This is a genomic window from Microcoleus sp. C2D2 (assembly GCF_036702495.1).
Classification (GTDB): domain Bacteria; phylum Cyanobacteriota; class Cyanobacteriia; order Cyanobacteriales; family Microcoleaceae; genus Microcoleus.
In genome coordinates, this window is the sequence record NZ_JAUBTO010000011.1 from 1 (window position 1) to 57,671 (window position 57,671).

Annotated in this window: 51 protein-coding genes and 1 pseudogene (1 of these 52 running past the window's edge); 22 read left to right on the forward strand and 30 right to left on the reverse strand. The window is 45.5% G+C overall.

Annotated features, from left to right (window positions below):
* Together QUB61_RS06055 and QUB61_RS06060 are read left to right on the forward strand one after the other, a co-directional pair.
* The coding region (locus tag QUB61_RS06055) for a HAMP domain-containing sensor histidine kinase (protein ID WP_333189872.1) at nucleotides 1-219 on the forward strand (219 nt) is incomplete at its 5' end.
* Between the two features lie 43 nt (nucleotides 220-262).
* Nucleotides 263-1,792 carry an ATP-binding protein gene (locus QUB61_RS06060; RefSeq protein ID WP_333136281.1) on the forward strand — a complete coding sequence of 510 codons (1,530 nt, stop codon included), beginning with the start codon at nucleotides 263-265 and terminating at the stop codon, nucleotides 1,790-1,792.
* Nucleotides 1,793-1,941: 149 nt separating this feature from the next.
* Here the strand turns inward: QUB61_RS06060 and QUB61_RS06065 are convergent, their stop codons facing one another.
* From QUB61_RS06065 to QUB61_RS06075, 3 genes are all read right to left on the reverse strand, one after another.
* Nucleotides 1,942-2,355 carry a nuclear transport factor 2 family protein gene (locus QUB61_RS06065; protein ID WP_333136283.1) on the reverse strand — a complete coding sequence of 138 codons (414 nt, stop codon included), beginning with the start codon at nucleotides 2,353-2,355 and terminating at the stop codon, nucleotides 1,942-1,944.
* 76 nt (nucleotides 2,356-2,431) lie between these two features.
* Nucleotides 2,432-3,292, reverse strand: coding sequence for a Uma2 family endonuclease (locus QUB61_RS06070; protein ID WP_333136286.1), 861 nt, complete (start codon nucleotides 3,290-3,292; stop codon nucleotides 2,432-2,434).
* A gap of 173 nt (nucleotides 3,293-3,465) precedes the next feature.
* A complete protein-coding gene (locus QUB61_RS06075) occupies nucleotides 3,466-3,708 on the reverse strand; it encodes a hypothetical protein (protein WP_333136285.1) in 243 nt (80 codons plus the stop codon).
* A 1,166-nt stretch (nucleotides 3,709-4,874) separates the two neighbouring features.
* Here QUB61_RS06075 and QUB61_RS06080 point away from each other — a divergent pair.
* A complete protein-coding gene (locus tag QUB61_RS06080) occupies nucleotides 4,875-5,711 on the forward strand; it encodes a metallophosphoesterase (protein WP_333125378.1) in 837 nt (278 codons plus the stop codon).
* Nucleotides 5,712-5,860: 149 nt separating this feature from the next.
* Here the strand turns inward: QUB61_RS06080 and rppA are convergent, their stop codons facing one another.
* On the reverse strand, nucleotides 5,861-6,547 hold the full coding sequence (gene rppA, locus QUB61_RS06085; RefSeq protein ID WP_333125376.1) for a two-component system response regulator RppA: 687 nt from the start codon (nucleotides 6,545-6,547) through the stop codon (nucleotides 5,861-5,863).
* A gap of 52 nt (nucleotides 6,548-6,599) precedes the next feature.
* Nucleotides 6,600-7,250, reverse strand: a complete 651-nt coding sequence (locus tag QUB61_RS06090; RefSeq protein ID WP_333125373.1) for a glutathione S-transferase family protein — start codon at nucleotides 7,248-7,250, stop codon at nucleotides 6,600-6,602.
* Nucleotides 7,251-7,729: 479 nt separating this feature from the next.
* Here QUB61_RS06090 and hisG point away from each other — a divergent pair, with 479 nt between their 5' ends.
* Nucleotides 7,730-8,374 (forward strand): ATP phosphoribosyltransferase, encoded by a 645-nt coding sequence (gene hisG, locus QUB61_RS06095; RefSeq protein ID WP_332956167.1) that lies wholly within the window; start codon nucleotides 7,730-7,732, stop codon nucleotides 8,372-8,374.
* Between the two features lie 298 nt (nucleotides 8,375-8,672).
* Here the strand turns inward: hisG and QUB61_RS06100 are convergent, their stop codons facing one another.
* The 3 genes from QUB61_RS06100 to QUB61_RS06110 form a co-directional block, all read right to left on the reverse strand.
* Nucleotides 8,673-10,139 (reverse strand): response regulator, encoded by a 1,467-nt coding sequence (locus tag QUB61_RS06100; RefSeq protein WP_333125370.1) that lies wholly within the window; start codon nucleotides 10,137-10,139, stop codon nucleotides 8,673-8,675.
* 220 nt (nucleotides 10,140-10,359) lie between these two features.
* Entirely contained in the window at nucleotides 10,360-12,570 is a 2,211-nt protein-coding gene (locus QUB61_RS06105) for an ATP-binding protein (protein ID WP_333125368.1), read from the reverse strand.
* Between the two features lie 383 nt (nucleotides 12,571-12,953).
* Nucleotides 12,954-13,292: a hypothetical protein gene (locus tag QUB61_RS06110; protein ID WP_333125364.1), complete on the reverse strand. Its 339-nt coding sequence runs from the start codon at nucleotides 13,290-13,292 to the stop codon at nucleotides 12,954-12,956.
* A gap of 603 nt (nucleotides 13,293-13,895) precedes the next feature.
* Here QUB61_RS06110 and QUB61_RS06115 point away from each other — a divergent pair.
* From QUB61_RS06115 to QUB61_RS06130, 4 genes are all read left to right on the forward strand, one after another.
* Nucleotides 13,896-14,189, forward strand: coding sequence for a hypothetical protein (locus tag QUB61_RS06115; RefSeq protein ID WP_333125362.1), 294 nt, complete (start codon nucleotides 13,896-13,898; stop codon nucleotides 14,187-14,189).
* Nucleotides 14,190-14,229: 40 nt separating this feature from the next.
* A complete protein-coding gene (locus QUB61_RS06120) occupies nucleotides 14,230-15,537 on the forward strand; it encodes a hypothetical protein (RefSeq protein WP_333125359.1) in 1,308 nt (435 codons plus the stop codon).
* Nucleotides 15,538-15,587: 50 nt separating this feature from the next.
* Entirely contained in the window at nucleotides 15,588-16,073 is a 486-nt protein-coding gene (locus tag QUB61_RS06125; protein ID WP_333125356.1) for a hypothetical protein, read from the forward strand.
* Nucleotides 16,074-16,245: 172 nt separating this feature from the next.
* Nucleotides 16,246-17,547 carry an O-antigen ligase family protein gene (locus tag QUB61_RS06130; RefSeq protein ID WP_333125354.1) on the forward strand — a complete coding sequence of 434 codons (1,302 nt, stop codon included), beginning with the start codon at nucleotides 16,246-16,248 and terminating at the stop codon, nucleotides 17,545-17,547.
* Between the two features lie 413 nt (nucleotides 17,548-17,960).
* Here QUB61_RS06130 and QUB61_RS06135 read toward each other — a convergent pair whose 3' ends face one another.
* Nucleotides 17,961-18,674 carry a DUF1997 domain-containing protein gene (locus QUB61_RS06135; protein ID WP_333125352.1) on the reverse strand — a complete coding sequence of 238 codons (714 nt, stop codon included), beginning with the start codon at nucleotides 18,672-18,674 and terminating at the stop codon, nucleotides 17,961-17,963.
* Nucleotides 18,675-18,713: 39 nt separating this feature from the next.
* Nucleotides 18,714-19,989, reverse strand: a pseudogene (locus QUB61_RS06140) (RNA-guided endonuclease InsQ/TnpB family protein).
* Between the two features lie 256 nt (nucleotides 19,990-20,245).
* Here QUB61_RS06140 and QUB61_RS06145 point away from each other — a divergent pair.
* Nucleotides 20,246-20,905: an NAD(P)H-binding protein gene (locus QUB61_RS06145; protein WP_333125349.1), complete on the forward strand. Its 660-nt coding sequence runs from the start codon at nucleotides 20,246-20,248 to the stop codon at nucleotides 20,903-20,905.
* 158 nt (nucleotides 20,906-21,063) lie between these two features.
* Nucleotides 21,064-22,350: a glycoside hydrolase family protein gene (locus tag QUB61_RS06150; protein WP_333125346.1), complete on the forward strand. Its 1,287-nt coding sequence runs from the start codon at nucleotides 21,064-21,066 to the stop codon at nucleotides 22,348-22,350.
* On the opposite strand, the gene QUB61_RS06155 is transcribed toward QUB61_RS06150, so the two are convergent.
* Nucleotides 22,347-22,469, reverse strand: coding sequence for a hypothetical protein (locus QUB61_RS06155; RefSeq protein WP_333125344.1), 123 nt, complete (start codon nucleotides 22,467-22,469; stop codon nucleotides 22,347-22,349). The genes QUB61_RS06150 and QUB61_RS06155 overlap by 4 nt on opposite strands.
* Nucleotides 22,436-22,858, reverse strand: a complete 423-nt coding sequence (locus tag QUB61_RS06160; protein ID WP_333125342.1) for a hypothetical protein — start codon at nucleotides 22,856-22,858, stop codon at nucleotides 22,436-22,438. The genes QUB61_RS06155 and QUB61_RS06160 overlap by 34 nt, the downstream gene beginning before the upstream one ends.
* A gap of 476 nt (nucleotides 22,859-23,334) precedes the next feature.
* On the opposite strand from QUB61_RS06160, the gene QUB61_RS06165 reads away from it, so the two are divergent.
* From QUB61_RS06165 to QUB61_RS06175, 3 genes are all read left to right on the forward strand, one after another.
* Nucleotides 23,335-24,549 carry an MFS transporter gene (locus QUB61_RS06165; protein WP_333125339.1) on the forward strand — a complete coding sequence of 405 codons (1,215 nt, stop codon included), beginning with the start codon at nucleotides 23,335-23,337 and terminating at the stop codon, nucleotides 24,547-24,549.
* A 156-nt stretch (nucleotides 24,550-24,705) separates the two neighbouring features.
* Nucleotides 24,706-24,906, forward strand: a complete 201-nt coding sequence (locus tag QUB61_RS06170; protein WP_333125336.1) for a hypothetical protein — start codon at nucleotides 24,706-24,708, stop codon at nucleotides 24,904-24,906.
* A 47-nt stretch (nucleotides 24,907-24,953) separates the two neighbouring features.
* Nucleotides 24,954-25,100, forward strand: coding sequence for a hypothetical protein (locus QUB61_RS06175; protein ID WP_333189875.1), 147 nt, complete (start codon nucleotides 24,954-24,956; stop codon nucleotides 25,098-25,100).
* Between the two features lie 48 nt (nucleotides 25,101-25,148).
* On the opposite strand, the gene QUB61_RS06180 is transcribed toward QUB61_RS06175, so the two are convergent.
* Nucleotides 25,149-25,397: a hypothetical protein gene (locus QUB61_RS06180; RefSeq protein WP_333125333.1), complete on the reverse strand. Its 249-nt coding sequence runs from the start codon at nucleotides 25,395-25,397 to the stop codon at nucleotides 25,149-25,151.
* A gap of 161 nt (nucleotides 25,398-25,558) precedes the next feature.
* Nucleotides 25,559-25,903: a Dethiobiotin synthetase gene (locus QUB61_RS06185; RefSeq protein ID WP_172184826.1), complete on the reverse strand. Its 345-nt coding sequence runs from the start codon at nucleotides 25,901-25,903 to the stop codon at nucleotides 25,559-25,561.
* Nucleotides 25,904-26,155: 252 nt separating this feature from the next.
* Here QUB61_RS06185 and QUB61_RS06190 point away from each other — a divergent pair, with 252 nt between their 5' ends.
* Nucleotides 26,156-27,664 carry an SGNH/GDSL hydrolase family protein gene (locus QUB61_RS06190; protein WP_333125331.1) on the forward strand — a complete coding sequence of 503 codons (1,509 nt, stop codon included), beginning with the start codon at nucleotides 26,156-26,158 and terminating at the stop codon, nucleotides 27,662-27,664.
* Nucleotides 27,665-27,845: 181 nt separating this feature from the next.
* Here the strand turns inward: QUB61_RS06190 and QUB61_RS06195 are convergent, their stop codons facing one another.
* The 6 genes from QUB61_RS06195 to QUB61_RS06220 all read right to left on the reverse strand — a co-directional run bounded on the left by QUB61_RS06195 (nucleotide 27,846) and on the right by QUB61_RS06220 (nucleotide 33,792).
* Entirely contained in the window at nucleotides 27,846-28,658 is an 813-nt protein-coding gene (locus QUB61_RS06195) for an MlaE family lipid ABC transporter permease subunit (RefSeq protein ID WP_333125328.1), read from the reverse strand.
* A 232-nt stretch (nucleotides 28,659-28,890) separates the two neighbouring features.
* Nucleotides 28,891-29,925 carry a patatin-like phospholipase family protein gene (locus QUB61_RS06200; RefSeq protein WP_333125325.1) on the reverse strand — a complete coding sequence of 345 codons (1,035 nt, stop codon included), beginning with the start codon at nucleotides 29,923-29,925 and terminating at the stop codon, nucleotides 28,891-28,893.
* Nucleotides 29,926-30,003: 78 nt separating this feature from the next.
* Nucleotides 30,004-30,639 (reverse strand): methylthioribulose 1-phosphate dehydratase, encoded by a 636-nt coding sequence (mtnB, locus tag QUB61_RS06205; protein WP_333125322.1) that lies wholly within the window; start codon nucleotides 30,637-30,639, stop codon nucleotides 30,004-30,006.
* A gap of 236 nt (nucleotides 30,640-30,875) precedes the next feature.
* Nucleotides 30,876-32,012: a transposase gene (locus QUB61_RS06210; RefSeq protein WP_333125319.1), complete on the reverse strand. Its 1,137-nt coding sequence runs from the start codon at nucleotides 32,010-32,012 to the stop codon at nucleotides 30,876-30,878.
* A gap of 141 nt (nucleotides 32,013-32,153) precedes the next feature.
* Complete coding sequence (locus QUB61_RS06215) at nucleotides 32,154-32,972, reverse strand: HAD-IB family phosphatase (RefSeq protein WP_333125316.1); 819 nt, start codon at nucleotides 32,970-32,972, stop codon at nucleotides 32,154-32,156.
* Complete coding sequence (locus QUB61_RS06220) at nucleotides 32,947-33,792, reverse strand: Crp/Fnr family transcriptional regulator (RefSeq protein ID WP_445300176.1); 846 nt, start codon at nucleotides 33,790-33,792, stop codon at nucleotides 32,947-32,949. Before QUB61_RS06220 ends, QUB61_RS06215 begins: the two co-directional genes overlap by 26 nt.
* 355 nt (nucleotides 33,793-34,147) lie before the next feature.
* Here QUB61_RS06220 and QUB61_RS06225 point away from each other — a divergent pair, with 355 nt between their 5' ends.
* On the forward strand, nucleotides 34,148-34,999 hold the full coding sequence (locus QUB61_RS06225) for a DALR anticodon-binding domain-containing protein (RefSeq protein ID WP_333125313.1): 852 nt from the start codon (nucleotides 34,148-34,150) through the stop codon (nucleotides 34,997-34,999).
* Between the two features lie 641 nt (nucleotides 35,000-35,640).
* A complete protein-coding gene (locus QUB61_RS06230) occupies nucleotides 35,641-36,879 on the forward strand; it encodes a clostripain-related cysteine peptidase (protein WP_333125310.1) in 1,239 nt (412 codons plus the stop codon).
* Nucleotides 36,880-37,609: 730 nt separating this feature from the next.
* Here QUB61_RS06230 and QUB61_RS06235 read toward each other — a convergent pair.
* The 3 genes from QUB61_RS06235 to QUB61_RS06245 all read right to left on the reverse strand — a co-directional run bounded on the left by QUB61_RS06235 (nucleotide 37,610) and on the right by QUB61_RS06245 (nucleotide 41,178).
* Complete coding sequence (locus QUB61_RS06235; protein ID WP_333125307.1) at nucleotides 37,610-38,770, reverse strand: ATP-binding protein; 1,161 nt, start codon at nucleotides 38,768-38,770, stop codon at nucleotides 37,610-37,612.
* The gene (locus tag QUB61_RS06240; protein WP_333125304.1) at nucleotides 38,767-39,138 is read right to left on the reverse strand and encodes a response regulator; all 372 of its coding nucleotides are present in this window, start codon (nucleotides 39,136-39,138) and stop codon (nucleotides 38,767-38,769) included. The genes QUB61_RS06235 and QUB61_RS06240 overlap by 4 nt, the downstream gene beginning before the upstream one ends.
* A 564-nt stretch (nucleotides 39,139-39,702) precedes the next feature.
* Nucleotides 39,703-41,178, reverse strand: a complete 1,476-nt coding sequence (locus tag QUB61_RS06245) for an ATPase domain-containing protein (RefSeq protein ID WP_333125301.1) — start codon at nucleotides 41,176-41,178, stop codon at nucleotides 39,703-39,705.
* Nucleotides 41,179-41,263: 85 nt separating this feature from the next.
* On the opposite strand from QUB61_RS06245, the gene QUB61_RS06250 reads away from it, so the two are divergent.
* Complete coding sequence (locus QUB61_RS06250; RefSeq protein ID WP_333125298.1) at nucleotides 41,264-42,607, forward strand: FAD-binding oxidoreductase; 1,344 nt, start codon at nucleotides 41,264-41,266, stop codon at nucleotides 42,605-42,607.
* Nucleotides 42,608-42,795: 188 nt separating this feature from the next.
* Here QUB61_RS06250 and QUB61_RS06255 read toward each other — a convergent pair whose 3' ends face one another.
* Nucleotides 42,796-42,933, reverse strand: a complete 138-nt coding sequence (locus tag QUB61_RS06255; protein WP_333125295.1) for a hypothetical protein — start codon at nucleotides 42,931-42,933, stop codon at nucleotides 42,796-42,798.
* A gap of 2 nt (nucleotides 42,934-42,935) precedes the next feature.
* Between QUB61_RS06255 and QUB61_RS06260 the strand changes: the two genes are divergently transcribed.
* The 3 genes from QUB61_RS06260 to QUB61_RS06270 all read left to right on the forward strand — a co-directional run bounded on the left by QUB61_RS06260 (nucleotide 42,936) and on the right by QUB61_RS06270 (nucleotide 46,209).
* Nucleotides 42,936-44,345: a heterodisulfide reductase-related iron-sulfur binding cluster gene (locus tag QUB61_RS06260; RefSeq protein WP_333125292.1), complete on the forward strand. Its 1,410-nt coding sequence runs from the start codon at nucleotides 42,936-42,938 to the stop codon at nucleotides 44,343-44,345.
* A 237-nt stretch (nucleotides 44,346-44,582) separates the two neighbouring features.
* Nucleotides 44,583-45,344 carry a Uma2 family endonuclease gene (locus QUB61_RS06265; RefSeq protein ID WP_333125289.1) on the forward strand — a complete coding sequence of 254 codons (762 nt, stop codon included), beginning with the start codon at nucleotides 44,583-44,585 and terminating at the stop codon, nucleotides 45,342-45,344.
* A 127-nt stretch (nucleotides 45,345-45,471) separates the two neighbouring features.
* Entirely contained in the window at nucleotides 45,472-46,209 is a 738-nt protein-coding gene (locus tag QUB61_RS06270) for a Uma2 family endonuclease (protein ID WP_333125385.1), read from the forward strand.
* Nucleotides 46,210-46,558: 349 nt separating this feature from the next.
* Here the strand turns inward: QUB61_RS06270 and QUB61_RS06275 are convergent, their stop codons facing one another.
* Together QUB61_RS06275 and QUB61_RS06280 are read right to left on the reverse strand one after the other, a co-directional pair.
* Nucleotides 46,559-48,802, reverse strand: coding sequence for a hypothetical protein (locus QUB61_RS06275; protein ID WP_333125383.1), 2,244 nt, complete (start codon nucleotides 48,800-48,802; stop codon nucleotides 46,559-46,561).
* A 357-nt stretch (nucleotides 48,803-49,159) separates the two neighbouring features.
* Nucleotides 49,160-49,297, reverse strand: coding sequence for a hypothetical protein (locus QUB61_RS06280; protein ID WP_333125286.1), 138 nt, complete (start codon nucleotides 49,295-49,297; stop codon nucleotides 49,160-49,162).
* Between the two features lie 196 nt (nucleotides 49,298-49,493).
* Between QUB61_RS06280 and QUB61_RS06285 the strand changes: the two genes are divergently transcribed.
* Nucleotides 49,494-50,009 (forward strand): phycobiliprotein lyase, encoded by a 516-nt coding sequence (locus tag QUB61_RS06285; RefSeq protein ID WP_333125283.1) that lies wholly within the window; start codon nucleotides 49,494-49,496, stop codon nucleotides 50,007-50,009.
* Nucleotides 50,010-50,034: 25 nt separating this feature from the next.
* On the opposite strand, the gene QUB61_RS06290 is transcribed toward QUB61_RS06285, so the two are convergent.
* The 4 genes from QUB61_RS06290 to QUB61_RS06305 all read right to left on the reverse strand — a co-directional run bounded on the left by QUB61_RS06290 (nucleotide 50,035) and on the right by QUB61_RS06305 (nucleotide 55,827).
* Entirely contained in the window at nucleotides 50,035-50,790 is a 756-nt protein-coding gene (locus tag QUB61_RS06290; protein ID WP_333125280.1) for a hypothetical protein, read from the reverse strand.
* 26 nt (nucleotides 50,791-50,816) lie between these two features.
* Entirely contained in the window at nucleotides 50,817-53,348 is a 2,532-nt protein-coding gene (locus QUB61_RS06295) for a DUF3769 domain-containing protein (RefSeq protein ID WP_333125278.1), read from the reverse strand.
* 301 nt (nucleotides 53,349-53,649) lie between these two features.
* Nucleotides 53,650-53,766, reverse strand: a complete 117-nt coding sequence (locus QUB61_RS06300; RefSeq protein ID WP_039887172.1) for a photosystem II reaction center protein I — start codon at nucleotides 53,764-53,766, stop codon at nucleotides 53,650-53,652.
* 78 nt (nucleotides 53,767-53,844) lie between these two features.
* Nucleotides 53,845-55,827 carry a hypothetical protein gene (locus tag QUB61_RS06305; RefSeq protein WP_333125275.1) on the reverse strand — a complete coding sequence of 661 codons (1,983 nt, stop codon included), beginning with the start codon at nucleotides 55,825-55,827 and terminating at the stop codon, nucleotides 53,845-53,847.
* 166 nt (nucleotides 55,828-55,993) lie between these two features.
* On the opposite strand from QUB61_RS06305, the gene QUB61_RS06310 reads away from it, so the two are divergent.
* On the forward strand, nucleotides 55,994-57,671 hold the beginning of the coding sequence (locus QUB61_RS06310; RefSeq protein WP_333125272.1) for an alpha-mannosidase. 1,877 nt of this gene lie beyond the right edge of the window; 1,678 of the gene's 3,555 nt are visible here — the first part of the coding sequence; it begins with the start codon at nucleotides 55,994-55,996; the stop codon falls past the right edge of the window.

Sequence of the window (57,671 nt, forward strand, 5' to 3'; positions counted from 1 at the left end):
TCCGATGATGGTAAAGGCATTCCTCCAGAAAATTTAAGTAAAATTTTTGAGCCATTCTTTACTACCAAACGCGGTCAGGGGGGTAGCGGGTTGGGATTGCATATTGTCTACAATTTAGTTAGTCAAAAACTTCTGGGTGAAGTAGAATGTAAAAGTAAGGTGGGAGTGGGAACCAAATTTATAATTAAGTTACCCCTACAAATCGATGCAAAACCGTAGTTTCCCAAATCAAAAGATCGCTAATAAACAGAGGTAAGCAGCAATGGACAATATTTACAGTTTTTCAACTCAAGAATCATCTCAAACAATGCTATTGGCTGAAGGATTTAACTCAGATGAGGAGTTATTTTTTGCTGATGAAGTATCTGAAGATACCCCGACTGAAAGCTGGAAAATTTTGATTGTAGATGATGAGGCTCAAGTTCACACAGCTACCGATATTGCCTTAAGAAAATTTGTTTTCCAAAACACATCTTTAAAGTTTATTAGTGCTTATTCTGCGAAGGAAGCCACACAGCTAATTCAAGAACATCCTGATGTTGCCATCATCTTGCTTGATGTGATTATGGAAACAGATGATGCTGGCTTAAAGTTTGTTAAATATGTCCGGGAAGTGCTAGGCAATCAGTTAGTGCGAATTATTTTACGCACGGGTCAACCCGGACAAGTGCCAGAAAAAAGCATTATTATGGATTACGATATTAATGACTATAAAACTAAAACTGAATTAACGACATCAAAGCTATACACTACAGTGCTAACAGCTTTGAGAAGTTTTTGTCTAGGTCAGAAACTGCAGTCTGAAATAGAGCGGCGCGAACAAGTAGAGAAAGCACTCCGTATCAGTGAAGAAAAAGAACGCCAAAAAGCTCTTGCCTTAGAGCATTTTGTCAAAGAACTGCAAGAAACACAACTCCAGCTAGTTCAAAGTGAAAAAATGTCTAGTCTCGGTCAATTAGTTGCAGGTGTCGCTCATGAAATTAACAATCCGGTTAACTTTATTTACGGTAACCTCTCGCACGCCCACGACTATATTAAAGAACTCATCTATGTGTTGAATCTTTACCAACGGTATTACCCGCAACCTGAAGCAGAAATTATTCATGCAATAGAAGATCGAGAGTTGCCATTTATCATAGATGATTTACCAAAATTGCTTGCTTCCATGCAGTTAGGCATCGAACGGATTCGCATTATTGTGGAGTCTCTGCGAAATTTTTCGCGCTTAGATGAAACTGAAATCAAATCAGTAAATATCCACGAAGGTATTAATAGCACCTTGATGATTTTACAGCATCGCCTCAAGGCTAAGTCAGATCGTCCTGCTATTAACGTGATTAAAGACTATGGCACCTTGCCACTTGTGACCTGTTATGCAGGTCAGCTTAATCAGGTGTTTATGAACCTTTTAGCGAATGCTATAGATGCTTTGGAAGAGCGGGGAAGTAGAGAAAATGGTACAGTTTTTCACCCCCAAATTTTGATTCGTACTGAATTCGTACCGGGCAATTCCTATGACAATATTAGCACTGATTCAGGCATTCGGGTCACAATTGCTGATAATGGTATTGGCATGACTGAGAATGTTCGTTCAAAACTTTTCACTCCCTTTTTTACTACTAAGCCAATCGGAAAAGGTACAGGCATGGGATTGTCAATCAGCAGAAAAATTCTGCTAGAAAAACACTGCGCTGAAATACAGTGTTTTTCAACGCCTGAGCAGGGAACGCAGTTTATTATTGAGATGCCGACTATCTGTACAGCAACCAATTTCGCGGTATCTATGGTCTAGGAAACTGATTGGGCCCAATTCATCATATAGCGGTTTTCAGTTGCAGGGGAGAAATCAGCAGTCATTAGTCATTAGTCATCAGTCATTAGTCATTAGTCATCAGTCAACAGTCAACAATGCGGACGGTGCAACCGGAATCGATATAACTCCTATCGAAACTTCCGTTCTGACTCTTGAATGGGAACATCATTAATGCTGGCTTCACGTCTTCGCATTAAGCCATTTTCTGCAAATTCCCACTGTTCATTACCATAGGAGCGATACCATTCGCCAGAATCATCGTGCCACTCATACTCGAAGCGAACAGAAATCCGATTCTCTGTAAAACTCCACAGTTCTTTCTGCAAACGGTAATCTAGTTCCTTTGCCCATTTTCGTCTTAAAAAAGCTTTGATTTGTTCCCGTCCGCTGAAGAATTCGGCACGGTTTCGCCACTGAGAATCTTCGGTATAAGCTAAGGCTACTCGTTCTGGATCGCGGGTATTCCAGGCATCTTCTGCTGCTTGGACTTTGGCTTTAGCTGTTTCCAACGTAAAGGGCGGTAGAGGTGGTTTAGTTTCCATCAGCTTTGTTTTTTGTGATTATAAAAGATCGGGTGCGGGATGCTCGCGCTACAGATAGAGTGTTGGGAATTTGATATCAATCCTCTGCATCGGGATCGATTCCCATTGCTCGCAGTCGCTCCGCTAACTGGGTGACTTTTCGCTCTGCTTGTTCGGCTCTTTCTCGTTCTTGTTCGGCTCTTTCTCGTTCTTGTTCGGCTCTTTCCCGTTCTTGTTCGGCTCTTTCCCGTTCTTGTTCGACCAGGGCCCGCTCAATTTCAACTTGTTCGGAGCCAGTTAACAGCAAATTCCCCTGCGAATCCCACCACCGCAGCCAAAGAAGTTCTTGATTTTGATAGCTTCCCTGCCACAGCCCCAATTCTACATCTAGTACAGGAATGGGATAGTGACCGCGTTCGTTTGGCTCCATCCTTCGATACACAAAATCTATTAGGTGATAGACCTCTAAATTGCCCGTTCTCATTTCATAAATGCCGTAGTAAGGAATGCGGATAATTCTCTCGTACACCCAAAACTTACCCGGTTTAGTGGTGGTACCGTCAGCGGCCACAGACAGCGGAGTACGATCGCGCTCTTCCTCTCCATTACCGCTAGCAAATTCTAAAGCAATGAACGGAGCCATGTGTTCCCGCCAAAGTACATAAGAACGGCGAAAACCGTCAAGTGTTGCCGGTACATTCGGCACGTAAAACCAATCCGGTGCTTCTGCACCTCGCTCTGGCGGGTCAGTTTCTCGCCAGTAAATGCCGCAATCTTGCCCGATCGCATATTGTCCATCTGGATGCAGCCGCTCTACAACTGGCCCGATCGAATCTGTCAGAATGATGCTCTGGGGATGCTCCTGAAAATTTTTCACAAATGTACCGTCTTCGTCTGGCAATTGGGTATGGTCGGGGAATGCAGGAGGCAGACCAGCAGCAGTTATTGTCTCGTCCATCGTCTTTTCCGTGCAGTTATTGTTCATTGTACTGCGAAATTTTAGAGCAATCTGATTTAAAACTTTAGCTAATTTTAACTAAACCCAGCTAACCACAAGGGAAGCATCAGCAGCAAACCGACGGAAGTGAGGGCGATGGTGCTAGCTAACAATTCGCGATCGAGCTCGTAGACTTATGCTAAAATCAGCACGGTAAGAGCTGTGGGCGTTCCCGACATCAACACCAACACCAACCTCGGATCGCCGCTCAGTCCGAAATAACTAGCACCCAATCCGATCGGCACCGGCACTATTACCACTTTTAACAGCGACGAGATTAAAGCGAGTTCAAAACTTTCCCATTTCTTAATAGACCTCAGCCGGATGCCAACCAGCAGCAAAGCACTGGCAATTACTACCCAAACTGCCGTCTGCAATCCCGATTCTACTGTCTCGGGCAGGGGAATGTTTCTCGTGAAAAAACCAATTTAAAAGGCCCACAGAGCGGGAGCTGTTAGCACGTCCCGCAGCGGAGTCCACCAGTGTTTTTTTTGCTCGGAATTCCCGAAATAGCTAGCAATAAATACACCGAAACAATAAGTTCCAATAACGTTGTTAGTAACGCTGTATAAGACTGCCCAGTTGTTGTTATGGCTGCTGATGATAGAGGGGGTGATTGCTAATCCGACAAAGCCTGTAAGCTGTGTTGCATCTAGATTGCCTATGGTATTAGAGAGGGAGAGGGGGTGAAGGGGAGAGGGGGAGAGGATTTGACGATTTTTGATCGGGACTCGAAATATACAATTTAAATGCACAACAGCTTAGCAGTTGGGCCCGTAAGGCCAGTTCAATAGGGGTAGCATTCGATCGACAATTTAGCTAGCTAGTGCGATCGCCACCAAGCGCGCACTGAGCGTTAGTTGGTAGTTATCAAACCATCGGAGCAAATCCTGTCGAAACTTTATTGAAGAGACGATAAAATCGAGTGGAGAACTCTAAAAATAAACAACTCTCAATACTTAATAAAGTAACCAAAAGAGACTTACAGCCATGTCACAGGCTTATTTAGCAAGCTAAGCAGCATTTAAATGACCTCTAAAGAAATAATCAAACCATGAGTGGGGTGGGCACGCTAACCCGCCCGAAATATGCAATTAAAATGCACAACAGCTTATTAGATAAGCTGTTTTTAAGCTGTCAGCCAAATATTAACCTTATTTTTAATTGTGTTGCCGCTTTAACAATCAACTATCCTTCATTTAAAAGCTGAGGTAATAAATACTCTAGCTCTTCAATTGATTTAAACAACATTGCATTAGCAATATATGTTTTTTATCGAAGGTCATACACATTCAATTAAGTTATAGTCAGAGACTCTATTCGGCAAGTAATTTTCCATAAAAATTGGGCATTTGGGTTTAATAATTTGAGGTAATCTTTTATTTTTTTTTGCTCCACGACTTTAGCCATTAGTCATTAGTCAGCAATTAGTAGTTATTAGTCAGATGACCGAAGAAAAAGGGAAGAATATCTAGTTTTGCAGTCTTGCCTGTTTATTTGCTAAGGTAGAGGTTGCGCTCTGTCATCAATAAACGTTAGATATATGCACAGGTTATTAACTGGAAAACTGAGAGTAGAGTATTTAACAATACCGATCGCCAATCTTCCAGCAAATCTATCCGCTACTAAAGTTGTACAACTTACTGACTTTCACTATGACGGGGTGCGGCTGTCGGAATGGTTGCTAGAAGAGGCGATTGCTGCAGCCAATGAAGCCCAACCAGACCTGATTTTTTTAACTGGCGACTTTATTACCTACGACCCGGCACCTATTTACGGCTTAGTGCAGCGATTGAAAAACTTACAAAGTCGGGCGGGAATTTACGCGGTTTTGGGCAATCACGACCACTATTTTCCTGGGGCAAAGAGAGAGGTTGCTAATGCTTTAAATAGCATCGGGATTAGGGTTTTGTACAACGAAGCAATTTATCCTTTGGGATCCCAATTGGCTTTAGTTGGGTTCGCAGATTTTTGGTCTGGCGATTTTGCGCCTAAACCTGTAATGGCATCAATAAATCCCGCGATTCCTCGGATTGTATTGTCTCACAATCCTGATACTGCTGAAAATCTGCAAAATTGGCGGATTGATTTGCAGTTGTCGGGGCACACTCACGGCGGTCAAATCGTTATTCCCGGTATCGGGCCTTTGTTCGCTTGGGTCAGAAAAATTGGCTATTTGATTCCTAAACCAATCCGAAAGTTCATTCCTTTTGTGTGGGCTGGCGATCGAGTAGTTGCTCACTGGGAATGGGCTAGCGGTTTGCATTCGGTTGGGAGTAATTTGCTGTACGTGAATCGCGGTTTGGGAACTTATGCGCCCGGGAGGCTATTTTGTCCGCCGGAGGTGACAGTAATTACTTTGGTTTGTCAACATCCCTAAGGGCTGGCTTAGGGGGTAAACTTTTCCGAGAACAGATAATATTTGTACAAAACTAGCCCGGGTTTTTCCGAAAGTAAATAAAGTTATATATGCGGAAGGTGAGGTCTGCATGGCTGCCTACAAGATTTTTTGGGCAATTCCTATTATTATTAGCTAGCTTCTCCAAAGCGATAGCCTCTGCCGTAGACAGTGTGAATTAGCACAGATTCGCCCGGGGCTTCTATTTTGCGCCGCAGCAGGCGAATTTGAGCTGCTAATACATTGCTGCTGGGTTTTTCTGCTTCACTCCACAAATATTGGTGGATTTGTTCGTGTGTTAGCAATTGACCGGGATGGCGCATTAAGTATTCTAATAACTGACATTCTTTTTCTGATAAATCAATTGTGCGATCGCTCCGATAAGCTAATTGATTGTCGTAGTCTAGCTGTAAATCTGCCACTTGTAGCCGCCCGACAGCAACCTCAGCATCAAAAGTAGGAGGCCGCCGCAGCAATGCGCGGACTCTGGCTAGCAGTTCTCGCAGTTCAAAAGGTTTGACTAAATAGTCGTCTGCACCGGCGTCGAGTCCTTGTACGCGATCGTCTAGGGTATCTTTGGCGGTGAGAAATAGCACTGGCGTACTCCGTCCTTGCGATCGCAACTTCTGGCAAATTGCCAGTCCGGTTTGTCTCGGCAGCATCCAATCCAAAATCAGCAAATCGTAATTGCCCTGCATTGCTAAATTAGTGCCACTTGCTCCGTCAAATGCCACATCAACTGTATAACCTTCGCGGGTTAAAACTCGACTCAAAGGGTCAGTCAACTCAACTTCATCATCAACTAAAAGAATCCGCATCCTGATTTCAAATTTGAGATTTGAGATTTTAACTAAAGTAAAGTGATTTTTACTACATTTTCAAATGTGCAATACTTTCCGGTTCGCTGCAAGCTGCTGCTACCCATTCCTGGATTGCAGGTAGTGCCAAAATTGCATCAGCATAAGCTTTTGCTTCTGAATCTAATTTGACTTCGTAGGTGACAAAACGCATGACAACAGGGGCAAACATAGCGTCAACAACTGTAAATTTTCCGAACAGCATATTGCCGCCTGTTCCGAATTTTTGGCGGCATTCGCGCCAAATGGCCAAGATGCGATCGATCTCTGCTTCTACACCGGGAGTTATCCCTTCTCCCGGATAGCGGTTGCGGCAGTCCATCGGCATATTTTCGCGCAAATTGTGGAACCCGGCGTGCATTTCGGCACAGATGGAACGAGCTATCGCCCGTTCCGCTACATCGGCCGGCCACAAATCATTAGCAAAGCGTTCTGCAACGTATTCGCAAATTGCTAAAGATTCCCACACTTTCAGGTCGCCGTCGATTAAAACTGGCACTTTTCCCGAGGGAGAATAGCGCCGAATTTCCTCATGGGTTGTCGGCCAGTCTAAGGGGATTCTCACCTCGGCAAATTCTAGTCCAGCTTGTTTCATCGCCAGCCAAGCACGCAGCGACCAAGAGGAATAATTTTTGTTGCCGATTACCAGAGTCAATTTGGTCATATTTTAGCTGTCAGCTATTGGCGATCGCCCGTTAAATTTTAAGTTTTAGAGTTGAATACACAAAGGCGTGACACACAATGGCGATCCTCTTCGAGGGCTTCGCTAACGCCTGAGCGCTCAGTTCTCTGCACCAGCCTCTGCAAGCATTTTACATTAACAGCCTCCGGGCCTTCCACGTTTTTCTGCAAACTTCGATCGGGGGGCTTCATTGAACACGCTTGATTTCACATGGGCGGATCAACACTGTGAAAATTTCCGTCAAATTCTTGAGTGTCAAACTCTTGATTGTTTTGCATACCGACCGCCCTTTAAAAAAGTGACTAAATATAATATATACCCAAACAAAGGATCGAGCAATACCAAAAATTTATTTCCCGCTATGAACTCTATGTGTTATTCTGAGTTGGGTAAAAGCTGTTTCTGCTTGTGCCGCGATCGGCCCCTTCCCAAACTGAGCAATTTACACTCTAAAACTTGACATGATTACTGTTGCACTTCCCAAAGGCGGACTGTTAGGAGATAGCATTCGGCTGTTTAAATCGGTTGGATTAGACTTCAGTGCTTTTCTCGATTCCTCTAACCGACAACTTCAAATTTATGACCCTACCGGAACTGCTAAAGCTTTGCTAGTAAGGACGCACGACGTGCCGGTTTATGTGGAATACGGTCAAGCTGATTTGGGGATTGCTGGTTATGATGTTTTGCGGGAAAAAACTCCGAAAGTTGCCAATTTAATTGATTTAAAATTTGGCAAGTGTCGGCTGTCTGTGGCCGTGAAGGAATCTAGTTCTTATCGACGAACGGTGGATTTGCCTCCTCACGGTAGAGTTGCTTCTAAGTTCGTACACTGTGCAAGGGAATATTTTCACAATTTGAATTTGCCGGTGGAAATTGTGCCGCTTTACGGTTCTGTGGAGTTGGGGCCGATTACGGGTATGTCGGAGGCAATTGTGGATTTGGTTTCGACTGGCAAAACTTTGCGGGAAAATGGTTTGGTGGAAATTGATGTTTTGTTTGAAAGTTCGGCTTATTTAATCGGTCATCCTTTGAGTTACCGTTTGAATGCGGGGGGGGTTAATGAGTTGATCGGGAAGTTGAGAGAGCAAGTTTTGACGACTGTTTGATGGTCTAACATTAGAGTTTTCTCATAATACCAATTTAAAAAAGTCTGGCTACAATCCTCAATTTTATACCAATTATTAAAAGTGTCCCTACAGATGCTCGCGTACTTTTCAGAATTGGTATAAGTTCGTAGCCAGGACTTTAGCCGTTATTTGCGCTCGTAAAGAGGGCTGAAGTGCTCGCTACGAATGGGATTACTTTAGCATAGCTTTTATTTGCGCTCTCTTGAGAAAACTGAATTCTTCACTACGAACCGATATGATGGATAAAACTGAATAACTCACTAGGAACTGGTTCTATTTAGCTCATTTCTGGGCGGCTACTTATAGGTATCAAACCTAGTTTTTCCTGGCAGCGATTTATATAAAAACTGACGACTGTATCAGCAGGGTTTTGTTCGATTAGTTGCTGAAAATATCCCAAGGCAGCGATATATCTTTCGGATTGCCATCCTTGAATTCCTTTGTCAAATAAAACCTGGGTAAGCAGCTTTACCTCGGAGTCGGGACTGAAGGCGCTCCAGATTTCGTAGATTTCAATAGCTTGCTGCTTGCCGCGCGGGGTTACTCGATCGATCCAGCGATAGTAATAATTGTTGCTTCGCAAATCGCTTTCTCCAGCAGTCGCCCGAGAAGTAGAAATAATAGTCTCCTGTGTTCCCACTTCCAAATCGCACTTTAATAATAGACTTTCTTTTGAGTTTGAGTTCGGACTTATGCCATTTAGAAATTCTCTCGCATGAACGAGCGCATTTTCGCTAACAATAATTTGGCAGCCGTATATTTTAGTTAAATTTTCTAACCTAGAAGCTGTATTGACTACATCGCCGATGACTGTAGAGTCCATGCGGCGATCGGAACCCAAAGTGCCGATCATGCCGATACCTGTGTTAATTCCCGTACCGATATTGAGCGGATTTTCTAAATTGTATTTTTGGCGGCTGGCATTAAATTTCTGCAAACTTTCTTGCATTGCTACTGCGGCTTCGATCGCATCCATAGCGTGAGATTTGGGCTTGTCAAATACTGACATGATTGCATCGCCTAGGTATTTGTCAATAAACCCGCCGTGGGACGTTATGCACTCGTTCATTTTAGTAAAAAAAGCGTTCAACCATTCAAAAGTCTCGCGAGCTTCTTGAGATTCTGCGATCGCAGTAAACCCGCGAATGTCGCAAAATAAAATAGTCAGCTCTTCTTCTGTGACATTGCCCAACTGAATAGATTCTATTCCTTGCGGGGCAATTCGTCCGAGAAGTTGCTCCGGCACAAATAGCTGAAATTTTTCGGAAAGATATTCGTTTGCCTCCCAAGCTGCGGCAATTTGGCGCTTGCTTTGCTCTTTTACTTGCTGATTGAATTGGGAAGATACAGCTTGCGCTCGCATTTTACTCAACTGCAAAATATTTTCAACTTTCGCCAGCAGCAAGCGACTGTTAAAAGGCTTTGTCAAATAATCATCTGCCATCATTTCTAACCCTCTGAGGCGAGAGGTATCGTCATCGAGGGCAGTCAAAAAAATCACGGGTACAGTTTGCAATGCCGTATCCTTCCGCAGGCGATCGCACACATCAAAACCGTTCATCTCCGGCATCATAATATCCAGTAAAATTAAATCTGGTCGAGATGCGCGGGCGAGGGAGAGCGCTTCCGCGCCAGATTCCGCCGATACTGTGGCGTATCCTTCCAGGCGCAATAACTCTTCCAGTAAAGTCAGATTAGCTGGCTCGTCATCAACCAACATGATGCAGGGCGACTTGTTTGACATGGAATATATATATTGAATTTAGCTCGGGACTTGCGCGTGCGGAACCTCGAAAACTGGTTAATTCGTATATTTCTCGTTACTAAACTCGATATTTTTCGTAGGAACCGGGTTTCTGAGGCAAGTGTGCGCAAGTCCTATAGATATTTATCTACTATTGAGTTTAACCTTTCTTGTTATCCATTCTCATAAATGGCTGTGCTGGAACTGCAAATAATTATTGTTAGGTGAGAAAAGAACGGACAGTAGCGATCGTCAAATTCAAATCCAGCGGCTTGCTCAAATAAGCAGAAGCGCCCGCTTCCAAACATCGATCGCAGTCACCGGGCATCGCCATCGCCGTCACCGCAATCATCGGTACCGAATCCCAGACAGGATCTGCTTTAATTCGGCGCATCAACTCAAAACCGTCAACATCCGGCAACTGAATGTCCATCAAAATCAAATCCGGCACCAACTCCGGGGCAGTAGAGGCGGCGAGAATACGATCGACCATAGCCGAACCATCCGCGATTATCTCTACCCCGTACCCCTCCAATTCCATCACCTCAGAAATTAACATTTGGTTAAAAGGCTGGTCTTCGACAACCAAAACCCGCTTGCTGCCAATTGGTAAAGCAATGGCACAAGCAGGGATTAACTTGGAATCCAAGGCACAAGAAGCAAAGTTTCCCAACTGTTGACGCATCTCCGTCAAAGGCAGCCAAACGCGGAAAAGACTTCCCCGATCGCAAACCGATTGAAAAGAAACAGTCCCCCCGTGCAATTCTGCCAGACGCTTAGTCAAAGCCAAACCCAAACCTGTACCTTCGTGTCGCTTAGTCAGGGAAGAATCCACCTGTTGAAAAGGTCGAAATAGCAAGTGCCAGCGGTCTTGAGGAATGCCGATGCCGGAGTCTTTCACCTCAAAACAAAAATAAGGAGTGTTGGGATTTACAGGAGAACAATCCGGCCGGTAGTCGCCCTTTATTTCACTGCCGTAGACGAGACGCCCGCTGAGTTTAACTTGTCCCTCTTCTGGGGTAAATTTGATGGCATTGGAAAGTAAATTAATCACAATTTGTCGCACTCGCCGTTCGTCGAGCAAAACTTTAGTAATGCGGTAGTCTAGTTCTAAAGACAAAGCGATCTGCTTTTTGTCTGCCCGCGGCTGCATCATTTTCAGACAGTCTGTCGCGAGTTCGTGAACGCGAACCGGCTGTAAATTGAGTTCTACTTTCCCCGCTTCAATTTTAGAAAGGTCGAGAATATCGTTGATTAGCTGCAACAAGTGCTGGCCGCTTTTTTCGATCAGTTCTACATAGTTGATTTGTCGATCGCTCAACTGTCCTGCCGTTTGCCGCAGCAGCAAGTCAGAAAAGCCGAGAATGCTGTTGAGAGGCGTCCGCAATTCGTGGGACATCGAGGCTAAAAACTCGGATTTCAACTGAGAAGAATACTCTAATTCTTCGTTAACTTGGCGCAGGTTCTCTTGTGTCTGAGCCCGCTCGATCGCCGCCCCCAGAGTCCGGCAAGCAGCCTCCAGCACTTCTTGGTGGAGGGGGGTTTGCAGTTTTTTGACGTTGCGGGACTCCAGCGTCAGCACTCCGATGATCGTGCCGTTGGTAGCTGCGATCGGAAAAATGCCGAGTTGTCCGATTCCCGGATGCCGAAATTCCGGGACTGCATTGGGCTGTTGGGCATAATCCTCGACAAACAAAGGTTTACCTGTTTTCACCACTTCCCACAGCAAACCCATGCCGTAGGGAATGCCTTTGTCGAGGAATTCTTGCATTCCTGCGACTACGGGTTCCCCGTAAGTAGCCAGAAATTGACTAGAAATTTGGTTGCAAATCGCCGTCGCTTGCCGGTCGTTTCCTTTGCCGCTAATCACCTTGACATCTCCGAAAGCTGCATTCATTGCCTCTACCAGATAGGTGAGGGCAAACTGACCTATTTCTTGCAAACTGTCAGAGTTTTGCAGGCGTTCGGTTAAACCTAAAAGAAATCTCAGCCGCCTGACTTCTGCGTTCAAGCTAGCTTGGGAGTTTTGGTATACCGTAACGTCTCGAAAGGTAAACAGCCGTCCGCCACTCTTGGTAATCGTGGCGCACACCTCCAAACAAACCGCATTGGATTGCTCGAAATAAAATGATAAACTTTCATCCTCAGATGTTTCCAGTGCTTGCTGAAACTCTTGCCACTGCTGAACAGACAAGTAACCCCGATCGACAATTTCCGCAAACACCAAGTGGCACTTCGGCTTTGTTGCCAGCCATTGTGGGGACAGTCCCCAGATTTGGGCCAATTTTTTGTTAAACAAAACTAAGCAGTCAGACGAGTCGAACAGAGCGATCGCATTGTCTACTTGATTGAGAATGAGTTTTTGGTCTGCGCTCAACTGCTGCCAGTCTATCTCCATTTTCTCTGCTGTAGCTCTTAGTATTGTTGTCATAACTTTCTAGGGATATGGCAAGAGTTATTTTATAACCCTTTACTTAAAGTGACATAACTTTACGTTTTTGGGCAGTGAGAGCGATCGAGCGGTTTTGTGATCTGAGACACTGGCTGGTTTTGGAGGGATCGGAACGGCTTTTCGACTGCATCGGCTACCCTGCTTGATTATAAGGTAATAAGGAGGAAAAGGATCGTGACAAAAGAATTTTTTAATAATAATTCTGTCTAAGTTGATGGCATCTGACTTGAAACAATTGTGCCCCACCCCGTGCTAAATTTCCTCTAAAAAAATCTAATTCGGATGGTCATAAAGGAGCAGATGTCACAATGCACTTACGACTCTACCAGAAATTTTTATTAGCAATAACTTTGTTATTTGGATTAACAGGTCAAGCAAGTGTTGCCTTCAATAAAATAGGCGTAAGGTGTGCCACAAGCACCCGGAGGAAGTGATATCAGTTTCAAAAAAGGATGCAACTGTGCGTGAACCCAACCCATATCGATCGGCTTTGCGATCTGAGACACTTGCTGGGTTGGGACGGGGAGGGGAGCGGCTTTTCGACTTGCATCATGCAACGCCGTGCGATCGACCTTTTGAGTTGCATTATGTAATGCCGTGCGATCGACCTTGAGACTTCCATCATGTAATGCCGTGCGATCGACCTTGAGACTTCCATCATATAATGCCGTGCGATCGACCTTTCGGCTTGCATCACACATTCAATTAAAATCACTTACCAGAAAACACTTAGACTCACTTGAGCAAGGTTCGAGACGAAATTGTATTTTGTGCCGCTGTCGAAGACCCAATTTTTTTGTCAACCGCATACCATGTATAATAGCAAGCAACAATCACTTTTGAAAACCCCCTTAAGTTAACTGACACTCTTGTAAAAATTCTGTAAACTTCACTTCGCTGTAGCCACATAAAAATACCCATTTGAGCATTAATTTGGGATTCAAGGTGAACGGTAAACCTTAAAAACTTCCGTAAAAACTCTCTAGCTTTACTCTCATAATGGTGATAGAGGGTTCGTAATCGAAATTCATTCGATCCGTTAAGTCAGGTAAAGACCCAGGTTACAAAGTTTAATGATCTTTTCTATTTTTTTCATCGAGCTTTTAACTAGATATATTTGTGGCATCGCTATCAATCTTTTCATTTATAATCAGGGACATCAGGAGGACTTATGAACTACTGGGGACAACCTTACGGTGAAAAGCATTACTGCGAAAGACCTAATTGCCAATAACCATCAAAGCTAGCCAGCAATCAGTACAAGCATCAGTTGCCATCAGACAATTGATCCAATTCCCACCTGCGTGCTGAAGTCTGAGTTTGTGGTGGCAACTCAAAAGGAAATTGCCCAACAACAGCACCTACTTCAGCATTTCAAACTGAAATTATTCTATGGTTATCTGCCCGGTAGACTGCGGGATACACCAGAAAATTATTGGTCAAATTCTTCGTCACATTGGTCGAGTTCTGCGTCGGCTCGAAATGATTGTCAGCCTCGGCCAGGATATTACAAGTACACTTTAGTTAAGCAGCCCCGACATTCGAGTGGGAGTGGCAGTAAATTATTTTGGCTGACGGTAATTGGTGCGGCGGTGTGATTCTGGTTTTTCCGGTGATTGTCCGGTAATTCAGGGAGCGATGAGGTATTTTCTCCGGTTTTTATTAGCTTTAGTAAGGGCGGCGCTCCTAGTAGTAACCTATGGAAATATACAAGCTATTGGAAATCAAGATTTAAAACTTGAAAAGGTAACAAACATGGCATCTAGAAAATCTAAGCGCAGTAAAAAGTTCAAACAAAATGACCTTCAACTGAAAGAAAATGGCCTTCAACTGAAAATGGAATGGCCAGAAATTGTGGCAATCTCCATCCCCGAAAACAAGCCCGGTGTCACTGCAGAATTCAGCTTTACTGTCAGCCTGACTAATAATACACCAGCCCCTATTCCCTTGGCTATAGATTATGATGCTTTAATTCCAGAAATATTCGGGCCAGATGGTCAAGCACTGCACCGAAGAGAACCGATAAATAGGCTTGTTGGGAACGGAGAATATCATGGCTCCTTAGTTGGGGTCAGACAGCAGATATCCACCTCTATGAAGGGAATACTATCTTGGAAAAATAATTTACTTCAACTGATATTACATCGCCCCACCTACGATGAAAGCCCTATTGACCTCGATAAATCTTGGTCTTTTGATACTCTTGGGCCAGGGAAATATCAGGTTCGATTCACTTATGAAACTCCGACTGGGACGAAAGTATACACAAATCAATTCACTGTTTTTAACATTAGAGAACTACTAGAGGGAAAAGAAGTACCTCTAGAGAGAATAGAAGTAACTGGAACAAGTCAGTTGGTAACTCCCTTCGCTAATTTTCGCCTACTTCAACCTGTTGGATTGAATAATAGTGCAGTGGAAGTAGATGGGATTAGTTTTGAAACTGTCATACCGGAACCATTGTTAACCCTGCCAAATAAGAGTGAGAGTTCATACCAATCTGTAGAGATTGGTATCCGGATCGCAAATAATACTCTAACCCCATTTCACTTCCTCTTTTGTGCCAGTTTTTCCCCAGAACTTGTAAGGCCAGAGGGTCAGGTGAAGTGGAGTGGTTATGCTACCGACTGGATGAGAGCGATTGAAGAATCTGACTTTCTGTTAGTTACACCTGGAAAGAGTGTGACATTTTTTCCAGGTATCAGCCTCTTCTGGACTAATCATAGCCAATTTTCTCTTATTGTCTCTAGCGGAAATGGTGGCGCAGGCTCTTTTGACGAACTCAAGCCAGGTATATATCACTTCCGCTTCAAGTATTACAATATGAGTGATACCATTCCGAAGGAAAATCTTGCTGGGGAGTCGATTGAAAGTCGGCCCATAGAAAAAGTTTGGACTGGGCGGGTGAATACTCCCTTTGTTGAATTTCGCTTAATAGAGCTTTGAATCGCGAATCACTATTTATTTGTGTTTAATTTTTCCAACACGTAAAAATAATGCAATTCAGAGAATTTTTCTTAGTATTATCAACTAGCTCGATCATCATGCTTTTCGGGCAATCTAGTAGTGCGTTTACTCTCAGACAGAATGCAGGACTACTCACATCTGAGTCTGATTTGCCCAATGGAACAGGCTATACTTCTTTAATTGCACTCGCTCCCGATCAGACTTTAAACCCATTTTATGCTAACCCCTTCGTTAGCGAGATAAAACGAGGAGGTACAGACAGCTTCCTAAAAACTCTCTCAACAACTTATAACAAGGCAAAAGGTTGGAATTTTAAGAAAGGAAAAGATTTAAAAGGGAGTTTTAATGTCAGGCTTCAGTATCCATGCGGTATTGATACCGATTGTGGTTTGTTTGCTGATTGTCCGGTAATTCAGGGAGCGAGCGATCAGGTATTTTATCCGGTTTTTATTGGCTTTAGTAATGGCGGCGCTCCTGGTAGTAACCTATGGAAGTATACAAGCTGTTGGCAATAAAAGTTCACAAGTTGAAAAGGTAACAAACATGGCATCTAGAAAATCTAAGCGCAGCAATAAATTTCAACAAAATAGCCTTCTAATGAAAGAAAATTGCCTTCAACTTGAAATCAGATGACCAGAAAATGCGGCACTATCCATCCCCGAAAACAAGCCCGGTGCTACTGCTCCATTGAGCTTTATTCTCCGCTTTACCAATAATACACAAGCCCCTGTTCCTTTCCTACATTATGGTGCTTTAATCCCAGAGATATTCGGGCCGGATGGTCAAGCACTGCACCGAAGAGAACCGATAAATAGGCAAGTTGGAAGCGGAGAATATCATGGCTCCTTAGTTGGGGTTGGAGAGCAGACATACACCTCTCTGGGGGGAAGACTGTCTTGGCAACATAATTCACTGCAACTGATATTACATAACCCAATCGACGGTTGGCTGTACTGGCTGTTAATCGCCGCCTTCACTCTCAGCAACAGCTTGCTCCTAATCGCACGCCCGCAACTCATCAATTCGCAATTCCAAGGATTGCTAATTGGCGCAATCATTCTTTCTCTGAGCATTTTTCCCCAAATCATTGACTGGCGGATTGACTGCACCGCCACAATGGGCAAACTTATCCGAGAAGATGTTCTAGCCAGCAGCATTTTTCAAGGACAGCAACCAATAGGATTGTATTCCCACCGGGGCCACGCAGCCATAGTTTTAGCATTGACGGCAATTACTGCTATTGTGGGTTGGTTTGGGAGATTTACGAATACTAAATTAACTGCAATTACTTTGTTTTTAACTGTTCCCGCACTGCTGCTAACTTCTACCCGCAGTGCAATTGTAGCTTTGATTGTTGCCTGTGCTTATTTGCTCGATCGTCGCCCTTATTACAAAATTCTCACCGGCATAGCCCTGATGGGCGCCATCGCCGCGGGGATCATGACCCTTAACAGACCGCTCAACTGGCAAAAACCGACCATAGAACAAGTCATGTCCAGCCGTTCCCCGATGTGGGAACTCTCAGCGCGAGGCATCAAAAAGCGCCCGCTATTTGGATGGGGATTTGACAGCTTAGGGATTGCCTATCCCTACATCAGAAATCCTAAAGTAACTCCTAGAGTTGTCAAATTGAACGAGTTTACCTACGACTATATTAACATAAAAGGTGAAATTAGCACCAGAGAAATTCCTACTTATAAAGCTCACAATTGGATTCTAGATACAACAATATCAGTTGGCATTTTAGGGCTAATTGCTGGCATCGCACTTTGGGGATATTATTTATCTTTAGCGCTGCAATCTTCTATTCGCGGTATTGCAGCAATTGCTATTGCTTATGTTGTTTTCGCTGTGACCTGGTTCGATTGCGCTCAATACGCGCATATTGCATGGTGGACGCTCAGTTTTGCCGCAGTTAGATATCCTCGTTTCCAGGAAAACGAGAAGAGAAGATTAATTTCAGATAATATTCAGTTTTATTATTATTGAGCTCGTTGATTTTTCATTAATTGGTACTGTTTATTTGTTGGCTCAAATACAGCAGATTTCACAAAGTTGAGCGAGGGCGGGCAGGCACCATCCACCGCCCCTACCCCAAATCGGTTTCTTGGTACTTCACTTACTTGAAAAAGTGCTGTGTTATTGTTAGGTTACGGTTAGTAAAAATCAGGGCTTTGCGAGTTTGCCTTGCTGGGGGCATAGTAGACCTCTTGCATAAGTCTTTGCTTGATACAAAAACCGCAGATGTAAGGCAGATGAACACAGATTAACGCAGATAATTGAGGGAATTGAAAGCGATTTTTGTAAGAGGTACAGTCAGGGGAAGGCGGAAATAAAGCTGGTACAATAGGGTAAGGTGCACAGTTCGCACCCTACAAATGTGAGTTAGAGCGCAAGTCTTGTTAATGTTTCTTAGGATTTTTCGGAAAAGGAATGCCCAAACTTTCGTGAAAAACAAGCTGAGTTTTATAAGTCAAGCGGCGGTTAACTTGTTTGATAATTTTTTCCAAAAGCGCATCGCCGGTTTTTTCTATTAAAGGTTGAGACATCGATCGAATAAACTTGGGAAAGCAAACTCCCACGGCCAAATCCAGCTTCCACGCAGCACTGGTAATCGCAGGCGGCAGCTTAGCACGTTCCGCACTCGGCCAATCGGCGGCAAACTCCTGAGAGGGTATCTCTACTAGCTTCATTGCCGATCGAAAATCCACTTCATAGCCGGGCGAGGTATAATTCGGAACCGGAATAGTTTTAATCCAATAGCAACCTTCAGCGTCAGGCGGCAGCAACTCTAAACCAATTCTCGCTTCAACGCGGTAGCCAAAAGCCCCAAAACGACCGATTAATAAATCATAGCCGTTTTCGCCGATCGGCTCAGTCTTCATCGGCGAAGCGCAATGGCAAAACCAACTCTTGTGGTTGTTCAAATGGTTCGCCACCGTCTCCGCATCCGCGTACATCTCCATGCTGTCTTCAAAATGCGTGTGAAACCAAATCGGCTCAACTTCCTCTCCTGCATCCGCGCTTTGATTTTGGGGCTGTTGGAAACTCCCATCTGGGTAGTAATTTTCCTCAGAAGCTTCAACAGTTTGATATTCAGCGGAATCCTGCTTCATCGTCTGCTCTCCTGTTATAGCTAGTAAAAGTATAGTCATTTATCGCATGACATGGGAGGCATTAAGTCCCTCCCCTTTCGCTTGTACTTTGAGCGGATTGACCCGCATTGGCCCAACTACGCCCACGACCTATCCCATTACTAAACGCATTTGGGATTGCTTTTCTCAGAATATTGTAAGCACCGTTAACATCGGAATTGATTAATTGACCGACCGATGTTTTGTACAATCCTCTCTTGATTCGCTTGCCACTAAATATGACATCATTGCCAGTCTTTCCATAAACAGGGATTGGGTCTAAATTGAGAAAACTTGATTGAGAAGTATAAGATTCTTCTTGCTGTAGCACCTTAATCCCAACTAATTGAGCTTTGTATTCCAACATCTCAATTAGTCGAGCATGAGGAACGTTGACAAAGTTTTGATTAGTTTGCTTCCCTAAGTTGCTCTCGTTTTTCCCTTGTACATTTTTGCCAATTACTAGCGTCTCAATTTGTTTTGCGACAAGAAGATCAACGATCTGGCGACTGGTATGGTGCAAATAGTTATCGACTTTTTGATTGATCCAACGAGTTAAACGCTGAATGCGGGATGAGGTCTTGCGACCTCTTTTCAACTGAGATTGTAACTGTGCTTTACGTTTGTTGTAGAACTGATTAATTGATTTCAATGGTCGCCCGTTAATCAGGAGAGGGGTAAAACCTGGCTGATTTGAAGTTAACGCCACTAAATTATTCAGTCCTAAATCAATACTAGCTACGAAGTTTTTTGGGTTTTCATCAAGGGTGGACTCCGGTTCATTATAGATTACCTCGATTACATAAGAATCGCATTTAGGAACCAGTCTAACTTGGCAAACCCGCTCGGGTTTTACCTTAGTTTTTATTGAGATTTCCGTACCCGAAAGCTTGATGATTCCTTTTTTCAATTGCTTGCTACTAACAGCCTGAATCGTATAGACGAGGATATTCCGTCCTTTGATTTTATCTTTGTACTTCGGTAGTTTTGGGCGAGCAGTGAATTTAGTGGGCTGCGTTTTGTAAGCTTTTACCGCCTCAAAAAAAGATTTCCAATTTTTGTCCAATATCATCAATACTTGTTGACTAACCTTGGCTGGCAAGTCTTTGTATGCTTGATGAGACTTCATCAAACCGTTCATTTCGTTGTAATTAATGTAACCCCATCCATAGATAAAACTCTGACGAATTACGTAATTAGCAGCATTGTAGAGATTTTTGGATTGAAAAGCTAATTTATCAATCTCAACGAAACGGTGTTCCGTAGATTTAATGATGTGCCTCTCTGCTAGTTGCATTCAGACTCTCCATTTTTTAACGAGCGCAATAATTCTTTCAGTTGAGCCTCCTGACTATAGGATACTACCATTGTTTATTGATGCTTAGAATCTTAATGAAGTTTTATAATACCTTGCTTTCATAGTTTTCGTTTTCTGTTTCTACATTATACTACAGGATTGAGAGGGCAAGCGACAACAATTCACAGAAAGTAAAGCCCACGATTTCCCAAGTAAAGCCGTCCTAAAAGGACGGGGTTTCAAACCCATTTTTCTTATGAAAGCATTTGTAGCAGGAGCCACTGGTCAGACAGGCCGCCGAATTGTCGCAGAATTGGTCAAGCGAGGCATTCCCGTGCGCGCTTTAGTGCGAAATCTAGACACGGCTAGGCAAATTTTACCGCCGGAGGTAGAGTTAGTGATTGGGGATGTATTAAATGCGACTTCTCTGGGCGATGCCATCGGCGACAGTACGGTGTTGCTGTGCGCGACAGGAGCGGCCCCTGGTTTTGACCCGACAGCGCCTTACAAGGTGGATTTTGAAGGTACTAAAAATTTGGTGGATGCAGCTAAGGCTAAGGGAATTGAGCATTTTGTGCTGGTGACTTCTCTGTGCGTCTCTAACTTTTTTCACCCGCTGAATTTGTTCTGGCTGATTCTGGTTTGGAAAAAGCAAGCCGAGGAGTATTTGCAAAAAAGTGGCTTGATTTATACCATTGTCCGTCCGGGCGGTCTCAAAAATGAGGATAATTCAGATGCGATCGTCATGACTGGTGCGGACACACTGTTTGAGAGCAGTATTCCCCGCACCAAGGTAGCCCAAGTGTGCGTGGAAGCGCTGTTTCTGCCGAATTCTCGCAACAAGGTTGTGGAAATTGTGGCTAAGTCGGAGGCTCCGCAAAAGAGTTTTGAGGAGTTGTTTGCTGCTGTGATTTGATTGAATTAGGCTCGCTTGGGTTCGGTGCGTCAGACAAAAAACACTTTGATGTGGGTCAAAGATTGGGGCTGACGCACCTTACACCAATTTTCCGATCGCCAAATCTGGCAAAATCTTAATAGCTTTACTGTTCGCCGTTGAAATTTCCCTCTCTCAGCATGAAAACTCTCAAGTGGCCAGCTTGGTTCCCCTATCCGATTTCGTGGTTAAGGGCATTTGCTCTCGCTCAGAGTTTTAGTTTTGTCCTTCGCAGGGGCATTCCTTTTGTCAGCGACGATATCGGCTTTCTGACTCTACTGCTGGCGGCTTGGCTGATTCAGTTGCCTTTGTTTTTTATTTGTCACTTTTTAGCCGTCAAAATCTTAAATCCCTTACTAATTATGCTGCTGGGCCGCTTTGGGGTTGCGCGCAAGTTCAAGGGCCGGCACACTGGTATTCGATCGCACTTGCGAGAAGGCTTGAATGCTTTAGTAGTGCTTTTTTTTGCATTTAATCTGTCGCTGCTGGTGCAAATTGCTATTTTTTATTGGCCCGCGCGATCGATCGATCCGGCTGAGTTACTAACAGGAATATCTACTCTGACAAATGTTGCAGTAGCCGGTGAATTCGATTTCTGGCTCATCAAATTGGCAGGGGTTTTATCGAGTTTAACGCTGTTAGCCGCGCCGCTATATCAATACGATTTTCGGGTGCGCCGGATGCGGGCGGCTCGAAAATTAGCCGAAATTGCCGAAATGGAAATGACTTGGCTAGAATCTGAGAAATTAAACCGTCGAAAAAGGGGTTTGCTGAGGCAATCGGAAATTCAAATCCTCGGATTTCTACTTTTAATCGGCGCTGTGATTGGCGGCAGTGTTTTTTTGGTTGCCCGTTTGCCTGCAAATCAGCAGTTGTTGCAGTCGGTAAGCGGGGTGAGAAAAATCCCGCCGCTGGCTATGAAAACCGGCGATCCTTACATTCGAGCCCTAATGCGTACTATTTCTGCTAGCGAGTCGAATGTTTCTCGGCCTTATCACGTTGTTTACGGTGGCAAATATATATTAGATTTGAGCCGCCACCCTGACTGGTGCGTGAAAATTGTTAAGGGTCCGAATCGGGGCAAGTGTACTACGGCCGCGGGCAGGTATCAATTTCTGACTACCACTTGGAAGGAGAAGGCTAAGCGCTATCAGGCCCGTCCTGCTAATTTTTTATTCTGGGAAGATTACAGTTTTGAACCTGAGGATCAGGATGCTGTGGTTTATGCTTGGTTGAGCGATCGCAAGTTTTGGAAAGCTGATATTCCTCAGATGTTGCGGCAGGAAAGATTAACTGAGGTATTGCGGATGCTTTCGGGAACTTGGACGAGTTTGGGATATGGAATTGAGAACAATTCTATGAGTTCTAGTTTGCCGAAAGTCTACCGGGAAATGCTACGGGAAGAATTGGCAAATGCTGGTTCTTAGGAAGTTAACTGTTGGCTGTTGATGGTTGACTGTTGACGGTTAACTGATGACTGTTGACTGTTGGCTGTTGGCTGTTGGCTGATGGCTACTTCAATTTTGGTAAAAATGCTGTCAAACATTTGTACAATTCTAATCCCGGCCCAGCTTGCAGCGGATAAAGCTTGTCGAAATTAATCGGGTTTCCCGGTGCTAATTTCCACTGGGTTTGCTGTGCTGTTTTCGGGGAAATTTCGATCGCTACCGTGATGTTAATAATGTTGTTGTGCTGGGGGATTCCCCGGAAGCAGTAACTTTTTCCCGTGCGTTTGTCGAAATCGCTGCCGGTGATGTATCTATCTTTTTTACGAAATTGGATTTCTCGAAAAGGTCGATTGATGCCTGTTGAGTCTCGGTAGCGGTAGTCTCCGTCGGGCAAGCTTTGGACAGTCGGCCTGATTTGAGCTAGAACTGTTGGTGCTGCAAGAGTTAGGAGAGTGAATTTTAAAATTGGCAGTTTGCAGTCAAACATGGGCCGGGTAGGGGTAACTTATTAAAAATAGTAAGCTGTTGTGCATTTAAATTGTATATTTCGAGTCCCGATCAAAAATCGTCAAATCCTCTCCCCCTCTCCCCTTCACCCCCTCTCCCTCTCTAATACCATAGGCAATCTAGATGCAACACAGCTTAACAATATATAGCCTTTCGAGCGTAACATGAGGTGCTCTCGCGGCCTCCGTGGGCATAGGGCATAGGCCTCCGCGGGCATCAGTTGCGAGCGGTGTGTACCTCATTTTATTGAGAACCGCTATAGCTGAGATTTTTTTAAAGTGTAGATAAACAATAGTCCGGGCTGTGTTTAGTTCCTACTCTGAAACCCTCGATTTTCCCTTGGTAGCTCGATCGCCTTGGAGCCTTGAAACCCTTATTTTACGGTTGGCAATCAAAAACTGTCCGAAGTATTGGATAAAGTGATTGAAGCACAAAGCATAAAATATTGTCAAAAACATGAAAAAATCTCAATCTCAGTCTTTAATTCTGTGGCGACAAGTAAGTGGCGTGGCGGCTTTGCAGGCAGCAATCACCGTGACTTGGATGCTTTACCGATTGTATTTACCTCAACTTTTAGCTGGATTTGGTTTTGCAGGATTCGACAGGGGTATCACAATTTTAGAGGATTCTTTGGCAATTACGATCGAACCTTTTGCTGGCTGGCTTTCTGACAAGCAGCGTCACTGGATGGGAACTCGTTTTCCGCTAATTGTTGCCGGCACTATTCTGTCGTCTGTGCTATTTATTGCGATTCCGGCTATTTTTATTTTCGGCAATCCAGTTTCGCCCCTGCGCTGGATGTTGCCTGTGGTAATAGTAGCTTGGTCGATCGCAATGGCGATGTTTCGATCGCCCGCAGTGTCGCTGTTGGGCCAATATGCAAGTCAAACGCAGTTGCCCCAAGCCATGAGTTTGTTGGTGTTTGTAGGGGGAGTGGCTGGGGCGGCAAGGCCTGTTGCGGGAGATTTTATTCTGAATTTGGGGCCCGCTTTTGCTTTTGCTATTGGTTCGTTTGTATTGTTGGGTGCGGTGGCTTTTTTGCGATCGGTTAATCCTGATGCTGCGCTGTCGGAATTGCCACCGGATACTGCAATTTCCGAGAGAGTTTCTATCACAGCGCTGGGGTTAGTTGCGGTGACTGGAATGGCTGTTGCTTGGGGAAGTCGGGCGATGGGGGAACGGATTTTGCCCCATGTTTTCCAAACTCAAATCGCGGCGGTTGATAGTAAGTTGTTAATGGCTGGATTTAGCTTGGCTTTGGCTTTTGCTTCTTTGCTGGCTGGGGTAATTGCGGTGCGCTGGGGAAACCAGCGGACGCTGTTGGGTGGATTGGTAGCAACAGCGGTTTTGCTGTTGGTAATGGTTTTTAGTCAGGGCTTTGCAATGGTGGCGGCAACTGTTTTGGCTGTGATTTTTACCAACAGTTTGATTATCACCGCTGTGGTTCCTTTTGCTTTGTCTCTGGTACCTCCGGCCCGGAGAGGATTGGGCGTAGGGTTTTATTTTGGTGGTTTTTCCCTGGGGATGACTTTTTACTCTGTGGTGTTTGTGGCACCAAAGGTGGTTCCTGCTGTGACAACGGCGATTGTAGGGGCGATCGCCTTTTTGGTTGCTGGTGTCTGTGTCGTCGCGGGCGATCGGCTTAAATCAACCTGCCGTGTAACAAATTAATAAGAGTTGTTATGCAGTTTAAGTTGATCCCTGTCTATCGTGAATAATTATTTCATGGTTTCATCTCTGTTACCGCTCAGAGTAATAATAGAAATATTCACCCAGCCCTAAAAAATTTTACGGGCGCATATCTAGGGATTAATTGAGGATACTACTATGTTTGGCCTGACGGGAGAAACAAAAAATTTAGGGCGGGTTGAAACCGAAAATTCCCAACAGGGAGACTCTATCACCTCTGTGTCCAAAAGTATCCGCATTGTCCGATCGCGAGTTTACAAAGATGAGGCTTTGGTGTCTGCCGCGCTGGTGGGACTGCCAGCTCTTTTGGCATCCCTCGAAAGCTTTCGCGAGCGGTAAAACTTGGCTTTTCTATTGCTATATACGGCGCGTTGAGGTTTGTGATAGTGGCTGCCAACCAAGCAGGGGCTGTGTTGATTGCACCTACCATCCTCCTCGATTTGACTAGAGTTTTGCTGTACTGCGATCGAACGGAACCCAGAAACCTGGTTGTTTATAGAAAAACATTTTTACAGCGCTTTGTTGGGGTATAAAAACCCGGTTTCTTGGTCTTTTGTCCGTAAGTCCTGTGTTAACAAAATTTATTTGTGAGTGTCATCGGGTGCGATCGATGCCTCTACCTCTTGGGAGGAACGGCTTAACATAGAGTCGTGCAGGTGTTCGCTGTGCTGCCGTTCTTGAGCCATTAATTCTCTGGCTTTTTCTTCAGTAATTCCCTCCCTAGGTGTTTCTAGCTCGTGGGAGGAACGGTTGAGCATAGAGTCTTGCAAGTGTTCGCTATGCTGCCTTTCTCGTGCAATTAGTTGTCTCGCTTTTTCTTCTGCGTTCATGAGTAGTTTCTCCAATTGCTGGTTAGAATCGATTCTTATATTAAGATGCCACAATTAGAGGGTAAATGTAGCAATATTTACAGAATTTTTTACAAAAATTTGTATTATAAAAAGTTGAGTCTGCTGGCGGTGGGTATCGGGAGGGGTGGTTGCCGAGCTAATTATTGCCAGACACCGGAAAAGATATTCTTGACTGCGATCGCAATTCGATTTAAGTCTTCCTTGAGCAGCGGCGGCCAAGAAACTCCTTTGCGGAGTCCTGCTTCAAATTGCTGCAAACCTTCTACTGACAGTAAATGCAGTGCCGAGATTAATTGTCGATCGAGCATTGGAGATTCTTGCAGCCCTTCAAACAATATTTTTAACGCTAATAAAATTGATGTCACCTGTCCGGGTACGGGAGGCTGACCTTGTTTGAGACGCATCAGGAAGGCGTCGGGATTTTTCTTGGTTTCCAGGGCGGTTCCTTGGTCGATCAGAAAACTGCGGGCTGTTTTGTAATCCATTTGACGTGCGATCGATCGGAGTGCAATTAATTAGCTGGCATTATATCAGTTTTTGTCGCGCTCAATCTGGTAATATATTTCGATACAGGCTAAACTACAGCTACTCGTGAGGTGCGCCAGCCCTGTCCCCGAAAGCTACTCGTGAGGTCGCATTGTCCTGTACCGTACAGCTACTCGTGAGGCGCGCATGGCGCAGCCGAAAGCTACTCTTGGTAGTTATGGGGAAGTTTTACAGAATGGAAAAATAAAACAATGGCAAAAAAGCAAGGAAATAGCCAAAAATCAAAGATTTATCGCTACTTCTGGCTGCTTTTTTTGTGTCTGATATTCCTGTTAGTTCCGCTCATCAAAAAAATAGCGGCCGATACCCCTTTTCCCCCGCCCGCTCCTATTGAAAATAATGCTACTTTTGGAGATAGGATTCAAAGGACGATGGGGCTACTTGCGGCTAGCACTCCAACAGAACGCCGCCAAGTGCGTATCCTATTTTACGGTCAATCCATCACTCTGCAAGAGTGGTCGCAAGATGTAGTGAAGGGTTTGAAACAGCGATTTCCCAATGCAGATTTGATTTGGGAAAATCGGGCGATAGGAGGATTTGCAGCCCCGATTTTAATCCGTCCCAGCGAACACGATTTGTATCCTTTTTATCCAGACTTGCTAATTTTTCACGTCTACGGAGGCGGTGAAGATTACGAAGCCATAATTGCCAATGTCCGCCGCCGCACTACTAGCGAAATACTCTTGCATTCAGACCACATCGACTGGCTGCCGACAGGCAACAGCGACGATCCAGAACAAGTCAAAAGATACGAATGGCACAACACTCATTCTACTAAATGGCTGCCTGAGTTGGCCGATAAATACGGCTGCGAAATCGCGGAAATTCGCGAACCTTGGCGCAGGTATTTGAAAGACAATCGCTTGCAGCCACAACAGCTATTGAGCGACAGCATTCACCTCAACGATTGGGGAAATTTTCTCCTAGCTGCTCTGATAAAACCGCACCTGCGATACAAGCCAAATTCTCCTCAACCGCCGCAGGATTTAGTAAAAACCTATACAGTTGGCCGCGATGTTAAGTGGCAAGGTGGCAAGTTGGTTTTAGAATTTGAAGGAAATAGAATAGATGCGATCGCCGATAAAACCTTCAACGGCAAGGGAATTTCTGCTAGAATTGCGATCGACGGCAAAAAACCCTCAGAATTTCCTGAACTTTACAGCATCACCAGACCTAGCGTTAGTCTTGGCGTCCCTTGGCCGGCAATCCTCCAAATATCCAGTCAAAAACCGCTAATCGTCGAAGATTGGAAAGCCGTGATTACTGAGATTAACAGCGACGCCAGCAAGTTTAAATTTGACGTTGTAGGTTCTAAAACAGGTTACGACGGCAGCGGTACCAACGACAAAATGTTTGTCTCAAACTCGGGCCGCGTCGTGATTGAACCGAAAAACTGGTGGCTGAAAAATTCTTATGAATACTCGAAAAAGCCGACCCCAAAAGGATTTGAGATTTCCTGGCAGGTGCGGCCGATGTTTGTTGATTCATACGTTGCGCCCCTGATTGCAGATTCAAGTCGCGAATACCCTACAACATTGGCTCAGAATTTGAGCAACTCCAAACACACCCTCGAAATCGTCCCTGAAACAGATGGGAAAGTTCCAATCCAGGCAATTCGAGTGTATCGCCCTCCTTTCTCCAATCTAACATCTAAAGTTGAGAGTTTTAAACCGCAGATATCAGCGGATGAACAGGGATGAACGCTGATGCAATTTTATCAGCGTTTATTTGCGATCCGTTGCGGTTTAAACAATCTTCATGTTGATTTTATAGCAATCGCCTTGGCCGCGCCGGGCGTTGATGATTTTTCACACCTTTAATATTTGAGCATCTTGACTCCTGACTCCTGACTCCTGACTCCTGCTATAATCGCCAAGATTATCAACTTCTCATAGTCCCCAACTCGTGAAACATCAACAGCGATATAAACAAATCCGCCACAAAAATAAACACCCACGAAGTCACAACCGCCGCCGTTGCAGCTTGACCTACTCCTTTCCCTCCACCCGCCGTCGTCAAGCCCCAACCGCAACCGACAAGGGCAATTATCAACCCAAAAATAAAACTCTTAATCACCACAGTTACTAAATCCCAAGGCCCCAAAAAAGTCCGCACGGATTCCAAAAATACCGACGGTTCCAACTCATAAAAATTAACCGCCACAAACAGCCCGCCCAAAATCCCCACCGCTACCGAAAAAATTGTTAAAATCGGCAGCATGATGCAACAAGCTATCACCCTCGGCACTACTAAATAATCAACCGGATTTGTTCTCAACATATACAGGGCGTCTATTTGTTCCGTCACCTGCATTTCTCCTATCTCCGCCGCAAAGGCCGAACCTACTTGTCCCGCCACCACGCCCGCCGTTAAAAGTGGTGCTAATTCGCCGCAAAATGCCACAGCAAAAGGACCTCCCACCGCCCCAACCGCCCCAAAGCGAACCAATTCTCGCGCCGATTGAAAGGTAAAAATCATGCCGCCAAACAAGGCTATTAGCAGCACGGATCCCAAAGAATCCAGACCTACTGTTACTAAATGTTCCATGATTTTGCGGCGGTCAATTTTGCCTTGCAGTATGCGCAACAGCACTTGGCCGCCGAGGAACAGGGTCACTAAAAACCGCTGAAACCACCTGTTATTAAAGGTTTCATCTAAAGGTCGATCGTGCTTTTCTTGGTATTTTTTAACCAATGACTGAGGGCTCGCGATTAATTGCAAACAGGGCGAAGCACTGCCACATAGAGATTTTCGGCAATCCTACAGCAATTATTGCACGATTTGTCAACATATATTTTCACTCGGTCTGCCCTGCGGTTGGTGGGCTATACATTTTTAGATTTTAGATTGGCACTGATTGATTCTGTGGTAATCATTACTCATTTCCCAATCTAAAATCTAAAATCTAAAATCTAAAATCCTAGGACTACTCGGCAAGTAACAAGTCGATAAACTTATCCAACTGTTCCTCATACTTGGAGGCTTGCTCATTGCCAATTCTCAGCAGTTCCGATATCTTCTCTTCCGAGGCATCATCAATCGGCAGCGGTGTTTCGTGGATCAAATCGGGAGTAACCCTCAAATATTGATTTGGTCTTTCAATCGCATCATAAATTTGGATTATTTGATAATTTACAGTTTCAGCAACTCCCGTCATCATGATATGAATCAAAGGCTCAACCCACTCAACTTGACCCCAATCTTTCGCTTCTTCGTAGGGAAATTTTTTCTGAGCTTCTCCTGTCCCCAGGGATAAAATTACCATATCTTTTGCTCTCGGACCTCTGTACTTGCCATCGTCAGGAATTCTGAATTTATTTCTAACTTCTGCATAGGCACAAAGTGCCGGGTTGTTGGCGAATACTCCCCCGTCAATTAAGGCGTAGGACTCGTTTGTCAAAGAGTAGATTTTAGCAACTTCAAAATAGGTGGGAGCTGCCGATGTGGCTCTGGCGATATCTTTAATAAAATAGTCTTCTGCTGGATATTTTTGAGCATCTATTTGATCGAAAAAGTGAGCTTTTCTCCTTTCGATGTCGTAACTGGAAATTAAACACGGTTTCAGCAGTTCACTGAGTTGGCAATCTTTAAACTTCTCCAAAAAGAATTTTTCTAAGCGCTCGCTGGGATATTTCTCATCTATCAAACCGTCTATAGAGCTGAGTTTTTGCCACAACGAACTCTTAAAAATGTCGCGGCCGCTCTTAATCAAAAAATTAACAGCCTCTTGGGCTGACCACCGAGGCCTGCTGGGATTTTGGGCATCGGGACACAAATAGATGCAAGTTAAAATTCCTCCCGCACTTGTGCCCGCGATTAAATCAAAATAGTCAGCTATTCTCGCATCTGGGTTGCCGCTTTTTTGTTGCAGCATTGACTCAATGCTAACTAGAACTTGCGCGGCGATAATCCCTCTAATTCCGCCTCCATCTAGGGATAAAATTCTGGTATATTTAGCCATAACTGTTGCCTCTTCTGAATGTTTGCTTGTTTTATAATCTCACATTTGCAAGCCTCAGAGTTCCTGCACCGCTCAATCTCAACTCTCCCACCTCAAATCTAAATTTAATTGGCGGGCTGCGATCGTATAGCGAAAAATGTATTCTACAATTTCTACGTAATTGTATGCGGCGGCTGGCGAATCTGCCCAGACTGTGATGCCGTGATCGCGAATTAACAAAGCGGGTACAGACGGCGCTGAAACGGCAAAGAATTCGCAAATTTCCTTGGCTATTTTAGGCACTTCCAAATAATTTGTAAAGAGGGGGATCGACACCTGCGGGTTTTCCTCCCACACCCCCAAACCTTTGAGCATTTCGATCGCGGGTAAAGGCACTGCATCTCCTGCTGTTAGCCGAGAAACTAAATTTGCCTCGATCGAGTGAACGTGATAGCAAGCTTTAGCGTCTGGAAAACAATTGTAAACGGCTAAATGAATGCTGGTTTCGGCCGAAGGGCGGCTGTCGGCAACAGGTTGCTCGATCGCGGCGCCATCTGAGCTGATTCTGATAAAATCTTGTTCAGTTAACTGCCCTTTCGCGCGGCCGCTAGCAGTAATCCAAAAACTGCCATCTGGTAAGCGGGCTGAAAGATTGCCAGCAGTCCCAACCATCCAACCGCGATCGTAAAAATGTTTGGCTGCTGCAATTAAATCCGATCTCAAATCGCCACTCATTGTTTACAAATCCTCAGCTTTTGATCTACCTTTTAGGTTAATAGGAATTGCGCTGGCCTATTTAAACAACGTAGGGTGAGCCATGCAAACCTTACTGCGGCTCTAAATGTACCAGTGCAGATCTTACCAATACATATAGCTTGACACTCCTGGGCCTAAAGGCGTGAGGATTCTTAGTTCAAAGACTGGACTTAAATTAAGAACGTTGCCGCACCTAATCCAGAGGTCTAGTCTCCCTAAGCGTTTACGATCTCTAGGATCGAAGTTCCGACATGACCTGTCGTACCTATCCCGCGATTCAGGATGTTAATTGCAGCATTATGATCTCTATCGATTTCGCATCCACATTTACAAATATGAGTACGAGTGGATAGAGACTTCTTAACGATTTCACCGCATTTACTACATTCTTGGCTAGTACAAGCAGGGTTTACTGCAATGGTAATCCGACCAAACACTTTTCCAAAATATTCTAAGAACATTCTGAACTGATACCAAGAAGCATCGCTAATTGAATTTGCCAAACAATGATTTTTAACCATGTTGGACACCCTCAAATCTTCATAAACTACTACATCGTTTGATGTGATTACGCACCTTGCTAACTTGATAGCATGGTCTTTACGTTGCCTACTTATTTTGAGGTGTCGCTTACCTAAAATCACTCTAGCTTTGCGGCGATTTGAACTCCCTTTTGTTTTCCGACTTACTAAGCGTTGAGCACGTTTTAACTGCACTGCACCCTTACGCAGAAATCTAGGATTAGGAATCATTGCGCCATTTGAATCGGTGTAAAACTCCTTTAGCCCTACATCTAATCCGATAGTTTTCCCTGTTGATGGGGCTAACTCAATTCTGTCTACTTGAATGCAAAATTGAGTGTAATATCCATCTGCTCTTTTAACCAGTCTCACCCGTTTAATCTGCTCTGGCTGATAGAAATTTAGGTCACGAGTGCCTTTTAACTTTAATCTGCCAATCCCGCATTTATCGGTAAAGGTGATTGACTTTCTATCTGCTGAGAGTTTCCAAGAATTGGTCTTGTACTCCACAGAACGGCAGTCTTTTTGGAACTGTGGGAAACCAACTTTTTTCCCTTTAATCCCATTTTTGACGTTTTCATGGAATCGAGAAATACTAGCCCACGCTCTTTCTGCACTTGCTTGCCGAGCCATTGCGCCTAACTTGTTTGCAAAGTCAAACTCTTTAGCCCAAATCGCACAGTACTTAGAAAGATCGAACCAAGATTTAGCCCCACCATCCATCCACAAGCGAATAGACTTGTTGCGAATGAATTGACAAATTCTAATCGCTTCATCAATCGCTTGAAATTGGTTCGGTTTTGCATAAATCTTAAATTCTAGAGTTAGCATCTTTTTTTCTCCTGTTATTCCTATGATAACATATCCATCATAGGAATAGATCAATTAATAAAAGTCCCCCTAGAAGGGGGAGGCTCTAACCCCGAATTTTTGGTATAGTCGGATTTTTTGGGCGCAATTTTTAGTTTAGTTTCAATTCCATTTCTGGGACAAACTTTCCAACACGTCAAAAAAATTATCCCATTTAGTATAAGGCTTTTGCTGTTCGTCTAGATACTCGGCAAGCCGATCGCGCGCAAACACCGACGAAGCCTGCAAAGCCATGTTAAAATCCGTCAGCGAATCTCCGATCGCCACCTGTTCCTCGGCTGGGTGCTGGCCCATCACCCGCACCTTAGACAGCAATTCCGTATCTCCTTCAAACTCAGAAGTGACTTGCAAGCGAGGGCCGCTAGCGTCCACATCCACAGCGTAAATAACGCTCGCCCGGTGTACCAAATCGCCCATTACCGTCTCTACCATGATGCGAAGACCACCGGAAACGATCGCAAAATCCACCTTTCGCTCGTCCAAAAAATCCAGCAATTCCACCAATCCCGGTCGCATCAGCTTTCCCCTAGAAAATTCCACAATTTCCCCGTAACATTCCGAGGGAATAGACTCTAGTAACTGCCGCACTCCCGATCGCAAACTCAGCCTTCTAGCGTACATTTCAGGCATCAGTTGAGACGACAGTTCCGGTGCGAAATGCTTGAGCATTGCCACAAAAGTTTCTTCAACGGTTATCGTGCCGTCAAAGTCGCAGAATACCACCCGTTTCTGATTGTTTGGGGTTGGAGATTTTTGCTGGTCATCGGTCATTGTCAGTCGCACCTTTCGATAACGGGAAAAGTTTACACAATTCATCGTACACTGTCGAGCAACCGAGCGATCCGACCAAAAACTAATAGCTACACCCTGTTTGTAGGCAATGCCCTGCAGGATGTTATGCAGATTCTTCGAGAGAATCATCTAGGGAATCTTCCAGAGAATCTTCCTGGGAATCTTCCAGAGAATCTTCCAGAGAATCTTCCAGAGAATCTTCGAGGAATGGTTCTACCTCCTGCTTTTGGTTTTTTGTCTTTTGGGGGTTAGACTTAGCCGGCAAACAGATTAAATTATCATCCTCAGTATTAATCAAACCTTTCGATCGCAACTTACCCATCAGCCGCGTCACCGTCACCCGCGTCGAGCCGATGGCGCTACCAATTTGAGCGTGAGTCAAGGCCCAAGGCAGCCGGTAGCCCCGAACCACATCCGGTTCTGCCTCACCTCCGTAAGGTTCGCCGAACTCTTCGATCAACAAAGTGAGAAATCCCAGCAGTCGGTCGATCGTCCGGCGCTGTCCCAAAGTGCTCAGCCACAGAAGTTTCCGCTGGTGTTGGTAGCGAAACGCATCCAAAATTTCCCTGCGGAAGTGAGGCCAATTATCTAAGTCGTGCCAGTACATCCACACTACGTGAGTTTGATCGGCGTGCGCGTAAGCTTGGAGAGTAAACGGAGACTGAGCAACCAGTTCAAACGGCTGACCGGCGCCGACGAAGCCCAAAAAAGCTTCTTCTGTAGTTTGGTCAGCGGATTTCGACTTCGCCGCCACAGTGCTAACTTGAGCGCTACCTACGAGTCGCACAGAACCTTTCTGGACTAAATACAGCAGTCCGGGTCTTGCGGGAATCCGCTCATCTTTGCTAAAAGTCCGGCAGCGGTAGTGTTCCTGGGCCCAGTCGATAATTCGCTGCCAAGTGATAAACGGTCGATCGATCGTCTCTAGAGGTGTGGAAGTTGATTGCATAGGTGAGGCTCTGGGATATATTTAATCAGTGAGAAAACAGCTTCTGCCAGCAGTGCGATGCAAAGTGAGACCACCAACCCCCGATCGAGCTTGCACGCTCCTTAACTGTGCTGACTTTTTTTAGTTTTACCTAAACATTCAATGTAACAAAAAATACATCACAATGGTAGAGTTCAGCAAAAAATTTGTCGTAAATTTATTTATATTTAGCAACAAAATCGCTATAAAGCAGATTAATGCGATGTAGCCCCGCCCGTGGGAGCAAATCGACCATCTCGGACATCAGCAGTTTAACCTACAACAACAGTGCAAGCGGTAACAGTCCAGCGTCGCTGTTACCGTAGCAGCAGCGCCTATGGATACAGCAAATATATCGCAGTGCCCGGAAGTTACACTGAAGTGTTTCTTGCTTTCAAGGTTCCCCAGGGCGATCGCCCAGCAGGGGACACTAGGGGAAATTCCGTTAAATCGGAGTAAAGATAGTGCGCGGGTGCTGTACGTGTCTGCGATCGCCCTGAAATTGGCTAAAACTTGGCAGCAGACACCGCAGACAATCGCGGCACAGCTTGCCCAAACTCTCGAACCGCTGTGCTACCCAGATTTCGCCGTTAAAGTCGCGCCGGCGGGAATTATTGAGCTAGAGTTGACCGATCCAGGTTTAGCCGTCTGGTTGCAGCGTTTAGCTCAAACGAACCTCCCACTTCCAAAATCTCGAATATTATCTCCTGTTGTGTCAGCCGATCGGCTATTTCCGATTCAGTACAGCCATGCGCGCTGCTGTTCCCTGCTGCGAATGGCCCACCGCGATCGCATAATTTCGATCGCGCAGCCCGATGTCGCTACAGCGCCGCAAATTTGGTCCCTAGCGGATCCAAATCCTATCCCTTGGATTGATGATGGCGATCGACTGCGGTTAGTACATCCTGCAGAACGCAGTTTAATATCGCAACTGTTAACAGTCCTCGACAATTTATATCCTATCTTTGACGTAAAAAACCGCGAAAAACCTGTCAATTATTTCAAAGTAGCCAATAGTTTGAGCGAAGCATTTCAGATTTTTTACAGCCAGTGCCGAATTTGGGGAGAAGTTAAAATAGAACAGCCAAAACTCGCCCAAGCCCGAGTTGGTTTAATATTAGCAACTCAATCTTTGCTGCGATTTATTCTAGAAAATTTCTTGAACGCTATTGCTCCTTTAGAACTTTGATTTAATCATCAGTTCTTTTTCTTGACTCCGCTCCTGCTGATACAAGTTTGTGTAGCAGCGAATTCCCTTCGCCTCTTTGTCATACCACTTTCAAAAAATAATGCAACTTTAGGCAAACTCCCAACCCATATCCAGTCATTTACCCTTCTGAAATCTCACATCTAAAATCTCACATATAACCTGGCATTATTTCGAGATGAAGAATTACCCCTGATGGGGCAATACACTTCACTTAATACTTAAATTATAGCCGCATTTTCCTGTATTTTTATGAGTTCAATAAAGAGAGTTAGCAACATCTTTAATCTCAGATTATTGAATGCAATTATCTAAATTATTGAGAGAGTAAGAGCGATTTTTTGTTATTTTTTTTTCAGGACTGCATAGCCTTAAGTGAACTATAGCGGTTCTCAAAAAAGTGAGGTATGCCCTATGCCCACGGAGGCCTATGCCCTATGCCCATGAGTACCTCATATGAGAGCTCGAAAGGCTATATATTCGAGCTTACCTAGTAAGAAGATGGAAAAATGCCAGACACCAGCCCTATATAATTTGTTTTTTAAATTGCTGCACATTCACCACAAAAAAGACCCAAACAAGTGTTAGATTAAAATAACCACGTTCAATGAAGGAGTAAGCTCGTGAAAAGAAGAGAAACTATTCAATACTTAGCTTTAAGTAGTGCTTCATTTTTCACTGCAATAGATGCGGATAAAAAATTAGTAAACGGTAACTGGCTCGCGGGAAATAAGCCTAGGAATAACTATGATTATATACTTTTATACTGGATGCCTTATGACAACAATTTATCAAGCTTTGGTCAACCCATTATTGAGATGTTAAGCAAAGGCGTGCAGAGTGACAAAGTTTTGGTATTAGTACAATCAGATCTGAGTAATGCAAAGCAACTATCGAGAAATATTATTACTAAAGGAAACATTAATGTCCAATACTTGGAAACAGCAGACAGTAGCAGTGAAAACGTCCTGAATGACTATTTGAGTTGGGCTTTATCACAATTTCAGGCAAAACGTTGGGTCATTGTATTTTTAGGTCATGCTGAAAGTCTAATGAAAATTAGTCCCGATAACAATCCCAACTACAGTTCGACCTCAAGCTCAGAACCTAAATGGATGAATTTTCAAAGAATAAGTGAAGTTCTATCTAAGTTTAATCAAGCTGTTAATGGTAGATTAGAACTACTATTTTTTCAAAACTGTAATCGGGGAAATATTGAAGTACACTATACATTTCAAAATATGGCTAAATATACCCTGTCATCTCAAATAATACTGGCAGCGCCAAATTACTATTATGAGTCATTGCTAAACCACCTGAGCTATTATCCAAATCTTGACGGAGGTCAAATAGCTAAAAAGATTATGGATTTTGAACCTTCGGATATGTATCATAGTTTGACACTAACTAAAAATCATTACTTTCACCAGCTATCAGAGAAACTTAATCCGGTGATAGATTCAATCCTAAAAGCCAACACTGAGGCGGTTAAAATTCAGATTAATTCAGCTTTATTTCCCCAAAAATCCAACTCTGAAAAATCTCTTATAGTAATTTATCGTTCAGGTGGAGAAACCTTCGTTGACTTAGCGAACTTTATACTAGAAATCACGATAGTTTCTGGTGCAGATGTAACAGCTTGCAATCGATTTTTAAATTATTATAAAAGTTTTTTGATAGAGAGAGTGCAACAAAATGGTAAATTACTTAACCCAAGAATTCGAGGCAGGTATCAAAAATTTTCAGGTCTGGGTTTATTTTTACCTAGAACTCGGCAAGAACTGGAAACTTATAGTTATCTAAAAATTTATTCGGACTTAAAGCTTGTAAAGCTTTTTGAGGCAGTGGTTTTCGATCCTTAGAAAAACTGAGTAAGCTAATCCGCATTTAAATTGCATGGTAAAATAAATTTTTCCTCTTGTGGGGTGGGCAGGAGAGCCCGCCCTCAACATACAATTTAAATGCACAACAGCTTATAACCCGCTCTACTTAATTTCAGAAAAAAATTGAACAAATTTCGTGACTTGAAGTCCAAAACTCCACAACCAGTTAAAGGTTAACTGAAACCTATTAACTTATGGGGGGCAACCAGGGGAGATTGCCCGACAAAATGCGCTTGTGTAGAGGCTTTATATCAAATCCGTTAGCATCGTCCTGTATTCATCTCTCTGTTCTCTGACTCTGCGTTAAGAGCGTTCTCTGCGGTTTAATCATTCCAATGCAACCGGAATTGATATTACAGCCAGGACTTTTTGTTTCTTTTCTGTTTTTTTCATAAATATAAAGTCTGGCAACTCGGGATAAGTTTTGTATGGTATGTAATTATTTTTTGGTGCGTTCAACATTTTTTACGATGCCGATCGAGCTTTGAGGAACGATCGCCAATTCTCCCCGGTCGCTCTTGGAACGACGATGCTCAATTTCATCAGTTGACGAGCGGCTGTTAATGGCTCTTCAAATTCTTGCGTTGTAAAATAGCGAGAGTTTTATTCAGTTTTTTGAGGATACATCTCACGGTCACACTACCGCGTATAGCCTCACCCGGGCGTCAAATTCATCAATGAATATCCCAAGATAATGCCTGCATCTAGTTTAAGGCGTGGCAGGCGAGATTTGATTTTTTTCAGGTTTGGCGATCGGCAGCGTTACAGTAAATGTACTGCCGACGCCTTCTTCACTGATCAAAGTAATTTCGCCACCGTGCAAGTCAACGCATTTTTTAACAATGCTCAGCCCCAGCCCAGTACCGGGAATTCGACCGACATTTTTAGCCCGGTAAAATGAATCAAACAGCCGTCCTTGGTCTGCTACAGGTATGCCAATTCCTGCATCCTGTACAGAAAAGATAGCCTCGGTTTCAGTAACTTTTAATTCAAAGATTACTTCGGTATTTGGGGGAGAATACTTAATAGCATTTGACAGCAAATTGCCCAGAATGCGCCGCAGCAAGCTTACCTCCAAAGACACGATCGCCGATTGACTGTGATTCACAAAAATCAGCGTCACCGGATCGCTTGGAGGTTTCAACTTGAGGCTGCTCTGAAATTCCCCTACCAACTCATTACAAAACTTTGCTAAGTCTAGCGGTACCAAGCAAAACCCGGCTTGTCCTGACTCAACACGGCCCAGCAGCAGAACATCGTCTAATAACTGATCGATGCCTTTGGCGGCTGCTTGAGTTTTGTCTAGCAGTTCTTGTGTTTTCTCCTCTGTTAATGTCAACTTGTACTTGGTAAGAAGTTGTGTAGTGCCGATGATGAAATTCAAAGGATTGCGAACGTCATGGGCAATCATGTACAGCAAAGATGTTTTCATCTCGTTGAGTTCTTGGGCTGTTTGCAAAGTGCGATCGAGTTGGTCGTGAGACAATTTGAGAGTTAAAGACAACTGGCGCGATCGCAGCAAAATCTCCACCCGCGCTTGCAATTCTATCTTCTCGATCGGAGCGATAATCAAATCGTCAATACTTTGCCAAATAAATTGCGTTGCCATCCCTACATCCGAGCGGGATGTAATCAAAAGAAAAGGCAGGCATACCGGGTGTTCTGCCTGTTTTTGGGCGGCCACCCATTGCCAGTGGCGTTTCAGGGCAAGACCGTCAATTATCGCCAGGTCAAAAGATTGATTAAATGGTAAAAAATCCTCACTATTTTCTGTTGATTTTGGCAGCAATACCTCATAGTAAACTGCTAGCCATTCTAATAACAGGCGGCGATTTTCTTTCTGTTCGACAAGCAATAAAATCTGACTCACGCAAGTTCTCCTAGCAAGCTGTGAACAATCCCCAGCAAATCTCTAACGATCAAAGGTTTTACTAACATATTCCGAGCACCGTGGCAGAGGCTTTCGTGCTGAATGGCAGCGCTTTGTTTGGGCGAGAGTATCAGAAAAGGGATTTGGTGATTTCGCAGTTTTTCGCAGCACTCCCAAATCCGGCGGTCGAAGCCAGAAATATCTACTAAAGCCATACCTATCTTAGCAGGCTGACTGATAGCTTGTGCAACATCTTCAAAGCTATAAGCCGCGATCATCTGGTATCCTTCTTTGTTAAGAAATTGTGCTAATAGTTCCAAGTTTCGCTGATTGCGGTCTACGGCTAAAATTATTGAGTTTCCAGTCATTTATTAGCTTCCTCTGAATACGGGTTATACGATTTTAGATTTTAGATTTTAGATTTTAGAATGGGGAGTGACTGATTATATATGGGTTGGGAGCTTGCCTAAAGTGGGATTCTTTTTTTTATTTGGTATTAGCTTACGTTTGGGCGAGCTATTACATCGGTTTTCAGTTGAGTGAAGTACAGATGCTCGGGCACAGGACACGGCCCCGTGCCCCGTGCCTCTACTGTATTTCATAGAATTGAAAACTGCTATAAAAGTCTAAAAATACACAATTTTACCAATATATTTAAGTTGTCCAGGACTTAGGCTAAGCTGTTGTGCATTTAAATTGTATATTTCGAGTCCCGATCAAAAATCGTCAAATCCTCTCCCCCTCTCCCCTTCACCCCCTCTCCCTCTCTAATACCATAGGCAATCTAGATGCAACACAGCTTAGTGGTGAGGTGCTCGGTGCGCGCACTACTGCTAGCGGTGAGGTGCGCGCACCGCGCACCCTACTGATTAGTAGATTCACGACTGCAAAATTAGCTGCAATTGCCGAAAAACAGCAGGACACACCCGGATTCAATCTTCATCGGGTTCCCCCTCAATCCACACCGGCGCCGAACTCAAAATGCCGCGCAGCCCCCGTATCGGTTTGCTGACTTTGATGCCGTAGCGAGTAATCTCGAGTTCTCGCAGAGTTCTCTCGAAATTGCTGACTCGTTTTTTCATTACTCCGATCGCCTTGCGGATTTCTGTCCTATTCTGCAGTTGGCGTTCCAGATAACGTATAAACAGAAGATTATCCGCCAAATAGCTAATCCCGATCTCGGTCAGCCGAAAATCTCCGCTAATGGCTTCTACCTCATTAATCAAGATAACGGTGACTCCCATATTCTTCAGATACTTGCACAAAGCGTGCAAATTGTTCACCAAATCTTGCCCCTGCATCGAAAGCTGATAGCCAGAAATACTGTCAAGCATCACAATCCGGGTCTTTTCCTCCTCCACCTCCTGGCGTACCATACAGGCAAACTGATCCGGCGAGTACAGCAAAGGTTCCACGGGTATCACGGAAAGACTTCCTTGCCCAATCATCGCCCCAACCGGGATGTTAACTGATTCGCAGCGCTGCAGCAGAGTAGAAGTTGACTCCTCAAAAATGTAAACTACCGATCGCTCCCCCCTTCCTGCGGCTTCCTTCATAAACTGAATCCCCACCGTCGTTTTACCGACGCCGCTAGGCCCGCTAATCACCGTCACAGTCCCCCGTTCCACTCCCCCGTGCAGCAGTTCGTCAATTTCTGGAACCCCAGAAGAAATCGCTTCCGCAACAAAATCCTGTTGAAAGTTGTCCGGAAGCAGTCGCGGAAATACCTCCATACCAGCCTGAGTCAGGCGCAGCGAATGGCGGCCGCTGCGGAAGTTGGACCCTCGCAGCTTGGTGACAGTCAGGGCGCGTCCTTCAGGGCGCAGTTCCAAGTAAATTACTCCGTCGCTGATGAATTGCAAATCGTCATCGGGAGCACTTGAAGTGCCTTCTGAGGTGAACACCACCGTCGCCCCCCCTTCCACCAAAAACCGCAGAAAAGACAAAACTTGCTTGCGAAACTGAAACTCATCCGCAGCTAAGTAGCGAAATTGAGTGATGGCGTCCAAAAACACCCGTTGTGGCTTGACAGCTTGGACTCGTTCGATAATCTTTTGTGTAGTCGGTTCTCGCTCCACCTCCGAGGGCGAGAAAATATCATAAGTCTGAACTTCTGTAAAAAATTCTGAGGATGGGCTCAAATCGAGGAACGCCATCGCTTCAATATCAAAACCGAGAGTTTCGGCATTGGCGCGCAATTGCGCTTCCGGTTCTCCTAAAGTAATAAACAGGGGAGTTTCTCCCAGAGCCACACCTGCTGCCAAAAAGTGAAAGCCCAGTGTAGTCTTGCCAGTACCCGGACCGCCGCGCACCAGATAAGAGCGTTGAGAAATTAGGCCGCCGCCAATCACTTCGTTGAGACCGGTAATTCCCAGAGAAAGTCGGTTTTGAGACATTTGTTTGTTCATGTTTTGAATATCGGGCCCGTATTAATATTTAATGGTTTTAGGCAGTGTTTTGATGATTTTTTTTACCGGGCGTCTGATAACCTTCATGAAATCTTTTTCTACCGAAAATTACGTTAGCACACAAGAATTAGAAAGTATTGTCGGCACTGCTGGGGTCTGTCTGCGACAGTACACAGAGGTATGTTGGCAAGAACGAGTAGAAAAAGCAGTTGCCCCGGGCACGAAAATAGATTGTACCGTTTACCCCAATACTCAGGAAGAACTGGCGGCGGTGATTGCTTGGGCTCGGAACAATCGGTGGGCGGTCTTGCCGACGGGAAGCGGCAGCAAACTCGATTGGGGGGGTTTGGTTAAATTAGACCCCGCCAACCCCCCTGGGGCAGGGGGGATCGCGGCCGTGAGTACCGCGCGCCTGAACCGGCTTGTAGAACACGCTGTGGGCGATTTAACCGTGACTGCGGAAGCGGGAATGAAGTTTGCCGATTTGCAGCTTCTTTTAGCCGCAGCAGGTCAATTTTTGCCGATCGATCCGGCGTATCCGCAACAGGCAACTTTGGGCGGCATTGTCGCTACTGCTGATGCGGGTTCCTTGCGGCATCGCTATCGCGGGGTTCGCGATTTGCTGTTGGGAATGACCTTTGTGCGATCGGACGGTAAAATTGCCGTAGCCGGAGGTCGAGTTGTTAAAAATGTCGCCGGTTACGACTTGATGAAACTGTTTACTGGTGCTTACGGCACATTGGGGGTCATAAGTCAAGTAACTTTCCGAGTTTATCCCCTGCCTGAATCGTCGGGAACCGTAGTGCTGACAGGGGAAGTTAATGCTTTGTCCCAAACGGCTCAAATCTTATTATCCTCTGCTTTGACACCAAGTGCGATCGATTTGCTGTCGCCGCAGTTAGTCGCAAAATTAGGCTTAGGAAAGGGTACGGGATTAATCGTCAGATTTCAAAGTATCGCCCCAAGTGTTAAACAACAATCAGCCCGCTTACTGGAAGTTGGCGAAAAGCTGGGTTTGCAAGGCACTAGCTGCTGCGAGAATGAGGAGGATCAGTTATGGCAAAGATTGCCAGAAACAATGTGGGATTCTGGCACAAAGTCGGCAATTATTTGCAAAATAGGAATCAGACCGTCGGAAGCTGTAACGGCAATTAACGAATTGCCGGTACAGGACGCTTTGATTCATGCAGGCAGCGGTTTGGGGGTTTTGCGGTTTGAAACTGCTACGGCGGACACGTTGTTGCAGGTACGCAGAGGGTGCGAAGCTAAGGGCGGTTTTCTGACTGTTTTAGCAGCCCCGGCTGACATCAAGCAACAGTTAGATGTTTGGGGCTATAATGGAAGTGCGATCGATTTAATGCGCCGGATTAAACAGCAGTTTGACCCGGAAAATCTTGTGAGTCCCCATCGTTTTATAAGCGGTATTTAGTTTAAAGTTTGTTGTCAGAAGTTGGGTTTTTATTTAATCCCGGTCTATTTCATTTGTGAACCAGGTTTGTTTTTTAACGAACCGCGAAGGCGCGAAGACCGCGAAGGAGGAGAAATGAAGAGAGGTGTTTGTTTGTTTGGCGATTTATGCTGGCTATCTAGCAACTTTGCCTGACGGTTAGGAGGTTGTTAATTGCTGAAACCTAAGCGGTCGATTGCTTCTAACTTCTCTCCTAGATAACTAATTTTTTTTTCTTCTTCCTTCTTCCTTCTTCCTTCTTCCTTCTTCCTTCTTCCTTCTTCCTTCTTCCTTCTTCCTTCTTCCATATATGCAAACTTCAGAAAAATCTCAAGTTCCCAGCGACGATTTAAAACCTGCTAAAGAAAGCAATTTTCTAGCACAAAATCCCCACTTACCAACCCTGGAAATCCCGGGTTTCGACTCTACCAATCCGCCGGATCCGAAATTAATCGATACTTGCGTACACTGCGGATTTTGCTTGTCAACTTGTCCGAGTTATCGCGTACTCGGCAAAGAAATGGATTCGCCCAGAGGCCGCATTTATTTAATGGATGCAATTAATGAAGGCGACGCACCTTTAAACGCAGCAACCTCGCAGCATTTTGATACTTGTTTGGGCTGTTTGGCTTGCGTTACAACTTGTCCGTCTGGAGTTCAATACGATAAATTAATTTCCGCAACTCGCCACCAAGTGGCCAGAAATCAGGAACGCACTTTTTCTGACAATGTAATTCGTACTCTGATTTTTAATCTCTTCCCTTATCCTCACAGATTGCGGCCTTTGCTTGTACCGCTGTTTATTTATCAAAAATTAGGACTGCCAAAACTTGTCCGCAAAACGGGTTTGCTGAAAAAAGTATTTCCCCGCTTGGCGGCGATGGAATCAATTTTGCCGAAGGTAACTGTTGATTCTTTCCGGGATAATTTACCAGAGGTAATTCCGGCAATAGGTGAAAAACGCTATCGAGTCGGTGTGATTTTAGGCTGCGTGCAGCGGCTGTTATTTTCGCCAGTTAATGAGGCTACTGTGCGTGTTTTGACGGCTAACGGTTGCGAGGTTGTGGTTCCTAAAAGTCAGGGATGCTGTGCTGCTTTGCCTGAACACCAAGGCCAAGCCGAACAGGCGAAAGCTTTGGCGAGGCAAATGATTGATAGCTTTGAAAATACTGGTGTTGATTTTGTGATTATCAACGCTGCTGGGTGCGGTCATACTTTGAAAGAATACGGTCATATTTTAGCAGATGACCCGCAATATCGGGAGAAAGCTGAGAAATTTGCTGCTAATGTTAAGGACGTGCAAGAGTTTTTGGCAAGTGCGGGAATTACGGCAAAACTCAATCCTTTAATTGACGGAGATTTGACAATTGTTTATCAGGATGCTTGTCATTTGTTGCACGGGCAAAAGATTAGTTTGCAGCCGCGTCAGTTGCTGCAACAAATCCCTGGGGTGAAGTTAAAAGAACCGATTGATGCGGCTTTGTGCTGCGGGAGTGCGGGGGTTTACAATATGCTTCAGCCGGAGGTTGCTGATGAGTTGGGGGTGCAAAAGGTGGAGAATTTGCTGAATACTGGCGCGGAGTTGATTGCTTCTTCTAATCCGGGTTGTTCTTTGCAAATTAAGAAGCATTTGGAGTTGCAGGGAAAAAATGTTACTTTAATGCACCCGATCGAGCTTTTGGATTATTCGATTCGCGGGGTGAAGTTGCTGAGGAAGTAGTTTTGTAGGGCGGGCGGTGTCTGCCCTATTTTCGCTGCTGAATGAGATTTTTTTTTAATGAACCGCAGAGGGCGCAGAGGGCGCAGAGTTCGAGAAGAGAGAGACAAAAGAGAAAGAGGAATAGGCTTTTGTATTGAGAAGTGGTGAAGCGTAGCTATCCCGTAGGGAATCGCACTTCTGACTACTTCCCAAACTGCTAAAATTAAATTCAACAGTCTTTCACCCCGGACAACTGTTATGGTAACTCAAATCCCATCTCCTACTCAGCAAGAAGTTATTTACCCCGACAGCGACGGCTTACCAATGGCAAATAATACTGACCAATTTCGCTGGATTCTCGTCATCGAACAAAATTTAGAATGGATGTATGCTAATGACGAGAATGTATTCGTAGCGGGTGATTTGTTTTGGTATCCAATTGAGGGAAGACCGAATATTGTTAACGCGCCCGACGTGATGGTTGCCTTCGGCAGGCCGAAAGGGAGACGCGGTTCTTACCAGCAGTGGAATGAGTCAGGAATTGCACCGCAAGTTGTGTTTGAAATTCTATCTCCTGGCAACACGCAGGATGAAATGGACAAGAAATTGCTATTTTACGATCGCCACGGAGTTGAAGAATATTACATTTACAATCCTAGCAATAACCAACTCAGAGGGTGGCTGCGGGCAGAAGACGGGTTGGATGCGATCGCATTAATGGAAAATTGGGCGAGTCCTCGATTGGGAATTCGCTTCGATTTATCGGGTTCTCAATTGCAAATTTATCGACCTGATGGAACGAGGTTTTTCTCCTACGTTGAGATTTGTCAACTGTTAGAGGAAGAACGCCAGCAAACAGCACAAGAACGCCAGCGGGCAGAACTTGCAGAAACCAGTTTAGCAGAAGAACGCCAGCGGGCAGAACTTGCAGAAACTGCTTTAGCAGAGGAACGGCGCCGAGGGCAGATTTTGGTGGAACGGTTGCGAGAAATGGGAATTAACCCAGATGAATTAACTTAGAAATTGGGGTGTTTTGGGTTGGATGAAAAAGCACGCGCGGTGTAGCTATCCCGCAGAGAATCCCACTTTTTACGTTTCCGAAACAGCTAAAATTAAATTCAACAGTCCTTCACGCCGGACAACAGTTATGGTAACTCAACTCAAATCCCCTCAAAAACCTGATGTAATTTACCCCGACAGCGACGGTCTACCCATGTCAGACAATACTAAACAATTTCGCTGGATACTCATCGTCCAACAAAATTTAGCGTGGCTTTTTGCCGATGACCCGAATGTATTTGTCGCGGGCGATTTGCTGTGGTATCCCGTCGAAGGAGATAACAAGATTCGCGTCGGCCCGGATGTGATGGTAGTCTTCGGCAGACCCAAAGGAGATAGGGGTTCTTACAAGCAGTGGGAAGAAGAAAATATCGCGCCGCAAGTGGTGTTTGAAATTCTTTCTCCCGGTAACAGGCTAACAGAAATGAATAAAAAACAGGTATTTTACGATCGCCACGGCGTAGAGGAATATTACCTGTACGACCCGGAACGCAACGATTTCAGCGGTTGGATGCGTTCACAGGGGCGTTTGGACGTAATTGATGCGATCGAAAATTGGGTCAGCCCCCGACTGGGAATTCGCTTTGATTTGTCCGGTGAAGTGTTGCAAATTTATCGCCCTGACGGCGAACTGTTTGCAAGTTATGAGGAGGTTTCTCGCAGCTTGGAACAAGCCCAACAGCGGGCAGAACAAGAACGACTGCGGGCAGAACAAGAACGACTGCGGGCCCAACAAGCCGAACAGCGTGCAGAACAAGCCGAACAGCGGGCTGCTGTACTGGCAGAAAGACTGCGATCGATGGGAATTGACCCGGAACAATTGTAAACTAGACGGGGGAAAAGAGCGATCGCCCGATCGCTCTACATCAGTCCTGGACGCACTCCGGCTTCAGAAACCGGGTTTTTGCAGGCGTTTAATTCATTGTAGCCCGCAACCGGGTAATATCAATTCCGGTTGCACTCCTTATGATGGGGAGTCGGGAGTCGGGAGTCGTCCGTTCGGGAATCTGGAATTATTGACTTTGACTCGATCGTGCCCATCCAACCGGAAACGATATAAAAAACCCGGTTTCTTGATAAGCGGCGCGCACCCTGCATAACTCAACTAATCACCAATGACTAATAACTAATGACTAATGACTAATGACTAATGACTAATGACTAATGACTAATAACTATTGCCCCTCTTCCAACCTCAAAAAATGCACCTGGCCCGAAGCTTCCCCCGCCACAATTGTCACCCCATCCGGTGCAATAGCGCAAGCTTTCAACGCACTATCTCCCCGGAAACTAGCAACTACTTTTCGACTCAACAAATCCCAAACTTTGAGAGTATTGTCATCGGAAACAGAAATCACCCTATTTCCCACAATTGCCATAGATGTTACCGTATCGTCATGACCTGCCAAAGTAAAAACTTCTTTTCTACTTGACAAATTCCAAACTTTCAGATTTTTTTCCCGCCCGCCCGAAATCGCCCATTTGCCATCCGCCGTAACTGCCACAGCATTCACAAAACTCTCATGACCTTTGAGAGTGAAAAGCTGGTTTTTGACGGCTAAATTCCAGAAATTTGCCAAAATATTCTTTTCTTGCCCCAAACTCCAAACTTTCAGAGTTTTGTCGCTGGAAGCCGAAATAATCCGCTTGCTGTCCGGAGTAACTGCCACAGATCTTATCCCGTCCTCATGGCCTGAAAAAGTAAAAAGTTCCTCTCCTGTTTCTAAACTCCACACTTTAATATGTGTGTCTCCCGAACCCGAAATAGCCATTGTTCCGTCCGCAGTCACTGCTACAGAATTTACCCAGTCCGTATGACCCGTGAAAGTAAAGATTTCCTTTCCGGTTTCTAGATTCCAAACTTTCACAGTTTTGTCGCCTGCCGCCGAAATTAATCGCTGGCTATCCGCTGTTGTTGCGATCGCTTTTACCCCTTCTTGATGTCCCGCAATAGTAAAAATTTCCTGTCCGTTTTTGAGATTCCAGACTTTAATGCTGTTGTCTCCAGAACCGGAAATCGCTTTACTACCGTCCGCCGTCACTGCTACAGCATTTACCCAGTCATCGTGACCTGCAAAGGATAAATTTTCTTGGCCTATTTCTAAGCGCCAAATTTTGAGAGTTTTGTCAGAGGAACCAGAAACTATCCGCTGGCCGTCGGGGGTAACAGCCACAGCATTCACTGGGGCGATGTGATTGGTAAAAGTGAAAAGTTCTTCTTTTGTTTCCAGATTCCAAACTTTCAGCGTTTTGTCGCCGGCAGCCGAAATTACTCGTTTGCCGTCGGGACTGACTGCCACAGCTTGAACGAAACTGCCGTGTTTTCCTAAAGTGAAAAGTTTCTTTCTTTCTGACAAACTCCAGACTTTAACTGTTCCGTCGTAACTGCCGGAAATTATTTGTTCGCCGTCGGGAGTTACTGCTACACTTTTTACCCAGTCTGCATGACCGGTGAGAGTAAAAAGTTCTTTTCCCGTTTCTAGGTTCCAGACTTTAATGCTATTGTCTCCCGACCCGGAAATCAACCGCTTGCTATCTGGAGTTACTGCTACGGACTGGACAAAACTGGTATGAGTTTTGAAGTTAAAATTTATTTCCCCGGTTGACAAATCCCAAACTTTTATGCTGCCGTCCCAAGAACCAGAAATTACTCGCTTGCCGTCGGGAGTTACTGCTACTGCTTCTACCGCAAAAGTCTCGCCTGCAAATGTCAATATTTCTGTTCCTGTTTCTAAATCCCAAATTTTAATAGTATTGTCCCAAGAACCGGAAATTACTTTGGTGCCGTCGGGTGTGACAGCTACAGCATTGACGTAGGTAAGATGACCTTTGAGGGTTGAAAGTTCTTCTCCTTTTTCTAAGTGCCAAACTTTGAGAGTGTGGTCGGAGGACGCTGAAATTGCCCGCTTGCCGTCGGGGGTGATGGCTACAGCTTGTACCCAATCTGTATGTCCGGTGAGGGTGCGCAGCAATCTCCCGCCTGGAGGAGTAAAGCTGGGCGTTAGCGGTAGCAGCCAGGGGTTTTTTTGGTGTTTTGCTTGTGCTAGCAGTGCTTGAATTTCTGGACTTTCAAAGCGCATTAAGCGGGCAATTAGTTGGGTGGCTAGTTGGGTTTTGTCTTTGGCTAGAATGTGGGCAGACAGCCGAATTGCTTCTTGGATTAATTTGAGTGGGTCGGCTTTTTGAGCTGAGGTAATAATATCGGGACTTGTTGCTAAATCGTAATCTTCTATTAGCGCCTGTACTCCCGATGCTGACAGCTTGGCTTCAATAAAATTGTAATCTGTTAGTAAGCTGTATAATTTCTCTGAGTCTGAAGTCGCTGCTAGCTGCTGGGGCAGGATTTCCAGGCTGTGCGTCTGTTCTGGGGGCTGCATTTTATCCAGCCCTTGTGTAAACTCGTTCATAAATTTACGGATGTCTTTTTTAAATGTATGCGATCGCTAGCTATACCCTGCCGGAAACCAGATTGAGAATCTTTTCTCTTGACTTAGCATGGCATATTTGAATGCTATGTGCTACGGGCTCCTGCCCTTGGTTTGGTGATGGTTCGATGAATTGCTCGTTTTTTTAGTCTGAGTCTGCTTTGAGAATTTTCAAGGAGTGCGATGACAATAAATCGCCGCCAATATAATTCAACTCAGCAACGCCCAATTTACAGATTGAGCGACAAAAGCTGACATATATCGTTGTTTTTCTTAACATAGCCCGCAGGCAGGGTAAAGATTGTCGTGAGATAAACACACTCAAGCTAAAAATTTTCAGGTATCGCAATCCTATTTGATGTGGAAGACTTTTTTTAACAAAACACGATTCTGGATGCTGTGATTTTCTGTCAATTCCGTCGCATCAGCGAGGCAGATGTCCCAAGGCGTGCGGTTTCGTACCTCAACTGCATCTGCAATCTGCTTCACCCAAAGCTCTCAGAAAGCTTTGCAGGCGCGCCCCCTTCCTCTAAAATATAGTAAAGGACTTGCACTCTTAAACCGGGTTTCTAGACAAAATCATTGGTTTGACCGCTAGATACGTAGGAAGAAACCGGGTTTCTGACTCCATAGCGCGCAAGTCACGATCGCAAATAAAGCAGTATTGACTTTAGAGACAAATTTCATGGATGTTATCGAGTTTTTCGAGTTAAGTGCAGGCAAATGGTTTTCCCAGCGCACCGTACACAATCTCAATTCTGGGGAATTGCAGGCAGGTAAATCTGACCTCAACATAGAAATACTGACCGAGGGCGATGCAGCAGTCGTCAAACTTTGCCAAGAACACTCGATTAACCCGGCCTCAACTGGGCTAACCAGCGTTCGGATTACTTGGGAAGGTATTCCCGATCGCAACCAAGCTAAACAAATCGGTTCTACAATACTAGCGATCGTACCTAATCCCGACAATCCAAGCGTTGGTAAAGTGTTGCAAGACAAGGGTAAAACTCGCTACGTGATGGGCGACGAGGTGCTGACATTGATTACAGAATCAGACACCCTCCATGCGGAAGAAAGGCTGTGGTATCTCATGCCCAACCTGCGGCTGCGGACTAGCGTTGTTAAACAAGCTAACGGTACGGAACAAGCATCTTTTTGTTCGGAAATTCGGATGGGAGGAAGTGCCAAAAATGAAAAGTGACAAATAACTATCTAGTTGCCAAAGTTTACACCCTATTTCTGCTTTCTCCCTTCTTTCTTCTGCCTTCTCGGGCAATGGCTTTTAACTTGGTGTGAAAATCAGTGTGTTTGACAACTGGGAATGATATGGCTGCAGGTTTGTCCGCTAATTTGCGATCGGCTTCGGCTCGATCTGCCAGGGCGGTAACAGCCAAATCTTCATAAACTACAACTTCTGTATTTTCTTTTGTGCCATCATCGGCTGCGGGCAATTTTTCTGTTTCCTGGGCCTCTGTGTTCGGGGCTTCTGCATCAAGCGCCCGATCGAGTTGCGCCTCTGACGGCGCCAGCAAATCTAACTCGGCTACACCGACCTCCGCTTCCGGGTTCGATAAAAGTATATCCTCCTGCGGCACTCGATCGCCACTGTTCAAGGTTAAATTTTGAGGAAAATTGTTGCAGACCAAGCGTTCAAACTCGCGATTGAAATGATAGAGAGGTTCACCTATCCGGTGCCACATACTCAATAGCTGTCCCACAGAAACAGCCTTGTAGCGCCCTTGATAAAGCGCTTCCACCACTGCTAAACGCAGCCAATAGCCGGGATACTTGGTTAGCCATTCACCCGCCAATTTCTCGGCTTTTTTGCCACCTAGGTCAAAACCGTAGTGAACCAGCAGAGCCGCTGCTTGTGCAGATATTGCGGTCACTTCTGTCATGTGTTGTCTGTTGACTGTTGACTGTTGACTGTTGACTGTTGACTGTTGACTGTTGACTGTTTTCTGTTGGTTCCAAATTCCCAATTACCAATTACCAATTTCCAATTGAATTAATCGGATAAACGCACGCCTCCTTCTACAGTTCGCACGTCCCCGGAAAAAGGTTCGGGAGTGCCGTTCCAGTTGAAGTCGCTAATTCTAAAAGTCAGGCTGCCGACTTGACGCTCTGGATTAAAACGCAAAATAATTGCGTAGCTGCGGCGGCTGTATTCTAAAGTATAATTCGTACTGATTGCTTCCCCGCTTTCTAAATTAATAGCACTTTGAAATCCGACTCGAAAGCCTCCGTAAACTTGCTGGACAAGTCCAAAAGACAGGACTCTCAAATCTACTAAGCGATCGAATAAAAACGGAGATATACCGTCCCGTCCCACCTGGGTATAAGTCACGTTAAACCCAGTGTAATCGAGGAAAGGGCGGGAGAAATGACCGAACTGCCCTTGAATGCCGACGCTGGGGGCGATCGAATTTTGTCGGTCGCCGCTGCTGTAAGAAGTGCCAACTCCCCGGACTCCCAAGGCCAGTTGCACGAAAGGAACCACCGGCGTCCGCGTATACCTCAAACCCTGGGTGGGAGTGCGGGGCAGCGGTTCGCCCTCCCACAGGTTGAAGCCGCGGCTCAAAGCGACGCTGACTTGGGAACGGCCCAGATCGATGCGGTTGTTTTCCCGCACTGGTTCGAGCAAGTCTGGTCGATCGGTGTCAGCATTGATAAATTGATACCCAGCTTGGTAGCTGAGATTGATGCCAGTGCCTCCGAGTTGAATGACTGGGGAAGTGAGGACTGCCCCGAGGCTGCTCTGCACGGTTTGAAAGCCGAGAGAACCGTTAAACAGCCGATCGCGGTAACTGTATTCTGCTGCCAGAGAGTGAGTGCCGATCGCCTGGCGCAGGCGCAAATTGCCCCGAAAGCTGTCTTCCGGCAAATTCGGGAAATCTTCAAAAGTCACAAATCTTGCCAAGCCGTCGAGCCTGGTGCGCGGGCCCAGACTAGCCCTCAACCTCGCTCTGAGCCCGTAGCTGTCGGGAAACAACGGATTGCCACCGTGCTCTGCCACAATCCGCTGAAGGTAAATTTGGGGTATCAGAGTCAGCCGCACCGGCCCGTTTTGCAACACCTCAAAACCGCACTCGGCGAACAAACCGCCGCGCTCGCCCCCGTCGTAACCAAAAGTCAAACACGGGCCGCTCTGCTGCCTGCTGTCAAACACTTGCCTGCGGGGATACACGGGTATTTTCACGCGGTTGTCGAACACCAAGCGGGGTTTAGTTGTGACCAATTCCTCAGCCGTGGGCGAAATCCTTGTAATCGTCGCCGTCCGGGCCCTGTATTCTAGTTCCGGCGGGGAAAACGGGTCGTTAGTAATCCGAATGTTAGTTGCTACCCTCACGCCGTTTGGCAGCAGTTCGAGGCGTTCTGCTTCAAAGCGGACGCGGTTGACGGCGCCGACTACTTGGGGGGCTGCTAGCTGTCCGCCGCCGCCAATAGTCACTGTAGCAGCTCCGGGGGATTTGACTCCGCGCACGGGCTGCTGGCTGGTAATTCGATCGCTCAGCGGCTGTTCGAGAATCGTCCCGGCACTGATATCCGTCGGCAGTGTGGGCGTCAATTCGCTACCTGCTGCAGGCAAGAAAATTTCGCCGCTTGCTTGTTCGACGGCGCCGGCGTTGAGGCCGAGATTGAACTCCATCCGCTGGCCGCGCACTACTTGTTCGCCGCGGGTATAGGCGACATTGCCCGATGCTACCACTTGGCGCGTGACTAAGTTGACGACCGCCCGATCGGCATCAATCACAGTTTGCCGGAACCGCACAACGACATTACCAACCGCCGTGACAATTTGCTGCTTGTCATCGAATTCTTGGCTGTCGGCCTTAATTTCGATAGTATCGGCCGGACTCACCGGAAAAGGCACCGTCCGCCCAGCAGGGGGGGTGCGGACTCCCGGCGGCGCGGCTGGTTGAGGTTTCGGTGTCGGGGCAGGGGGGGTTGTGGGTGCGGGGGCGGTTCCTGGTGTGGGAATGTCGAACTCCTGTTGCCCGCTGGGTGCTGGTTCTAGCGCGGGTTCGGGAACGGGAATTTCAGCAGGTTCCGGAGAGTTATCTTCTAACTGCCGGCCTTGGGCCTGATACCAACTCTCCTGCTTTCCGGCCTGATTTCTCTCCTGTTTTCTCTGGGCCTCTGCGGTTCGTTCCCGATTCCGAATGGCAATGGCATTTTCTACCGAACCCAATTGGTAAGTCGCAAACGAGGAATCTTGCTGAAGTGCTGCTGTTTCGGGTTCTCTGACAGGAACCCGACGCTGAATTCCCACCACTGCCTCGCCGCTTTCCACGGAGGCTAGGGGATCGGCCATTTCTGGAGGCCGATCCGTGGCTGGGGTGGTGCCGAGGAGTGTGGCTGCGGGTTCTGCTGGGGCCGGTGTGGGTTCTGGCTGAACGATATCTGGGCTTGATTCCGGTATTTCTGCGGGGTTGCTGCGGGTGTCTCCATCGCCGGCCGCCACAGTGAGGGCCACTTTTTTTGGCTTGGCGATGTAGATGATGGCAGGGGGTTCTGGCGGCGGTACCGGATAGGGCATAGTTACAACAGGTTAAGTCATCCGAATTTTAGATTTTAGATTTTAGATTTTAGATTTTATAGGGTGCAAATTATTGATAATTTTGCCTGTAAAAGGCAACTGTTTAGAAAGTAATCTGACATCTGAAATTTGCAGTGGGTTTGGCGCGCCGGAATCGGGCTGCTTTCTGAACTTGCTTCCGCCACAAGATAACCTCGCCGATGGTGCGAGGTCAAGTTTTGTTCGACTAATTTTTTCAGGTTTGCGGGCTTGCTGGGGGGCTGCAGTGGCGTGCCCCCAGCAAGTGGCCGAGATAACTTGTTTATTCCATGTCTCTGCGGTTGGGGTTCCGAGCTGGGTCATTGGACAAAAATCCAAATATAAACAGGGAAACAAAAAATAAAACAACTACATTAACTACGATTTTGAGGGTTAGCACTGTGGGAGTCTCCAAAGATGGCATAATACTGGACTGATTTGCTGCTGTTGCGGCAACTTTTTTATCATAAGCTAAAGATTAGTCAATTTTCTCTTTGTTTTTGAGGATTTTTGGCCAGTTGCTTTTTGCCCAATTCCAGAGTTGCTCCGCGATGTTTTCGAGCCGCAGCATGACTCGATCGAGCCATTCGAGCACTTGTTCTAGCGGGTGCTTAATGTATCCCATCGATTCTGCTTTTGTTTCTAAGTAGTCGCCCTCGGGTTGGACGCCTGCGCTCGGGTTTTTTGGTTGTGCGGCGGTGTATCTGCTGGTTGGCGCGGTGATTGCTGCTGGGGATTGGCTGTTTTGTGCGGTGTTCGGGTTTGTGTTTTTTGGCACTTTGGTTTCCGGCAGGCGCCCAAGGGTTGATTCGGCTGTGACTGCAGAGCTATTTTTTTGAGTAAGTGCTGAATTTGGTGCTGGTTGGGGTTGACTTGAGGGCACTTTTGCGCTCAAGCTCTGTTTTAGCTGGGCGAGCAGGCGGTGAATTGCTTCGGGGTAAGGGGATATTGAGACTGGGTTCGATCGACCTTCTGCCAATTCTCCTAATTCTGCCATTCCCTGCTTGACTTTTGGGCTAGCTTGTGCTGTGTGGCTTTGAGCTGCTGCCTGGGGTTCGGAACTTCCCTCAATTAAATGCTCAGGTGCTGCTTCCCCGAATAAGTCTTGCCAGTTCAGCCACGGTCGATCGACCTCTGGGCTGTTTTCCGTCTTTTCTTGTTCTTGTCGCTGTTTTAAATGATACTGAATAGCGACTGCTTTCTCCGTATTATCGCTGGCTGCTGTTTCTTTACCGAGGAGGTGGTCTACTGACGACCAAATAATTCCTTCGATGTTTCGAGCGTATTTTTCGAGGATTTCGCGGGCGGAGAAATCTACATTGGCTTCTGTGCCGGATGTATTAATTTTTACTTCAGGGGTTTCTGTTGGTGCGGCGGTTGTTTTTGCCGGTGGCGGTAGGGTAAATTCTTCGAGGTTGACGGCGGCGCGATCGAGTAATGTAACAAAGGAGAGAGGATTGGTGATTCGACGGTCGAACTTACTGTTAAAATTTGTTTCTAGTTTTGGGGTATTGCGGTCGATCGAATTTGATGCCGCAATCGACTGCTGTGCGGGTTTTGATGTGAGTGGCGCGCTGGCTTTTTGGGCTAGAATTGAATTGCGGTCGATCGCTTTTTTTACTGCGAGGATTGATTCTCCAAACTGATTTCTTTTGAGAGCAACCGGACTCGTCTGAACCCATGCCATCAATTCCCAAAAACGACGCACCGGCGGCAACTGCGCTTTTTTAGCCGCCGACTCCAAACCGAGATTAAATTTTAATTCTTTTTGGGCAATTTCCCGCCGTTGGGGTCCGGAGTTGGCAATTTCCCAAGTTATGCGACCTTCGAGCATTTCCTGCTGTTCGGGTGTCAAAATATCTAATATCTGATTTTCTCTTCCTACCAATACTAAAGTGCGGGCTGGGACAAAACTCGCGATTCCCTGAACTTTCGGTTGGCCCACAATTGCGGACGCGGTGTTTAATTGAGTTTTAGCAAGCGGGTGTTCTAAGACAGAAGTTATTTGATGCTTTGCTGTTTCTGGGCTAAAATTTACTGCCGGATGTAAATTGTTAGCAGCATTTCCCCGATCGATTAACAGCGGGAAGCTGGCTAAAGTTTTCGCAGTTTGCGACGAGTTTAGTAAATTTTCCGCCAGGTGCAAAATTTCCGCGATCGAACTTTCCTCCGAAGTTTCGCCCGGATACCAATTTTGTGGAAAATCGGGATTTTCGTCACCGCCAAATTCTTGCAGTTCCGGTAACTCTACTTTTTGACTTGATTCCCGCAACTGTCGGCCCAGCATTCGGGAACCTTGCACCAGCAAATAAGCTGGATAAAGCAGAATTTGGGTAACCGTGAGAGTTGCTTCTTTAATTTGACGCCAAGTTCGATCGCAATTGTCAGCGACTTGGCGGGACCGTTTCGATATAAAATTTAATAGTCGGCTTTGGTATGGGCCGTAGTAACCGTTGGACATAAGTTTAATTATTGAATTCAGGGAATTGCTAAATATTGCTGTAAAATCAAAGCGAGATATTAATCGCAGCTTCAAACCCTCTGAAACCTTTATTTCTTCGCGTCCTTCGCGTCTTCGCGGTTCAATCCGATCCTTGATTCCTACACAAGTTTTATTTTAGCTAAAAATGAGTGCTTCTGCGTCACCTGCTAGCAACAATCTTTCTGCCACTGTCGAAAAGTTGCGCCGCCTCAGTCAAGTGGAGGTTCAGTCTGGTTGGAGGTACTGCGATTCTGACTCTGCTGTATCTTCAGTAAATATTTGTAACTGGCCTGTTGCCGAACTTAACGGCAAAGGACATATTGCTTGGCCGTCGGGGAAGCAAGTTTTGTATTTGGGCCAGCAATTTGTAATTCCTGACAATTTGCACGGCTATCCTGTGGTTGGTTTGCGGTTGCTGCTGGGCTTGACTTGGTGGGCAGAAGATGCGCAAATTTTTGTGGGCGGCGAGTTAGTCGGGCAGGGAGATTTATTTGATTGTGCCGATCGAGTTTTGTTGAGTTCGTCGGTTAATCCCGGAGATGAATTTTTAGTAATTTTGCGGTTGGTAAGTCCGGGTCACGATAGCGGGGCTTTAGTGCGATCGATTTGTTTGTACGAAGCTGCTGAATCTTCTTGTTTCGATCCGGGTTTTGTGGCTGCCGAATTAGAGATTTTGCATAATTCGCTGTTGGGTAATCTGGAAAATTTAAATTCCCAATACCTTCCCACTCAAATAATAGGCGATAGCGCAATTCTTGTCAAGGGGGAATTGCTGAAATCTCAGATTGATTTGGCCCTGGGTTCGATCGATTGGTCGGCTGTGTGCGATCGCGAAAAGTTCGATCGCTCGCTGTCTGTTTTGCGGCACAATTTACTGGGATATCTGCGGGCTTTTTCTGGGGATTTAGATGAGGGAACCGCAGAGGGCGCAGAGACCGCAGAGGGAGGAAGAAGGGATGAGGTTTTTGAGGTTGGAGAAAATAGCAATGCTACATCTATATATATAGGAGAAAATGGCGCTCTGACATCTATACATACAGCTAAAATATATTTGGTGGGTCACGCTCATTTAGACTTAGCTTGGTTGTGGCCTGTCCCGGAAACTTGGCAAGCGGCACAGCGAACTTTTGAGTCGGTATTGAAATTGCAATCGGAGTTTCCCGATTTGATTTTCTGCCATTCAACTCCGGCGCTTTATGCTTGGATGGAAGAACATCTGCCGGACTTATTTGCTGCGATTAAAAAACAGGTGGCGGCGGGTTGCTGGGAAGTTGTCGGCGGGATGTGGGTAGAACCGGATTTAAACTTGATTTCCGCTGAATCAATGGTGCGGCAAGTTTTTTACGGACAGCGTTACGCAAAAGAAAAATTTGGGCAATTGATGCGGGTAGCTTGGCTGCCGGATACTTTCGGTTTTGGGTGGCAATTACCTCAGATTTTGCGGCAAGGCGGAGTTGACTATTTTGTGACGCAAAAGTTGCTTTGGAACGATACAACGGAATTTCCCCACGGTGCATTTTGGTGGGAAGGGTTGGACGGTACTAAAATATTTAGCATGATGTCTTCTCCAATTGGTGAAGGCATAGAATCTGTAAAAATGGCAAGTCATGCTTTTGACTGGCAAGCTAAAACTAATTTGCAAGATGCTCTTTGGTTGCCTGGGGTTGGCGACCACGGCGGTGGCCCGACTCGCGATATGTTGGAGGTGGCGAAACGCTGGAAAATGTCGCCTTTTTTCCCAAGGTTGGAGTTTGCGAAAGCGGTTGATTATTTGTCTTTGATTGAGAGTCAGTTTTTGCCTGAAGTTGCGACAACTAGGCCAG

What these genes read in the sequence shown, in the direction of transcription:
- QUB61_RS06060 (WP_333136281.1), top strand. Translation starts at nt 263, where the DNA reads ATGGACAATATTTACAGTTTTTCAACTCAAGAATCATCTCAAACAATG.
- QUB61_RS06065 (WP_333136283.1), bottom strand. Translation starts at nt 2,355, where the DNA reads ATGGAAACTAAACCACCTCTACCGCCCTTTACGTTGGAAACAGCTAAA.
- QUB61_RS06070 (WP_333136286.1), bottom strand. Translation starts at nt 3,292, where the DNA reads ATGGACGAGACAATAACTGCTGCTGGTCTGCCTCCTGCATTCCCCGAC.
- QUB61_RS06080 (WP_333125378.1), top strand. Translation starts at nt 4,875, where the DNA reads ATGCACAGGTTATTAACTGGAAAACTGAGAGTAGAGTATTTAACAATA.
- rppA (WP_333125376.1), bottom strand. Translation starts at nt 6,547, where the DNA reads ATGCGGATTCTTTTAGTTGATGATGAAGTTGAGTTGACTGACCCTTTG.
- QUB61_RS06090 (WP_333125373.1), bottom strand. Translation starts at nt 7,250, where the DNA reads ATGACCAAATTGACTCTGGTAATCGGCAACAAAAATTATTCCTCTTGG.
- hisG (WP_332956167.1), top strand. Translation starts at nt 7,730, where the DNA reads ATGATTACTGTTGCACTTCCCAAAGGCGGACTGTTAGGAGATAGCATT.
- QUB61_RS06100 (WP_333125370.1), bottom strand. Translation starts at nt 10,139, where the DNA reads ATGTCAAACAAGTCGCCCTGCATCATGTTGGTTGATGACGAGCCAGCT.
- QUB61_RS06105 (WP_333125368.1), bottom strand. Translation starts at nt 12,570, where the DNA reads ATGACAACAATACTAAGAGCTACAGCAGAGAAAATGGAGATAGACTGG.
- QUB61_RS06110 (WP_333125364.1), bottom strand. Translation starts at nt 13,292, where the DNA reads ATGTGTGATGCAAGCCGAAAGGTCGATCGCACGGCATTATATGATGGA.
- QUB61_RS06120 (WP_333125359.1), top strand. Translation starts at nt 14,230, where the DNA reads ATGAGGTATTTTCTCCGGTTTTTATTAGCTTTAGTAAGGGCGGCGCTC.
- QUB61_RS06125 (WP_333125356.1), top strand. Translation starts at nt 15,588, where the DNA reads ATGCAATTCAGAGAATTTTTCTTAGTATTATCAACTAGCTCGATCATC.
- QUB61_RS06135 (WP_333125352.1), bottom strand. Translation starts at nt 18,674, where the DNA reads ATGAAGCAGGATTCCGCTGAATATCAAACTGTTGAAGCTTCTGAGGAA.
- QUB61_RS06145 (WP_333125349.1), top strand. Translation starts at nt 20,246, where the DNA reads ATGAAAGCATTTGTAGCAGGAGCCACTGGTCAGACAGGCCGCCGAATT.
- QUB61_RS06150 (WP_333125346.1), top strand. Translation starts at nt 21,064, where the DNA reads ATGAAAACTCTCAAGTGGCCAGCTTGGTTCCCCTATCCGATTTCGTGG.
- QUB61_RS06155 (WP_333125344.1), bottom strand. Translation starts at nt 22,469, where the DNA reads ATGTTTGACAGCATTTTTACCAAAATTGAAGTAGCCATCAGCCAACAG.
- QUB61_RS06160 (WP_333125342.1), bottom strand. Translation starts at nt 22,858, where the DNA reads ATGTTTGACTGCAAACTGCCAATTTTAAAATTCACTCTCCTAACTCTT.
- QUB61_RS06165 (WP_333125339.1), top strand. Translation starts at nt 23,335, where the DNA reads ATGAAAAAATCTCAATCTCAGTCTTTAATTCTGTGGCGACAAGTAAGT.
- QUB61_RS06170 (WP_333125336.1), top strand. Translation starts at nt 24,706, where the DNA reads ATGTTTGGCCTGACGGGAGAAACAAAAAATTTAGGGCGGGTTGAAACC.
- QUB61_RS06180 (WP_333125333.1), bottom strand. Translation starts at nt 25,397, where the DNA reads ATGAACGCAGAAGAAAAAGCGAGACAACTAATTGCACGAGAAAGGCAG.
- QUB61_RS06185 (WP_172184826.1), bottom strand. Translation starts at nt 25,903, where the DNA reads ATGGATTACAAAACAGCCCGCAGTTTTCTGATCGACCAAGGAACCGCC.
- QUB61_RS06190 (WP_333125331.1), top strand. Translation starts at nt 26,156, where the DNA reads ATGGCAAAAAAGCAAGGAAATAGCCAAAAATCAAAGATTTATCGCTAC.
- QUB61_RS06200 (WP_333125325.1), bottom strand. Translation starts at nt 29,925, where the DNA reads ATGGCTAAATATACCAGAATTTTATCCCTAGATGGAGGCGGAATTAGA.
- mtnB (WP_333125322.1), bottom strand. Translation starts at nt 30,639, where the DNA reads ATGAGTGGCGATTTGAGATCGGATTTAATTGCAGCAGCCAAACATTTT.
- QUB61_RS06210 (WP_333125319.1), bottom strand. Translation starts at nt 32,012, where the DNA reads ATGCTAACTCTAGAATTTAAGATTTATGCAAAACCGAACCAATTTCAA.
- QUB61_RS06215 (WP_333125316.1), bottom strand. Translation starts at nt 32,972, where the DNA reads ATGATTCTCTCGAAGAATCTGCATAACATCCTGCAGGGCATTGCCTAC.
- QUB61_RS06220 (WP_445300176.1), bottom strand. Translation starts at nt 33,792, where the DNA reads ATGCAATCAACTTCCACACCTCTAGAGACGATCGATCGACCGTTTATC.
- QUB61_RS06225 (WP_333125313.1), top strand. Translation starts at nt 34,148, where the DNA reads ATGGATACAGCAAATATATCGCAGTGCCCGGAAGTTACACTGAAGTGT.
- QUB61_RS06240 (WP_333125304.1), bottom strand. Translation starts at nt 39,138, where the DNA reads ATGACTGGAAACTCAATAATTTTAGCCGTAGACCGCAATCAGCGAAAC.
- QUB61_RS06245 (WP_333125301.1), bottom strand. Translation starts at nt 41,178, where the DNA reads ATGAACAAACAAATGTCTCAAAACCGACTTTCTCTGGGAATTACCGGT.
- QUB61_RS06250 (WP_333125298.1), top strand. Translation starts at nt 41,264, where the DNA reads ATGAAATCTTTTTCTACCGAAAATTACGTTAGCACACAAGAATTAGAA.
- QUB61_RS06255 (WP_333125295.1), bottom strand. Translation starts at nt 42,933, where the DNA reads ATGGAAGAAGGAAGAAGGAAGAAGGAAGAAGGAAGAAGGAAGAAGGAA.
- QUB61_RS06260 (WP_333125292.1), top strand. Translation starts at nt 42,936, where the DNA reads ATGCAAACTTCAGAAAAATCTCAAGTTCCCAGCGACGATTTAAAACCT.
- QUB61_RS06265 (WP_333125289.1), top strand. Translation starts at nt 44,583, where the DNA reads ATGGTAACTCAAATCCCATCTCCTACTCAGCAAGAAGTTATTTACCCC.
- QUB61_RS06270 (WP_333125385.1), top strand. Translation starts at nt 45,472, where the DNA reads ATGGTAACTCAACTCAAATCCCCTCAAAAACCTGATGTAATTTACCCC.
- QUB61_RS06285 (WP_333125283.1), top strand. Translation starts at nt 49,494, where the DNA reads ATGGATGTTATCGAGTTTTTCGAGTTAAGTGCAGGCAAATGGTTTTCC.
- QUB61_RS06295 (WP_333125278.1), bottom strand. Translation starts at nt 53,348, where the DNA reads ATGCCCTATCCGGTACCGCCGCCAGAACCCCCTGCCATCATCTACATC.
- QUB61_RS06305 (WP_333125275.1), bottom strand. Translation starts at nt 55,827, where the DNA reads ATGTCCAACGGTTACTACGGCCCATACCAAAGCCGACTATTAAATTTT.